The sequence below is a fragment of the Clostridium sp. HGF2 genome (assembly GCF_964240115.1).
GTDB lineage: Bacteria > Bacillota_I > Bacilli_A > Erysipelotrichales > Erysipelotrichaceae > Clostridium_AQ > Clostridium_AQ innocuum.
On record NZ_CAXSSO010000001.1, the window covers coordinates 191726 to 249396 of the forward strand.

At 40.3% G+C, this 57671-nt stretch carries 47 protein-coding genes and 1 CRISPR repeat array (1 of these 48 cut by a window edge); of the genes, 41 read left to right on the forward strand and 6 right to left on the reverse strand.

Going from position 1 to position 57671, the window contains the following annotated elements; genetic code table 11:
• Positions 1-45 precede the first annotated feature (45 nt).
• Positions 46-341: direct repeats of the CRISPR family, unit length 32 nt; unit sequence ATTTAGATCCACTAGCCTCAGGGAGGCTAGAC.
• A gap of 429 nt (positions 342-770) precedes the next feature.
• Together ACESPQ_RS00860 and ACESPQ_RS00865 are read right to left on the reverse strand one after the other, a co-directional pair.
• Positions 771-1838, reverse strand: coding sequence for a M15 family metallopeptidase (locus ACESPQ_RS00860; RefSeq protein WP_257328038.1), 1068 nt, complete (start codon positions 1836-1838; stop codon positions 771-773).
• Between the two features lie 315 nt (positions 1839-2153).
• On the reverse strand, positions 2154-2999 hold the full coding sequence (locus ACESPQ_RS00865) for a MurR/RpiR family transcriptional regulator (protein ID WP_373143779.1): 846 nt from the start codon (positions 2997-2999) through the stop codon (positions 2154-2156).
• A gap of 413 nt (positions 3000-3412) precedes the next feature.
• Here ACESPQ_RS00865 and gnd point away from each other — a divergent pair, with 413 nt between their 5' ends.
• From gnd to ACESPQ_RS00930, 13 genes are all read left to right on the forward strand, one after another.
• Positions 3413-4306 carry a phosphogluconate dehydrogenase (NAD(+)-dependent, decarboxylating) gene (gene gnd, locus ACESPQ_RS00870; RefSeq protein ID WP_109769870.1) on the forward strand — a complete coding sequence of 298 codons (894 nt, stop codon included), beginning with the start codon at positions 3413-3415 and terminating at the stop codon, positions 4304-4306.
• Positions 4307-4331: 25 nt separating this feature from the next.
• Complete coding sequence (locus tag ACESPQ_RS00875) at positions 4332-5153, forward strand: PTS mannose/fructose/sorbose/N-acetylgalactosamine transporter subunit IIC (RefSeq protein ID WP_002606210.1); 822 nt, start codon at positions 4332-4334, stop codon at positions 5151-5153.
• Positions 5154-5182: 29 nt separating this feature from the next.
• The gene (locus ACESPQ_RS00880) at positions 5183-6043 is read left to right on the forward strand and encodes a PTS system mannose/fructose/sorbose family transporter subunit IID (RefSeq protein WP_008816431.1); all 861 of its coding nucleotides are present in this window, start codon (positions 5183-5185) and stop codon (positions 6041-6043) included.
• Between the two features lie 18 nt (positions 6044-6061).
• Positions 6062-6568 carry a PTS system mannose/fructose/N-acetylgalactosamine-transporter subunit IIB gene (locus ACESPQ_RS00885; RefSeq protein WP_002606208.1) on the forward strand — a complete coding sequence of 169 codons (507 nt, stop codon included), beginning with the start codon at positions 6062-6064 and terminating at the stop codon, positions 6566-6568.
• The gene (locus ACESPQ_RS00890) at positions 6565-6996 is read left to right on the forward strand and encodes a PTS sugar transporter subunit IIA (RefSeq protein WP_257334189.1); all 432 of its coding nucleotides are present in this window, start codon (positions 6565-6567) and stop codon (positions 6994-6996) included. The genes ACESPQ_RS00885 and ACESPQ_RS00890 overlap by 4 nt, the downstream gene beginning before the upstream one ends.
• The gene (locus ACESPQ_RS00895; RefSeq protein WP_118002345.1) at positions 6996-7925 is read left to right on the forward strand and encodes a phosphoglycerate dehydrogenase; all 930 of its coding nucleotides are present in this window, start codon (positions 6996-6998) and stop codon (positions 7923-7925) included. The genes ACESPQ_RS00890 and ACESPQ_RS00895 overlap by 1 nt, the downstream gene beginning before the upstream one ends.
• Before the next feature lie 34 nt (positions 7926-7959).
• The gene (locus ACESPQ_RS00900) at positions 7960-8607 is read left to right on the forward strand and encodes a bifunctional 2-keto-4-hydroxyglutarate aldolase/2-keto-3-deoxy-6-phosphogluconate aldolase (protein WP_002606205.1); all 648 of its coding nucleotides are present in this window, start codon (positions 7960-7962) and stop codon (positions 8605-8607) included.
• Positions 8594-9262, forward strand: coding sequence for an HAD family hydrolase (locus ACESPQ_RS00905; protein ID WP_002606204.1), 669 nt, complete (start codon positions 8594-8596; stop codon positions 9260-9262). The genes ACESPQ_RS00900 and ACESPQ_RS00905 overlap by 14 nt, the downstream gene beginning before the upstream one ends.
• 10 nt (positions 9263-9272) lie before the next feature.
• Positions 9273-10214 (forward strand): hypothetical protein, encoded by a 942-nt coding sequence (locus tag ACESPQ_RS00910; RefSeq protein ID WP_373143780.1) that lies wholly within the window; start codon positions 9273-9275, stop codon positions 10212-10214.
• A 39-nt stretch (positions 10215-10253) separates the two neighbouring features.
• Positions 10254-11063 (forward strand): Gfo/Idh/MocA family oxidoreductase, encoded by an 810-nt coding sequence (locus tag ACESPQ_RS00915; RefSeq protein ID WP_373143943.1) that lies wholly within the window; start codon positions 10254-10256, stop codon positions 11061-11063.
• Between the two features lie 145 nt (positions 11064-11208).
• Positions 11209-11829, forward strand: coding sequence for an AAA family ATPase (locus tag ACESPQ_RS00920; RefSeq protein ID WP_044903471.1), 621 nt, complete (start codon positions 11209-11211; stop codon positions 11827-11829).
• Positions 11830-12005: 176 nt separating this feature from the next.
• Positions 12006-12563 carry a hypothetical protein gene (locus ACESPQ_RS00925; protein ID WP_002606200.1) on the forward strand — a complete coding sequence of 186 codons (558 nt, stop codon included), beginning with the start codon at positions 12006-12008 and terminating at the stop codon, positions 12561-12563.
• Positions 12564-13035: 472 nt separating this feature from the next.
• Complete coding sequence (locus ACESPQ_RS00930) at positions 13036-13809, forward strand: C39 family peptidase (RefSeq protein WP_373143781.1); 774 nt, start codon at positions 13036-13038, stop codon at positions 13807-13809.
• A gap of 269 nt (positions 13810-14078) precedes the next feature.
• Here the strand turns inward: ACESPQ_RS00930 and ACESPQ_RS00935 are convergent, their stop codons facing one another.
• Complete coding sequence (locus ACESPQ_RS00935) at positions 14079-17288, reverse strand: UvrD-helicase domain-containing protein (protein ID WP_257376925.1); 3210 nt, start codon at positions 17286-17288, stop codon at positions 14079-14081.
• The gene (locus ACESPQ_RS00940) at positions 17281-19980 is read right to left on the reverse strand and encodes a PD-(D/E)XK nuclease family protein (protein WP_257376924.1); all 2700 of its coding nucleotides are present in this window, start codon (positions 19978-19980) and stop codon (positions 17281-17283) included. The genes ACESPQ_RS00935 and ACESPQ_RS00940 overlap by 8 nt, the downstream gene beginning before the upstream one ends.
• A 398-nt stretch (positions 19981-20378) precedes the next feature.
• Here ACESPQ_RS00940 and ACESPQ_RS00945 point away from each other — a divergent pair, with 398 nt between their 5' ends.
• From ACESPQ_RS00945 to ACESPQ_RS00995, 11 genes are all read left to right on the forward strand, one after another.
• The gene (locus tag ACESPQ_RS00945; RefSeq protein WP_008816451.1) at positions 20379-21017 is read left to right on the forward strand and encodes a hypothetical protein; all 639 of its coding nucleotides are present in this window, start codon (positions 20379-20381) and stop codon (positions 21015-21017) included.
• Positions 21018-21632: 615 nt separating this feature from the next.
• Complete coding sequence (locus ACESPQ_RS00950; protein ID WP_373143783.1) at positions 21633-22658, forward strand: hypothetical protein; 1026 nt, start codon at positions 21633-21635, stop codon at positions 22656-22658.
• A gap of 439 nt (positions 22659-23097) precedes the next feature.
• A complete protein-coding gene (locus ACESPQ_RS00955; protein ID WP_002606194.1) occupies positions 23098-25869 on the forward strand; it encodes a sigma 54-interacting transcriptional regulator in 2772 nt (923 codons plus the stop codon).
• A gap of 105 nt (positions 25870-25974) precedes the next feature.
• Positions 25975-26382, forward strand: coding sequence for a PTS sugar transporter subunit IIA (locus ACESPQ_RS00960; RefSeq protein WP_257279092.1), 408 nt, complete (start codon positions 25975-25977; stop codon positions 26380-26382).
• A gap of 11 nt (positions 26383-26393) precedes the next feature.
• Positions 26394-26885: a PTS system mannose/fructose/N-acetylgalactosamine-transporter subunit IIB gene (locus ACESPQ_RS00965; protein ID WP_117444833.1), complete on the forward strand. Its 492-nt coding sequence runs from the start codon at positions 26394-26396 to the stop codon at positions 26883-26885.
• A gap of 20 nt (positions 26886-26905) precedes the next feature.
• Positions 26906-27676, forward strand: a complete 771-nt coding sequence (locus ACESPQ_RS00970) for a PTS mannose/fructose/sorbose/N-acetylgalactosamine transporter subunit IIC (RefSeq protein WP_118002352.1) — start codon at positions 26906-26908, stop codon at positions 27674-27676.
• Positions 27676-28497, forward strand: coding sequence for a PTS system mannose/fructose/sorbose family transporter subunit IID (locus ACESPQ_RS00975; RefSeq protein ID WP_118002353.1), 822 nt, complete (start codon positions 27676-27678; stop codon positions 28495-28497). Before ACESPQ_RS00970 ends, ACESPQ_RS00975 begins: the two co-directional genes overlap by 1 nt.
• Positions 28498-28508: 11 nt before the next feature.
• Complete coding sequence (locus ACESPQ_RS00980) at positions 28509-29711, forward strand: M20 family metallopeptidase (protein ID WP_257272204.1); 1203 nt, start codon at positions 28509-28511, stop codon at positions 29709-29711.
• Positions 29704-31092, forward strand: a complete 1389-nt coding sequence (gene gndA, locus ACESPQ_RS00985) for an NADP-dependent phosphogluconate dehydrogenase (RefSeq protein WP_109769860.1) — start codon at positions 29704-29706, stop codon at positions 31090-31092. The genes ACESPQ_RS00980 and gndA overlap by 8 nt, the downstream gene beginning before the upstream one ends.
• A 464-nt stretch (positions 31093-31556) precedes the next feature.
• Entirely contained in the window at positions 31557-31922 is a 366-nt protein-coding gene (locus ACESPQ_RS00990) for a sporulation initiation factor Spo0A C-terminal domain-containing protein (RefSeq protein ID WP_002606187.1), read from the forward strand.
• Between the two features lie 432 nt (positions 31923-32354).
• Positions 32355-35708: a DEAD/DEAH box helicase gene (locus ACESPQ_RS00995; RefSeq protein ID WP_109769859.1), complete on the forward strand. Its 3354-nt coding sequence runs from the start codon at positions 32355-32357 to the stop codon at positions 35706-35708.
• A gap of 213 nt (positions 35709-35921) precedes the next feature.
• On the opposite strand, the gene ACESPQ_RS01000 is transcribed toward ACESPQ_RS00995, so the two are convergent.
• Positions 35922-36851 (reverse strand): tyrosine-type recombinase/integrase, encoded by a 930-nt coding sequence (locus ACESPQ_RS01000; RefSeq protein ID WP_008816460.1) that lies wholly within the window; start codon positions 36849-36851, stop codon positions 35922-35924.
• A gap of 378 nt (positions 36852-37229) precedes the next feature.
• Here ACESPQ_RS01000 and ACESPQ_RS01005 point away from each other — a divergent pair, with 378 nt between their 5' ends.
• The 4 genes from ACESPQ_RS01005 (at position 37230) to ACESPQ_RS01020 (ending at position 41578) form a co-directional block, all read left to right on the forward strand.
• A complete protein-coding gene (locus tag ACESPQ_RS01005) occupies positions 37230-38681 on the forward strand; it encodes a deoxyguanosinetriphosphate triphosphohydrolase (protein ID WP_002606184.1) in 1452 nt (483 codons plus the stop codon).
• Between the two features lie 138 nt (positions 38682-38819).
• Positions 38820-39656, forward strand: a complete 837-nt coding sequence (locus tag ACESPQ_RS01010) for a hypothetical protein (RefSeq protein ID WP_373143785.1) — start codon at positions 38820-38822, stop codon at positions 39654-39656.
• Positions 39657-39722: 66 nt separating this feature from the next.
• On the forward strand, positions 39723-40448 hold the full coding sequence (locus ACESPQ_RS01015; protein ID WP_109769857.1) for a sugar phosphate nucleotidyltransferase: 726 nt from the start codon (positions 39723-39725) through the stop codon (positions 40446-40448).
• A gap of 5 nt (positions 40449-40453) precedes the next feature.
• Complete coding sequence (locus tag ACESPQ_RS01020; protein ID WP_109769856.1) at positions 40454-41578, forward strand: glycosyltransferase family 2 protein; 1125 nt, start codon at positions 40454-40456, stop codon at positions 41576-41578.
• Here the strand turns inward: ACESPQ_RS01020 and ACESPQ_RS01025 are convergent, their stop codons facing one another.
• Positions 41579-44983, reverse strand: a complete 3405-nt coding sequence (locus ACESPQ_RS01025; RefSeq protein ID WP_109769855.1) for an ATP-binding protein — start codon at positions 44981-44983, stop codon at positions 41579-41581.
• A gap of 299 nt (positions 44984-45282) precedes the next feature.
• Here ACESPQ_RS01025 and ACESPQ_RS01030 point away from each other — a divergent pair, with 299 nt between their 5' ends.
• The 13 genes from ACESPQ_RS01030 to ACESPQ_RS01090 all read left to right on the forward strand — a co-directional run.
• Entirely contained in the window at positions 45283-45894 is a 612-nt protein-coding gene (locus ACESPQ_RS01030) for an ImmA/IrrE family metallo-endopeptidase (protein ID WP_233108879.1), read from the forward strand.
• Positions 45881-46360 carry a hypothetical protein gene (locus ACESPQ_RS01035; protein WP_002606178.1) on the forward strand — a complete coding sequence of 160 codons (480 nt, stop codon included), beginning with the start codon at positions 45881-45883 and terminating at the stop codon, positions 46358-46360. Before ACESPQ_RS01030 ends, ACESPQ_RS01035 begins: the two co-directional genes overlap by 14 nt.
• Before the next feature lie 317 nt (positions 46361-46677).
• Positions 46678-48573 carry a nucleoside-diphosphate sugar epimerase/dehydratase gene (locus tag ACESPQ_RS01040; RefSeq protein WP_002606177.1) on the forward strand — a complete coding sequence of 632 codons (1896 nt, stop codon included), beginning with the start codon at positions 46678-46680 and terminating at the stop codon, positions 48571-48573.
• Positions 48574-48845: 272 nt separating this feature from the next.
• Positions 48846-49433 carry an antiterminator LoaP gene (gene loaP / locus ACESPQ_RS01045; RefSeq protein ID WP_224720994.1) on the forward strand — a complete coding sequence of 196 codons (588 nt, stop codon included), beginning with the start codon at positions 48846-48848 and terminating at the stop codon, positions 49431-49433.
• 33 nt (positions 49434-49466) lie between these two features.
• A complete protein-coding gene (locus ACESPQ_RS01050) occupies positions 49467-50693 on the forward strand; it encodes a DegT/DnrJ/EryC1/StrS family aminotransferase (RefSeq protein WP_002606175.1) in 1227 nt (408 codons plus the stop codon).
• The gene (locus ACESPQ_RS01055; RefSeq protein WP_002606174.1) at positions 50693-51292 is read left to right on the forward strand and encodes a sugar transferase; all 600 of its coding nucleotides are present in this window, start codon (positions 50693-50695) and stop codon (positions 51290-51292) included. The genes ACESPQ_RS01050 and ACESPQ_RS01055 overlap by 1 nt, the downstream gene beginning before the upstream one ends.
• 15 nt (positions 51293-51307) lie before the next feature.
• The gene (locus ACESPQ_RS01060; RefSeq protein WP_002606173.1) at positions 51308-51934 is read left to right on the forward strand and encodes an acetyltransferase; all 627 of its coding nucleotides are present in this window, start codon (positions 51308-51310) and stop codon (positions 51932-51934) included.
• A gap of 13 nt (positions 51935-51947) precedes the next feature.
• Positions 51948-53099, forward strand: coding sequence for a glycosyltransferase family 4 protein (locus tag ACESPQ_RS01065; protein WP_002606172.1), 1152 nt, complete (start codon positions 51948-51950; stop codon positions 53097-53099).
• On the forward strand, positions 53083-53910 hold the full coding sequence (locus ACESPQ_RS01070) for a glycosyltransferase family 2 protein (RefSeq protein ID WP_002606171.1): 828 nt from the start codon (positions 53083-53085) through the stop codon (positions 53908-53910). Before ACESPQ_RS01065 ends, ACESPQ_RS01070 begins: the two co-directional genes overlap by 17 nt.
• Positions 53903-55024, forward strand: coding sequence for a hypothetical protein (locus ACESPQ_RS01075; RefSeq protein ID WP_002606170.1), 1122 nt, complete (start codon positions 53903-53905; stop codon positions 55022-55024). Before ACESPQ_RS01070 ends, ACESPQ_RS01075 begins: the two co-directional genes overlap by 8 nt.
• Positions 55025-55036: 12 nt before the next feature.
• Positions 55037-56185, forward strand: coding sequence for a glycosyltransferase (locus tag ACESPQ_RS01080; protein WP_373143786.1), 1149 nt, complete (start codon positions 55037-55039; stop codon positions 56183-56185).
• Entirely contained in the window at positions 56178-57080 is a 903-nt protein-coding gene (locus ACESPQ_RS01085) for a glycosyltransferase family A protein (protein ID WP_008728138.1), read from the forward strand. The genes ACESPQ_RS01080 and ACESPQ_RS01085 overlap by 8 nt, the downstream gene beginning before the upstream one ends.
• Positions 57073-57671, forward strand: partial view of a glycosyltransferase gene (locus tag ACESPQ_RS01090; RefSeq protein ID WP_009269869.1) — the 5' portion only. Its footprint extends 355 nt past the window's final position; the window shows 599 of its 954 coding nt (coding positions 1-599); its start codon is at positions 57073-57075; the stop codon falls past the right edge of the window. Before ACESPQ_RS01085 ends, ACESPQ_RS01090 begins: the two co-directional genes overlap by 8 nt.

The window sequence follows — 57671 nt, forward strand, 5'->3', positions numbered from 1 at the left end:
GGGAGGCTAGACTTGGAATTCTATTGAGGGTGCACCCCTAAAAAAATTTAGATCCACTAGCCTCAGGGAGGCTAGACTCCAGACAAAGAGGCTTCGGAAGAGCGAAAGCCATTTAGATCCACTAGCCTCAGGGAGGCTAGACTTGGAATTCTATTGAGGGTGCACCCCTAAAAAAATTTAGATCCACTAGCCTCAGGGAGGCTAGACAGGACAAAAGCAGGAATGACATATGGACCAGGCGATTTAGATCCACTAGCCTCAGGGAGGCTAGACATCAAGGAACAACTGGATGTACTCATAAGCAGTTATATTTAGATCCACTAGCCTCAGGGAGGCTAGACCGTGAAAAATCCCATGAAATCCCCTAAATGAAACAAATTTACGCAATTATAAAACTTTGGTTAATGAAAATTGCGTTGAAATTGTTACATTTGTGCGAATTTGAACAAAATGATGCGCGAACCTCCCAGGGAATTCATGTGAGCTTATGGTTCGCGCTGGATTATTTAATGGGATAACCATCTACTAGTATTATAACAGAAAAAACTCCGAATACATAAAAAGGATACATTCCAGTATGAAATAAAAATCGTATTGACCTCATAGGAAAATAACTGGACGGTTCATAATGAATATCATCCATTTGCTATCAGCGCTTTATTGAAACGGGATATGAGAAACCATGCTGCAGTGTATATTCTTCCAGACACAGATTTTTACGGTATATTTCTGTAGCGGCTTCAGTTCCTACATAACGGAAATGCCACGGTTCATTTGCTGTCCTGATATATTTGTTTATTCTCGGGATAACGTAAAATGAATCCGTATTTGTGAGCATTTTTAATTACCCATTGGTATTCCGGTGTGTCTCCGAATACCGCATATGTGCCGTCCATGACACTTTGACTGGTTAAATCCACACTCAATCCGAGCTGATGCTCACTACAGCCGGGCTCTGCTACCAGCTTCACAGCTGTCTGTACACCATAGGTCACCATATATTCATCATACACCTGCTGCTGTTCGTTATAAGGCCGATACGCACTGTTAATAGCTAGAATAAGCCCCTGCTTTTTCGCATCCTTATACATGCTTTCCAAAGCGTCTGCCGCATCCTTTCGCATTAGATTGTTTCCGTCATTGTGAGCTACAGGGATTTGAACAGCTGTTAAATTTTCAGGAACGTAGGTTTTCGGTACATAAAAGCCTCTTTTGATCATCAGTAATAGATGTTTTGGGTCATCAAGTGAATAGGATCGCTGAATTGTGATTGATGCTGAAGAGTTTATGGACGCATATGAAATACGCATTACTGCTTCAAGAGGCTTTAAGCCTGATTTCAGATAGTCAGGGACATCCTCCAGTATACGTCCGTTTATATGGATATAAGGTTGAATCTGTTTCCAGGTCAGCTTCTTATCCTTTATTGTTTTAAAATCAGCAAGACTGGTCTTTTTCATCAGTGTACGAAGGGTTGGCTGATCAAACCACTGGCTGCGTAAGGCTTGATAATAGTCTGCATAAAACTGATCAACATAAGCGACAGCTTCTTTTTTATCAGCGCCATTCTCTGCATATAGTTCATAATCCAGATAATGCTTATTGTTTTTCATCCGGTTCCATTTCGATATATCAATGTCTGACGCAAAGGATACATACTCATCGATCTCCTGTGCACTTAATGTCATTATAATATTGCGTTCATCCTTGTCATACCCTTTAAAAGCCAGCTGAATATGAGTTCGGTTTATGATTATCAGACTGACAGCTATACATATAAGCAGCACAATGACGGCTGCAATTTTTACTTTTCGTTTGACTCTTTTTCTTCTTTTCATACTTATATCTCTTAAAATTTCATAGTTAATAATACCATAAAATTTTACTGAAAACGAATAAAATTAAAATTTATACGATTTGTATTTATTTATGTCAGTATTTACAGAAAAAGAGTTCTGGAATATACAAAATTGGTTTGCATGAACATAGGGAGAGGCTGATGGAACAAAGGTGAATCGCAATAGGCAGCCTGATATTTCCCTCCTTTTAAACACAGATGGACAGGAAGATCTGACTGCATAAACGTATAAGAGCTTCTTTCTATTATGTTTCCAGCATCAGGGCATATGAAAGATGTTCATTACAGCATATTCTTATGGAATTCTGGTCGTGTTTACGATTCGGCGAATTCTGTTGAAGTACTCCGGATCATTATCCTCTTTGATGGCGTACAGTGTGAAGAGGGTATCCATCAGCATCAGCTGCGAAACGCTGGAGGAAATCGCCTCCGGACGAAATTTTGTTTCCTCTGAAATGGAGAATAGAAAAACATCACTTTTCCGGGCAAGAGGGGATGCGGCGTTGCTGGTGACAGATATGATTGGGACACCACGCTCCTTCAGTATATCCACGATACGCAAAATGTCCTTATTTCTTCCGGTATGCGATACGATCAGCGCACAATCCTTCTCACCCAGCCTTCCCGCATACATTAGCTGCATATGGTAATCCAGTGAGAACTGGCAGTTTAAGGAGGTTCGCAGAAACCGCTGATAGGCACTGTGTACAATGACAGAGGATGCCCCCATTCCAAACAGTCCGCAGGTTTTTGCTCTTCCTAGCAGATGTACGGCCTGTTCAAGGGAATCCTGATTCAATACCGCCATTGTTGAGGAAAGCGAGGTAATACCGCTTTGAAAGGTAACCTTTGCGATATTCATTGCTGTGTCGTTCTCATCAAGGGACGCAAAAAACGATTCGCTCAGATGATCAAATGGTTCACTCAGCTGCAGCCGCATTTCCTGATAGTTGCTATAGCCGACCTTTTTGGTGAATCGGGAGATAGCAGACATGGATACATCAATATCCTCTGCCAGCTCCTGAATGGATAAGTGTCTAGCGGTCGTTGCATGCTCCAGCAGATAATCGGCAATTTTTTTCTCCGTTTTACTCAAACCGTAATAATGACCCTTCACCCGTCCTGCAAATTCCATACTCATACATACACCCCGTTTCTGATACTTATATTATAACAGATATTGCGAAATGTGGTGTTATATTGGAAATTATTTTCAGCTATTGAAAAATTATTTTATATATTAAATCCAAATATGAAAATATTACCTGTCTGATTAACAGTGGATTATCCCGGATTACGAATGAAATGTGAAAATAAACGATATGATTTTTTTTCAACATAAATGAAAATAAACCTGAATATAATGGGATATATGAAGCTTTATCCCCAAGCTGTCACCAACGCATCCAAACTTGCGTTTACACGGATATAAACATTTCACAAATTGGAAATTATTTGCAATATATGATTGACAATATGGAAATTATTTTTATAATAGATGGTGTAAGCGCTATCTGCTGATGCGGATTGAGTGCACGGAAAGGAGATGAAGGAATGGAAGCAGGTTTAATCGGTTTGGGGAAAATGGGTCTTCATATTGCTATGAACATGCAGAGCAGTGGTATTCGTGCCTATGGGTATGACATACAGACAGGACCCCGAAAGCAGGCAAAAGCAAAAGGAATTCCGGTTGTACAAACGCTGCAGGAGCTGATTGCTGCTCTGCAGAAACCGCGTATAATCTGGCTGATGCTTCCGGCAGGGGACATAACCGAAAGCATGGTACACCAACTTGCAGAGTTGCTGGAGGAAGGGGATTACGTGATCGACGGGGGAAATTCATTTTACAGAGATTCGATACGTAATTATGAATTTCTAAAAAAGAAAAAGATACATTTCTATGATGCAGGAACCTCCGGCGGTATTCGCGGTGCCCTTGAGGGAGCCAACTTTATGATTGGGGGTGAACGTGAGCACTTTGCAGTTATCGAAGAGCTGATTCAACGCATTGCTTCGGATCAGGGGTATCTGTATGCCGGTGATGCGGGAAGCGGTCATTATCTGAAAATGGTGCACAATGGAATCGAATATGGCATGATGCAGGCCATAGGAGAGGGCTTTGAGCTATTACAGCACAGCCCCTATCCCTATGATAATGCACAGGTCGCAAGATTGTGGAATCACGGCTCTGTCATTCGAAGCTGGCTCATGAAGCTGGCTGAGGAGGCATTCAGAGAGGATGAAAAGCTGGATGCCGTGAAGGGAATCATGTATGCATCCGGAGAAGGACAATGGACAGTGGAGGAGGCAATGCGCTGTAATGTCAGCGTTCCGGTAATTTCCACAGCCCTGATGATGCGCTATCGCTCGTTGTATGAGGATACCTTCACAGGGAAAGTCGTCGCATCACTGAGAAAGGGATTTGGCGGTCACAAAACCGCAGAATGATGTACACGTTCAAGGAGGCAGAAATATGCAAATCACGATTGTACAGGCAGTAGTTATTTCCATCTGGATCGGTCTGGTCATGTCACGTTCATTTTTGGGAGGTGCCACAACGACACTGCGCTTTACCCCAATGATGACCGGACTGATCGTCGGTCTCGTATTCGGCCGTGTCGCTGAAGCGATGATTATCACCGCAGCGATTCAGCTGATCTATATGGGGGTCTTTTCTCCGGGAGGTCAGATGCCCTCCGAGCCTGCCATTGCCGCAGCCATTGCTGTACCGGTGGCATTGCTTGGAGATATGAAGCCGGAGGCAGCTATCGCCGTTGCTGTACCGGTTGGACTGCTCGGTTCCTATCTGTATCAGTTCCGCTTTTTCGTCAACACCTTCGTTATGCAGAAATTCACGGATAAATACGCAAAAAGTGCCAACGATAAAATGCTTACAATATCTATCATTTTCATTCCGATCCTGGTGGCCTTTCTGATTTTTGTTCCTTTCATGTTCGTATCTCTGTATTATGGAGCACCGGTTATCGCGGATATCGTACAATCCACATCCGGAAGCATCCTCTTCCATATTCTGGAGGTAATCGGAGGCGGACTGGCATCCATCGGTATCGCTGTTACGATTTATGTAATCGGAAAAAAGAATTATATTGCTTTCTTCCTGCTTGCCTACTTTGTCGCTGTCGTATTAAAGAGTCTGAATATCACAATGATTACGTATGCAATCATTGGTACCATCATCGCCTTTATCTTCGTTCTGTCTAAAACAGAGGCTGTGAGCATGTTCTCCGCTTCCGGAATCAATACTGCAGACAACGAGGAAGAGGATGACTATTAGGATGAAGTTATGGAAAGGTGGATACAATTATGAGTGAAATGCTGCAGAAAAGCGTGAATCTGGAACCGGAAGCAATAACGAAAAGGGATGTCAGCCTTGCATGGCTGCGCTTCTATTTCGCCAATGAGATTCCGCATTCCTTTGATAAATATATTGCACCGTCTCTGATGTGGGCGCTGATGCCGATTCTGAAAAAGCTGTATAAGGACAAAAAGGATTTATCTGAGGCCTACCAGCGTCATCTGCTGTTCTTCAATACACAGATATCGTGGGGTGGAGGTACCATAACAGGAATCATGGCTTCCCTGGAGGCAGCTCGTGCGCAGGAGGTGTATATGGATACACCCGTCACAATTGACGATGATCTGATTTACAACACGAAGGCCGGTTTGATGGGAGCACTGGCTGGTATCGGGGATTCCATTGACTCCGGTACGATTCAATATATCTTTATCGCCATCGCATTACCGTGGGCACAGCAGGGAAACGCAATCGGCGCCTTGTTTCCGTTCGTCATGTTCTCCTTGTATCAGCTGGTTATCGGCTATTACTTCGCACAGCTGGGCTTCAAGCTGGGGCGCACAGCTGCCACTGAGGTCGTCGGTACGAAGATGCAGATCATTATTGAAGCACTCTCGATTCTGGGACTGTTCATGATGGGGATTCTGGCAGCCAACTATGTCAAGGTATCCTCTACGCTGGCCTTTACCCTGTCCGGTAAGAAATTCGTAATTCAGGAAATCCTTGACGGTGTGATGCCGGGGATTTTGCCGCTGTTGACTGTGGGGCTGGTATATTTCTATTTCACTAAAAAGGGTTTGAATGTCACGAAGGCACTGATCGGTCTGACGATTATCCTCGGCGTACTGGCCGGCTTTGGCATTCTGTAACATTAAGGAGGAACCGTTATGGGTAAGGTAGTGTTGGCACGTGTAGATGCAAGACTGATTCACGGACAGGTTATGACGAGTCTGTCAAAATCCGCAGGGGCAACTGCGATATTTGTCGCAGATGATCCATCGGCACACGATCCGTTTACAAAGAATATCATTCTCGGTGCAGGCTCACGCACCGGCCTGAAGGTACGGGTTTTGAAGGAGGACGGTGCTGTACGATACTGGAATGACCGTCAGTACGATGACTATCATGTCATTCTGCTGACCAAGAGCATTGAGGTGATGGCAGATATCATACGGGGAGGAGTGCCGATGAAAGAGCTGAATCTTGGCGGTATTCCACAGAAACCGGGACTGACCTCAATCATTAAGGAGGTCGCAATCAACAAAGAACAGCTAAAGATTTTGCAGGAGCTGGAAAAAGACTATGGCATTGATGTATATTTTCAGGCGATTCCATCCTCACGCCGTGTATCTTTAAAAGAGGCTGCACGCCTGTTTGAGGAGCATTCCGCATGATTGGGATGCTGCTGGTCAGCCATGGAAGAATGGCGGAAGGAATGCTGGACAGCCTGGAGCTGATTATGGGAAGCTGTGACCGGATGCACACGGTTTCTCTTTGCGCAGGTGAGGATTTTGAAAGCTTTCGTGCAAAGGTCATGGAGGCTATACGACAGCTGGACAGTGGAGATGGTGTACTGGTATTTGTCGATCTTTACGGAGCTTCTCCGTTTAATGCGTCTGTTTATGCAGCGGCCCGAATGGCGCAGGAGGGAATAAGTGTCCGTGTGCTCGCCGGTATGAATCTGGCAATGCTGCTGGAAACCGCGGCAATGCGGGCATCCTCCTCCCTGCAGGAGCTTGTTGCGATTGCGGGGGCGGCTGGTCGGGATGGCATCAGTGAGCCGTTTGTGGTGAAGGAAGAAGAAAACGGGGAGGACTACTGATGAAAAAGGTTTTGATTACTCCGCGTTCCTTTGGAAAATATAATCGCGAGGAGCTGATAGAAAAGCTTCGACAGCATGGAATTGAACCCGTCTTCAATCCTTACGGAACGATTATGAATGAGCAGCAGATGTGCAGTGCACTTCAGGATATGGACGGACTGATTGTCGGTGTTGATCCGGTGAGTGAGGAGGCTCTGAGGCAGGCACCCAGACTGCGGGCTATCGCAAAGTACGGAGTCGGTATCGATAACATTGCCTGTGCATATGCGCAAGAAAACAACATCGCCATAAGCCGCACTGTGAATGCGAATGCCAATGCGGTTGCGGATTACGCCATGACTCTGTTGATGATTGTAGCACGGCGTGTTGTGGAAATTGATGAGGGCTGTCATCACAATGACTGGTCCAAAAAGGAAGCATTAGATATCTATGGAAAAACAATCGGTGTACTCGGACTGGGGGCTATAGGGAAGGGAGTCGTGCAGCGTGCCAGCGGCTTTGACATGCGTGTCTATGGATATGACATCATGAGGGATGATGCCTTCTTGAATAAATATAATGTATGCTTTACAGATGTGGATACAATCATACGGGAATGTGACTTCATTTCTCTACACCTTCCACTGACGCAGGAAACACGTCATATCCTGAATAAGGAAAATCTGAAGCGTGCGAAAAGCAATCTGATTATCGTCAATACGGCCAGAGGAGGACTGCTGGATGAGGATGCGCTGTATGAACTATTAAAGGAAAGGAAGCTTTACGGTCTGGGGCTGGATGTTTTTGAGCAGGAGCCGCCGCAGAACTCCAAGCTCCTGACACTTCCCAATGTGATTGTGAGTTCGCATACGGCCGCTTCCACACAGGAGGCTATTAACGCCATGAGCCGTATGGCGGTGGAAAATCTGATTTGTTCGCTGGAGGCATAGAGATACGTATCGATTACAGGATAAGGAGGAGCATATGGATAAGACAACTTTGCTGGCTGAGCTGAAAAAACAGAGGCTGGTAGCAGTCATTCGCGGTAAGGATGAAGAGGAAGTCACAAACATTGTGGATGCTGTATATCGCGGTGGAATACATTTCATGGAAATCACATATACAATACCACAGGCAGAACAGGTGATTGCGCATTTATGCAAGGCATATGAGCATTGTGATGATATCATTATCGGTGCAGGTACCTGTCTGGATATCGTATCTGCACGCATGGCAATTTCTGCGGGCGCGCAGTTTGTGGTCTGTCCGCATCTGGATACAGAGGTCATGAAGCTGTGCAACAGCTATCGTGTGCCCTGTTTTCCTGGGGCTGCCAATGTAAAGGATATGCTGGAATGTCTGCGCTATGGGGCAGATGTGATCAAGCTGTTCCCGGGTGATACCTTTGGTCCGAAGGCTGTCAGAGCCTTTAAGGGACCTCTTCCACAGGCGGATTTCATGCCGACCGGAGGGGTGAGTGCTGCCAATCTGACGGAGTGGCTGGACAACGGGGCAGTTGCGGTTGGAACCGGTGGAAGCCTCACGAAGGGAGCTAAAACAGGAGATTTTGAAGCTGTACGCCTGGAGGCGGAAAAGCTGGTGAATATTGTCCGTGCATATGATCAGCGATAAAACTGAGCTTCTTATTTTTGATATGGATGGTCTGCTTGTGGATACAGAGCGCGTCTATCTGGAGGGCTGGCTGTATGCCTTGAACAAGCAGCATGTTGCTATTGCGGAAGCCGTGGTGAAAAGCTGGGTGGGAAAAAGCTTTCATGATACACATGCATATCTGATGCAGGTATGCCATGAGGAAGCATTGTGCGCAAGGATTCGTAAGGATCGGGAACAGTATATCTATCAGTGTCTGGAAAATGGTACGCTGTCTGCTATGCCCTATGCACGGGATGCTTTGCAGGCAGCTCGGGAATACGGATACCGGACAGGGCTTGCGACCTCCTCTCTGAAAAAGCGCTCGACTGCCATACTCGCACATCTGGGCCTGCTATCCTATCTTGACATTCCTGTGTTTGCAGATGATGTAATAAAGCTGAAGCCTTATCCGGATTTGTATCTGGAGGTTTTAAGACGGGCACAGGTTCCCTGTGAGCATGCTGCAGCCTTTGAGGATTCCCTGACAGGTGTACAGGCGGCAGTAGCGGCAGGAATTCAAACCGTGCGGATACCGGATCATCGTTTTATTGATGTGGAGGATACGGCATCGGATGTTGACTGCGCTGAAAATCTGTCGTGTGTGCGAGCAATGCTGGAACAACTGAATACGTGAGGTGACGAAGATGGAGAAGGAAAGCGTAAAGGATGTAATTCTGCGTTATGGCGTGCTTCTTGGAAAAAGAAATACGGAAAGACAGAAAACGAATTTTTTGAGAGCGGCTCAGAAACAGCTGGAGCAGGCCGGATTTCCTGTGGATATCACCTGTGTATCCGCTTCGCTCATGAGGCGGGAGTCTGTAAATATGTATAATCTTTACGCTGGTGATTTCAAAAAAGCGGATGTGGTCTTCATCACGTATTATGATACGCCGCTGTGGCAGTTTTACCCCAAAGAGCAGAAAGCCTTTGATGCGAACTGGTCAAGGGGAAATTTCCTTCTCCATACCTTGCTGTTTCTATGCTGTATGATTGCGATTGCTGCATTTTTATACCTTACTGTGATTCCCAGTCTTCAGAAGCACGGATTTGTGAGTCTATGGGGAGCGGTGCTTGTACTCGTATGTTTGTTCGTTTTTTATGGGATTCGGCATATGCGTGGAGGAATAGCGGCAGGAAATACAATGGTGCGCAATTCTTCAAGTCTGATTGCCCTGTTTGCTTTGGCCTCTGATCTATCTGAACAGGAAAAGCAGCACGTAGCCTTTGCTATGATTGATGAGGGAACACGTTCTGAGTATGGTCTGCGCATGCTGCAGGAGTATATAGGGAAGAAGCGTATTCAGCGGGTGTATCTGGATTCCATCGGGAATGTCGGAAAGCTGCAGGGATTTGCTGACCGGCATATACTGGAGGGACTTCATGAGAAACTAGCAGAGCATGCGGAATGGCATGATTTGGCAGAGGATAAGCATGCATATGGGGATATTTTGTTAACGTCCGGCAGCTGCTATAATGGATGCGTATCACTGAAAATAGAAAAACGGACAGATAACAGTGATCTGGAACAGCAAGTCATTAAAGTGATACAGGTTCTAAAGGCGCTGATGATTTCCTGCGTTTCTTAAAAAGAGGTATATGAACAGGTTAATTTATAGGATACTGAAATTGATGTCATTTGTATTAATTCACCAAATCACACACATGTAAGCTATGCAGAAATGGCTTTGAAGGCCGGAAAGCATATTTTGGTGGAAAAGCCCTTTGCAATGAAAAGCAGTGATGCACAACGTGTTTTTACGCTTGCACAGGAAAAAGGATGCCTTGCATATACCAATCAGAATCGACGATTTGATGCGGATTTTCTTATATTGCAGGATATCATACAAAGTGGAAAGCTTGGTACGCTCATTGAAATAGAATCTCACTATGATTATTTTAAAACACGCCCCGTTGTAACACAGGATATGATTTTCAATTTGGGTATTCATACGATTGATCAAATGATAGCTCTGTTTGGTATTCCTGATAGAACAGATTATGATGTAAAAGGCATTCTTAATAAAGAAGAGGGAGCCGATGATTATTTTGATATTAAACTTTATTACGGTAAGCTTAAGGTCTCAGTTAAAACGAGCCTGTTTGTGAAGCTGCCATATCCCAGATTCCTTGTACATGGCACAAATGGCAGTTTTATGAAATACAGTCAAGGGCATCTGTTCGCAAAATCTGCACAGGAGCCTATTGAGGCTTCCTTTCTGCAGGAACCGGAGGATAACTGGGGAGTATTATCATATATGGATGAATATGGGAATGATATTACGACCCGCATTCCCTCCAGGGTAACGGATTATGGTAAGATTTATGATGACCTGTACGCATGTATTTATCAGGGAAAGGCTCCCTATGTGAAGGCGGAGGAGGTGGTTGCTGTTTTAAACATTGCAGAGGAGGCAGAGAAAGCGGCAGGAAATTGATGATTGCATACCGTTTTTAACTACGTACTGCTTTCCTTCTCTGTTATAGCTTAAACGGGACTGTTTTCAGAAAATGGCCGTCAATTCATTGATGTTGTGAAAGTAACATAGTATAATAAAAGTAACAACAAGGAGGTCGATTTTTATGGAAAATAAGACCATTATCACCATCAGCAGACAGTTTGGAAGTGGAGGACGTGAAATCGGTAAGAAAATAGCCGACCAGCTGGGAATACCGTTCTATGACAAGGAGCTCATTGAGATTGCTGCCAAAGAAAGCGGTATGGATAAAGAGCTTTTTGAAGAAGATGATGCCCGTACAAGCAAGGGGTTCCGACTCCTGGGTGCCTTGGGATATTCTCTGGGAGGACCATTGTCCACGATAACGGAATTATCATTAAATGATCGCTTGTATCTGGTACAGGAAGAAGTAATCAAGGGTGTGGCCTGTGAGGGATCATGCGTCATCGTCGGACGCTGTGCAGATTATGTGCTGCGGGAACGCAGTGATGTACTGAATGTGTATATTCATGCAGATATGGAGGATCGCAAAGAGCGTGCGGTTCATTCCTATGAGGTGGATGAACGCGATATCGAGGGCAGCATCAAGAAAATCGACAAGCGCCGTGCAAATTATTATGAGTACTATACGGATCGCAAATGGGGTCGTGCAGAGAATTATGATATCAGCATCAATTCCTCTACGTTCGGTATTGACGGCACTGTGGAAATTATTAAGATGCTCGCACAGAAAAAAGCATTATAAGGAATCATGCAGAAAGAAGAACATATAGTATAAAGGGCTGTATGTTCTTTTTCTGTACAAAATGTGAAGGCTTACGAAAGATATGCGTAAACCCACAATTTCACAAGATTGTTTGACAACATACGCGGCGAGTGTTGTTATACTACAGGTAGAAAGACACAAGGAGGTTTCTGTTTATGCAATGGAAATTGACTCACAGGCACAATCATGAGTGCATTGAAAATAAAGGCGGTAAAACACTCAGCTATGATCCCAATCTCGGTATTCAGATTATCGAGCAGGACGGCTTTGCGTTTAAAGATCTGGATAATAACGGAAGGCTCGATCCTTATGAGGACTGGCGTCTGCCGCTTACACAGCGAATTCAGGATTTCACCAGCCGGTTTGTTTTATGGCAGGAGGGGGACTGCCTGTATTATCGCAAGGGAAGGATCGAGCTGTCCAGAGAATTCTGTGACTGGATGAAAAATTGTGACTGCCGCACAACCATACTGCAGGCTTCTGACCTTTTACAGGAGGATGAGGAATACCTCAGAGAAAACTATATTCTGGCAATGCTGCTGCTGATGTTTGATAATGACTTTGACATGGGAAAGGAAGATTATCTGCTCCAGCTGATTGTACAGAGTATGGATTTGGGAGTTCTGGAAAACATCATCTACTCTATCATGGAGGCTCTAAAAAAATATGTGACAAAACGCTCTGCAGGAGTACAGCAGGAGCTTATCTTATAAACAGCACGAAATTGTGCTGTTTTGTTTTTACATCCGATACACAGTTTCATGTTTGTTCCTGTATTTGATATTACCTATATTTAGTATTGTGGAATACCTTCCTTTTCGTTATAATTCCGCTCATAGAAGAAGTGGAGGGATGTCCTGAAAACCTTTATGCTACACCACCCTAATTGCATGGAATGCAATATGCATTCGTTTGACCCCAGAAAAAAGGCCATACGGACAGCCAGGTCAAATGCCGATTATTGTGACTGTAAAGTCTTGTTGTTGGTTTAAAGCCAGTTTTATGAGTATCGATACTTGTAAGATCAATAAGAGTAATAAAGGCAGATGTTTGTCGTATAGACTCAGGATATCCCGTATATTTTATTATTATGAACATAGAATCATACAGCACAGCGGATATAACAGGATCAGTATGCACGTTTGCATATGCAGGTATTATACTCACTAAGAAAGTGAGGACATGATGAAAAAAACGATTATTTTTTGTATGGCAGCGGTACTGCTTTTCGGCTGCAGTGTGAAAACGGAGGAAAAGGAAAATTATAGTGATGAAATGAAGATAGCACATACAGTGGATCTGTCAGAAGATGACGGGGCAGACAGTGTGGAGCGTGAGGGTGATCAAAAGGAATCACCATATTTCAAGCATCCGGATTTCTATCATATGAAGTCTACCGATACGCTTACCTTGCTGTCGAAATTTAAAACGATGCAGCAGACGAGTGAATGGAGCTGCGGTGTGGATGCGGCACTCATGGTATTGCAGTATTACGGGAAGCTCGGTAAGCACAATGAGGAAACACTTGCGCAGCTTCGCACAAATAAACTGAAAAGTGAGGCTACCTCTTTACAATCCATGATACAGATTTTCGAAGGTGTTGGAGGGTTTCAGATTCATTCAACGTATGATTACAGGGAAAGCGATTATGATAAAATCAATCTGCGCATGATTCAGGATTATTTAAAAAAAGGTATACCGGTTATGGTGGCATGGAATGACTGGGGAGGACACTGGCAGGTAATCATCGGATATGATACCATGGGGACGGAAACAACACAGGATGATGTTCTTATCGTGGCGGATTCCTATGATACAACAGACCATAATCAGGACGGCTATGGTATTTACCCTGCAGAACGTTTTTATTATAATTGGACGATGTATGATTTCTTTTCAAAGAATTACGGAATAGCGGAAAGAGATAAGCTGTTTATTGCTGTAGAGCCGAAAGCGTAAATGAAGGGAAGCTTTGTGCCTGGATATGCGGTAGGACACTCGATATCTTAATGAAGGGGCTGCTGTCCTGCTTTAGGCATACTGCAGGTTGACGATTGTAACTGTTGATAGAGCAGAAGAAACAACACCATATCTGTTGCATGTATACAGTCAGATACATCACAGACAGGTATATTCATAATATGGAAAGCAGGCTATGAACTCATTATAAGCAAAAAAGACAGAATCATGAACCTGAGAAGGTTCTCAGGCTTGGATTCTGTCTTTTGTTATGAAATGGCAATCATCCTATGCAGATGCAGAGAATAGATGCAGGTCGTGATACTATGCTTTGGATATAAGATATGCATAGCCTTTTTATACATAGCAAGCTGTCCCTTATATCGTTGTATGAATTCCGCATCCTCTTTGAGAGAATCTGTCTTGAAATCAAGGATGATCATACGGTCGTTTTGAATGCTGACAAAGTCCATATAGCCATGTAGAATTTGCAATCCGTCCTTAACCATAAACGGCATTTCATGATGGACATCCCCTCTGTATGCCGACAGATAATCCGGATCCTTTCCCAGCTGCAGCAATGTCTGAATATCCCATTCCTTCAGCTCCAACAACTGCTGATTGGCGACTTGGAGAATAACATCACGACTCCATATAGGAGCCTGAAGTGCCTCTATCATTTTATGCATCATGGTTCCATAATCACTTCCCTGCATGTCATCGTCAAATGTAAACGCAGGCAGCTCCCTTGCCTCTTGTGCGGAAGCGGTTACCAGTTCAATGCTTTTGGATGGCTTTTCATATACCCGGAAAGGATGATCTACGCCTGCCTCTGCCTGTTGCACCTCACTGTGCCAGAGGCGGTGCACCTCCTTTATAGTAAAGAGTGGACTTGGGTTGCATAGAAACGTTTGTAAAATCCATGATGTATAGCCATTGCGGTTGTATACCTGCGACATGCTCAACGGATGCTTATAGGCATCAAGCTCAAGTATACAGTCAACGATATGCATCTGTGTCTGGGCACGGGTGGTTGCCACGTAGAGAATGCGCATCTCCTCCTCCAGCTCTTCCTTATCCTTTTTATGTTCCATGGCGATTCGCGGTATCGTTGTGCGGACATAGCGCTGCGGTAAGTCCATTGCCTTCATTGCCAGCCCGAGCTCGGAATCACTGATACAGAAATCCTTAAATTCGATCGGTGTCTGCTTATCGGTAGACCATAGAAATACGACGGGGAACTGCAGACCCTTGGACTGGTGGATACTCATAACACGGACCACATCCGCCTCAGCGCCAATCGGAATCGCCTCTGCTGTCTGAGCATCCTTGATCTGTTCGATCTGTGAAAGAAAGGAGGATAATCCGGAGGCATACTGATCCTCAAACTGTACAGCCTTTTCAAACAGCAGATCCAGATTGGTTTTTTCCTGAATGCTTGTATGCAGACGATAATAATCCTGCATCTCATACAGTTTATTTATGAGCTCACTGATGCGCAGCCTGCCATGTTGGAAAATCAGCTCCTGTAATATTTCAAATCCGGGAAACGGATGCTCACAGAACCAGGAATAATAGGATTGTCCCTTTTCCTTCTGCAGCTTGGCCTGTGCGAAATCCATAGTTGATTTACGAAAAAGCGGTGACAGCATAGTGGCAGTAAAGCTGATATCATCGTGCGGATGCAAAATACACTTCATTGCGGACAGAATCACCTGTACGGCATTGGATTGATAGAATCCGTATTTGATATCAATGAAATACGGGATATTCAGCTCATCGAAAATCTTCTTCATATCATCCTTGCGGGCATTTCCACGGACGAGGACAACAAAGTCCTTCCACTTTCGCTGTTCGCGCTCCTTAATTTCCAAAATCTGATTGGCAATATAGCTTGCCTTTAATTCATTTTTGGAAACGATAATCCCCTCTGCTTCCTTAATTTCGTTATGGTATACAGCATGAAAACAGATGGGAACATTATCCTCGTTCTGCGCAGGGACACCGGTTTCTACATCATCCTCTTTTGCATAGCTGCAGGAAAATCCATCGATATTCATCAACAGCTTAAACAGGTCATTATTAAAATCGACAATCATTTTCTTGGAACGGTAATTATTTGAAAGATAAATAACCTCATCAAATACTCCGCGATGATCGATCAGTCCCTTCATCAAAGACGGCTTGGCATGACGGAATCCATAAATTGACTGCTTGATGTCTCCAACACGGAATACATTGTTCTTTCTGCAGATCAGCATTACCAGCTGGTTTTGAACATCATTGCTGTCCTGAAATTCATCCACCATGATTTCAACGAATTTTTCACGATAGATATCAGCAACACGGCCACCCTTCGCCTGTAAAATTTCCAGAGCGAAATGCTCCATATCATCAAAGTCGATGACCTTATGCTCTTCCTTTATCCTTGCATAGGCGCTGCGATAATCCCTGCACATGTCCACCAGCTTTTTTATATAAGGATACAAGTAGCGGATATCCCGCATGAATTCATCCTCACTGAATAGGATTTCCAGTTGTGCATCCTCTAAAGCAAGAAGACTTTTTCTCAGGCGCGCATATTCCTTATCCTCCTTATCCGGGCTTGGAGGTATAACGGCGTGTACAATGGCGAGAAAGGCAGCACGGTAAGCCTGATAATCCTGATTTTGCAAGGCCTGATGCAGGTCCTGAAGAGCAAGCAGCTTCTGTTCCACTATAGCGTGTTTTTTTACCTGATCATCATATTTTAACCGGTAAAGCTCATCTATACGGACCAGCGTTTCTTCATAACGTGCAGTTTGCACAACGAGATATTCAAAGAAATTCTCATAAATCTCTTTTGGTAAATCCTCCAGCAGATGCTTTTCATGATAATTCTCTGCCAGAGAATCCAGCCAGGCTTCCGGATCGGATTTGCTGGAGGCCAGTCCTGCAAGATTCATAATCATGGTACGCAGGGCCTCATCGTTTTCCGCTCTTGCTGAAAACATCTGACACAGCTGCAGAAAGCTTGCATCTTGCAGCTGATACTGTTTCGCAAAGGCTTCCTCCAGGGACTGCTGCTGAAACAGAACCATCGTTCCGTTATCCATAATGCTTTTGATACGCTGCGGATCCAGTCCGAGAATGTAATAATATTCCTGTATGATGGAAAGGCAGAAGGAATGGATGGTTGATATATGTGCTGTCTGTATACCCGTCAGCTGTCTGGTGATATAGCTTTTCTCTTCTTCTGTTCGGGCAGCGGTCAACGCCTTCTGCAGCTCTGTGGCCAGACGCTTTTTCATTTCGTTTGCGGCAGCTTCCGTGAAGGTCATGGCAAGAATGGAGTCAATGGAGACATGATCCTTCATGACCAGATCCATCAGACGTGCAATCAGCACGGTGGTCTTCCCGCTTCCTGCGGATGCGGATACCAGGATATTGCGTTCCTTTGTCTGAATCGCCTTCAGCTGCATGGGATTCCATTCAGGCATCTTCCTCACGTCCTTTCTGTTGCTGATAGATATCGTCCTCTACCTCCACCAGCTGTGTTTTTTCTGCATATATGCCCTTAAATCGGCAGATTTCATAATAGCTGCAAAACATACAGGCCTCTTCCATCGGCAAACAGCGAATGTCCCCGTTTATGATTCTGTTACCGATCATTTGATACATTTTTGTAAAATAACGTTCGATACTGCCGAGATCATACAGCTTGCGCGGCTTTATGATCCCCTCCTTATTCTGACTCACACCAACAATGTGTGCGCCGTTGTCATCCAGTGCCTGTATATCACTGTCCATGACCCAGCCGTTCATGCGATGTGCCTTGTGACGGATTTCTTCATATTCCTCTTTACTGGATGGAAGATGTGTTACCGGTTTTCTCCGGGACAGCTTGCCTGCCGTATAAGGGATATTTTCATTTTTTAACGAAACGTAGAAGGATCCCAGAACACGTTTATGAAATTCTTTACTGCAGACGATGGAATAGGTTAGCAGCTGCAGCTGCAAGGCGGCAAATACGTTAGTCTCCGACAGCATTTTGGCAGAGCTTTTATAATCCAGAATACATAAGAATTCATCCGACGCATCGATGCGGTCAATATATCCCTTTAATGCGAGGCTGATGTCATCCCCTAGGGGAATGCTGTAATGAAACTCCTTCTCACGAAGATACGGAGATAATATGGAATGCTGTTCAAAGTCATCCAGCAAGCCCAAGGTCTGTGTCATAGAGGTAAGTATTCGCTGTGCAACATTTTCCAGCTTTTTTTCCAGAGATGGAAACACATCCTGCATAATCCGAATTTCCTTCATCAGCACTTCTTCGATTTTTTCCTCTGCCACCTTTGTATAGGCCTTCCCATATTTCCCTGTAAAGGTCTCCAGAAGGTAATGTGCGAGAGTGCCGGCATAGGAATCCGGAAAGCCGACCTTCATCGGTTCCCGCAGGGAAAGACCATAGCGCAGAAAGTAAGAGAACGGACATTTAACATAGCGTTCCAGAGCGGAAATGGAGCCCCGGATCATTTTATCTTTAACAAACAGAGCCTGTGCCATTTCAGGAGACAATGTAATGTTGGTGGAAACAGGTTCATAGCTGCTGTACAGCGGATAAGCTACTGAACCCGCTTTTGGATTCGCATGCTGCTTCTGGACATAGTCCTCAATTTCCAGGGCAGCCTCCATTCCTTTTCCCTCATAGGTGCCGAGCGGATAGGATACATATACGGATGGTGCTGCGTACAGCATTGCGGATATCTGTTCCAGATAAAACTGATAACGTCGTTCCATGGAAGGATAGGCTGAAATCAATGCGTGATAGTTCTCATCGAAAATGCCTTTTTTTGTTTGAAAGGCAGGATAGTCTTTTTGTGTACATCCCAGAATAAATAAATGCTTTCGGCAGAAGGGGGACTGGCGCAGATCACAGACGATGGCTCCGCTTCTTTCTTTGGGAGCACTGCTTTGTGTCATACCGTCAAGGAAGTACAGAAAAAATGCAATATCCTCTTTTTCTAATATATAAGGATGGAGCTCCTTCAGCATCGCCTCAATATCCAGAAGAATTTTGGTATCTGCATCGTCCCTGCGCAGAGATTCTCTGACATAGGAAGCAGCGGTCTGTATCATCGCTTCCATCGATATCGGCTGTTTCAGCGGACGCAGATAGACCACCAGCTGTTGACGAACCAGCTCAGCCTCTTCTTCCAGCTTTTGCAGCTTGGCCAGCTCAAGTGCATCGAGAATATGTCCCTCATCCTCAATCTGCTGTAAATGGTCAAAGGCTTCCTCGATATTACAGGAAAATACATCCAGATAATCCTTCAGCTTCTGCAGCTGTTCCATGTGTACGACACCGCAATCCAGAACACGGAGAAGATTTTCCGTATCCGGCTTCAGATAATAAGAGAACAATGCGGAAAAGCGGTGTGGCAGTATACTCGCATGGGAATCCTTCAGCAGTGTATACGGTATTTGATAACGCTGGAAAATCTGTGCAAGAATCGGCTTATAGGTTGCATTGGCAAGGGTGATATGAATATCATCCGCATCCAGATCGTGCTCGATAATATATTGTGCACATGCTTCAATTTCCTGGCGCTTGTTTACAGCATGGAAAAACAATGGCATTGGCTCATACACCGGCGGAGTACAGCGCTGTGCCCCCTGCGCAACCAGCGCCTGTATGAGCTGTTCTTCCTCCAGCGTGTGATACACATCCAGAATATGCAGATCATCCAGCCGCTTTGTTTTTATATTCGTTAATGCTGCACGCTGCTGTTTGGAAGGCACGGCAATATCCGTGAGCTGAGAAAGGATTGCAAACAGTTCTTTTTGTGCTTCACTTTCCTGAGGCAGCTCACTCTGGGGGATGTTCCAGAAATAAATGGAATCCAGAAACGACCTGCATTCGTTCAGAAATACCGGGGAGTCCGCCACCTCACGATAGATTTTCAGCTGCGGAAGGATTGTCTGTATCCGCTGCTTATACTGATATAAGGCAACATGTCTGGACGGTACTGCAACATTTGCCTGCTGCTGCAGCCATCCCTGCAGAGTGTTCAGCTTCAGTCCCAGCAAGCCGCTGCGTGTTTTTAAAAGCTCCTCGCGCAGAGCTGCGTGCAGGTAGGCTGGGGCAATAAGGGTGCTGCCGGGACCCAATTTCTGTAAAAATGTCATATTGTACCTCCTGAAAATGTTGTTTTGATTTTTGGCGTGCTGCTTACTACAGGATAATCATATCATATTGCCCGCATAACAGCGATGAAAAAAGCTCTGTATAAATATGGAATGGAAGCGCGCTGCCTGTGTTATTTCATCTATAGTCTATACGGTAGCTGATAGCTTTCCAACATGAGTAGTATGATTATAATATCAAGCAGAAAAAAATACAAATGAAAAACGATGGAATGTCATATTTTCCACAGGTGCAGAATGCGTAATCCCACAAACATACCTTTCCAGACCAAATGGTAAAAAAGGTGATAAATAAAGGCTGAAATTGTATTTTTAGGCATTTTATTACCGGAAGGGATATGATAAAATACAAACGTTGAAGTAAGTTGGGAAGTGATGATGTGAAGAAGTATTTTCAATTTAAAAAGGAAGAAAAAGCTGTACTGGCAATCGGTATTCTGATGATTGCTGTTGTTTTGACTGCAGGACTGCTGAAGCAGAAATTTGTAAAAGCGGAAGCCTATGTGCCGTTGAAGGAGGAACAACAAAGCGTCAATGCGATTGCTGCCAAGAAAGAGACCTTTATCATTGAGCAGAACGCAAAGCTGAGTCAGAAGGCGGAAACCTATGTAAATGCAGATTCCGATGTATTAAAAAAGGTTAAGCTGGATTTGTCTGCGGTTGATGTTACAACACCGGGTACCTATCAGGCTGTAGCATCCTTACAGAAGGAGCGTGTATCCTTTGCAATTAAGGTTGTGGAAAATGCAAAGCCGGTTATACAGGCGGCACATGCGGATTTTCAATTTGTTATTGAATCCAATTCAACAATGCAGGAGGTACGTGATTATGCTGGTGTTACTGCCGCAGATGCATCTGGAAACGATTTGAGTGCATTGATTACCGGATGGGATGAGGAGCTGCCTGTGGAAGCAAAAACAGTAACCTACCAGCTGAGTGTCGAGGATGCACAGGGGCAGCGTGCAAAGAAATCAGTGCGTGTGCAGTACCTGCTGCCGAAAGAGGATAAGAAGGATTAGTGCTGAAAGGTATATTTGAGAATGTGTATGAATGGATGCGGAGCTGTTGTTAGTTTTACAGCCTACGCATCCTATTTTTGTTTATCAGATATGAATATCAGTTACAATTTCCACTTTTATTGAAGTCTGCTGTGCCAACCTGTATTCGCCTAAGCGCTATCTGGTATATAGTTATAAGACTGTATCATGATTTACCAAATGAATTTTTTCACTTCATCTATACTCTGATTTTAAGATTTTTTCTGTATTTCCGACAGGATATATGCTACACTGTAAATACAAAAAAAGGAGAGGTCGGTCTATGAGAAACTATATAAATACTACAATCCATTCACATCTAATTCATCCGCAAAAGCCCCGGCCTTTCAGTAGCTCAACCGCTTGCTAGAAGCGTTTTTTCTTATACGTTCATTCATTCCTTACAATTATTAAGTAGCTTACAGCAGCTGAACACCGCTTGTCGGCGGTAAGGACTGCCTTGTTTTTGTTGCATCTGTTCCTGCGTATGATACGAAACAGCAGGTACCTCTGTATGCTAATGAAAACAATAGCAGAACAAGAGCACCACCGGATCATATCCTTAAAGTACAGATAGCAATAGGAGAAAGAAAGGATATGATTATGACAACAAAAATGAAAACAGAAGCAGCAGCTATGATTAGCTGCTATGATAATAAAAAGAAATATGACATGTACTGTAAAAAGCTATTATCAAACAAGCAGATTCTCGCCTATGTGATGAAGGGCTGTATTCCGGAATACGCAGATATTCCACTGGAGGACATACCGTCCTATATCGAAATGTCTTCTATAAACACAGCAGACTGTGAAAATATCGATGATCAGCAGGTTGAGGTCACGGATGAAGCCATACCGGGGGCACAGATCAAATACGATATTCAGTTCGAGGCGACAATCCCCATGAAGCAGAAGAAAGCCGATAAGAGCACACCTGCGGATAAGAAAGTTCGCATGATCATCAATCTGGAAAGCCAGGCAAAGGATGATCCCGGTTATCCTCTGATCAAGCGTGCTTTGTATTATTGCAGCAGATTGATGGCAAGACAGAAGCATCCCAAGGATGGATTTCAGCATTCGGATTATGACAGGATCAGAAAGGTCTGTTCCATCTGGATCTGTATCGGTCATAACAATCAAAAGAATGATGTCATCAACACCTATAAGATACAGGAAACATGTGAAACAAAGATATGGCATGCCGCAAGGGAGGACTATGATTTGCTCACAGCAGTCATGGTGTATCCGAAGAAGGAAGGCGTACGAAAAGCGCAGGATATTCCGAATGCGGTAGAGCAGGAGGATGAGAACAAGCAGAGGCTTTTAGAGCTGTTAAAGATTTTGTTTATAAAAAATCTCGTTATAGAGGATAAAAAGGATCAATTACAGAAGACGTATGGTATACTAATGGAGAAGGAGATAGATAAGGAGGTCATGACGATGTGCAACTTTAGCGATTTCATTGAGCAAAGAGGCAAGGAAGAGGGAAAAGTGGAAGCAACACTAGTTTATGTAAAAAAACTGATGCAGAAAATCGATGTCAGTGCGGTGGATGCTATGAACATACTGGATGTTGAAGAAGACATACGACCTACGGTTCTGCAATCTCTACATCTATCCTAAAAAGCTATACCTACAGTAATTTTTAAAGAGCTGTATCATCTCAGCTCTTTTTTGTACCACTAAAATTTGTTTATTGTTTTTGCAATATCATGAGATAAGTTGAATCTGCAAGTGAAAGAGCTTATGGGAACAGCAGCTGGAAGTACTTTAAAACGTGTCAAACTGATAGCAGTCACACTTTGCAAACCTTTTAATTCTTTGTTATGTATGCTTATAAAATCGGTATAGAACGCGCTTCATTCTGAAAGCACATAAAGGATATAATATATGTTTTTTTCATTATGCATATTATTACGTAGGAAGGAGCGATATAAATAATGTGTAGAAACCGCCTGCTTATGTAAAGTAAAATTCAGGAAATTCTCACAGACATTTTGACATTCAAATACTTATAACTTATAATCGCATTGAACACGTATCAGAATAAAGAGGTGAAAACATGCGGAGAAAATCCAGGGTAGCAGACACATTGAAGCAACTCTGTGCAGACATCAGCCTTTCTTCCATACAGGAAGGCTATGAGGGGGTCAGCGCACAGCAGCTATCCGATTTCATGGGGATGGATCGGGCGAATGTAAGTAAAGAACTGAATCAGCTTTTTCAGGAGAATGCAGTTATCAAGATCACCGGAAGACCGGTTTATTATTTCGACAGGGAACGCATGGAGGTCCTGCTGGCGCATTCACTGGAACGTTTTGCTGTTTCCTCTCTGCAGGAATATTTGCAGGAACGAGGAGAAGTGTATACCGAAAATGATTTCGATAAGCTGATCGGCAGTGATAAAAGTCTGAAGACGATGATCAACAAGGCAAAGGCGGCTATGATCTATCCGCCGTTTGGCCTGCATACACTGCTGGTGGGACCAACAGGTGCGGGTAAGACGATGTTTGCGGAAATCATGTATCAGTATGCCAAGGATCATGGTGTACTGCAAAAGACTGCACCGTTTGTTATTTTCAACTGTGCCGAATATGCGGATAATCCACAGCTTCTGCTGGGACAGCTGTTCGGATATGTAAAGGGTGCCTATACCGGCGCAGACAGGGAAAGTGAAGGTCTGGTGGAAAAGGCACAAAACGGTGTCCTCTTTCTGGATGAAATTCACCGGCTGCCTCCGGAGGGGCAGGAAATGCTGTTCATGCTGCTGGACAAGGGAGAATACCGCAAGCTGGGAGCCAATGAAACTAGCAAGGATGCCAGAGTGCTGATCATCGCCGCAACAACGGAAAACCTGGAATCCAGTCTGCTTCAGACCTTTTTACGAAGGATACCGATGACGATCACCATGCCTTCTCTGGAGGAGCGCTCCATTGAAGAGCGCTATGAGCTGATTGAAAAATTCTTCCGTCAGGAATATAACCAGGTCAAAATTCCTATTCAGGTTAAGGCCAAGGTCATGCGGGCTTTGCTGTCCTACGATTGCAAGGGGAACATCGGGCAGCTGAAGGCGGATATCCGCCTGCTCTGTGCCAACGGCTTTCTGGAGCATATATCCCGTCAGGATAACGTGATTCGCATTACTTTGTCCTTACTGCAGGAGCATATCTATCACGGTCTTTTAAATTCCGGCAAGCAGAAGGAGGTTGATGATTTTCTGACCATACATGATCAGGAGATCTTCGTCTATGATCAGGAAACAAAGCTGGAACACTATGATGGCGAGTTTTTGAATATTTATGAGGAAATGAACCGCCGTTTTCAGGATTATGAGGCAAAGGGCTTTGACAATGCAAACATCAACCGTCATATGCGCATGTATATCGAAACCTATATCAAAACCTTAAGCAATCAGATTGAGGAATCCGGGAGTGAAGCAATGCTTTACAAAATTGTACCGATTCATGTATATCATGCAGTAGAGGTTGCCCTGCAGCTGGCTCAGCAGCGACTTGGCTATCCGATTTCCAAAAAGGTGTATACGGCAATGGCGCTGCATATATCCGCGCTGATGGAAAACAAGCGTAAGGAGCATGAGCTGAATGCAAACGTCTATGACGTTCTCAGTGAAAATCCGAATGAATATCATGTGGCAATGGAAATCATGAGCTTCCTGCAGAAAGAGCTGGAAATTCCGTTTCCACCGCAGGAAATCGTCTTCTTTACAATGTTTCTGTGTATTGAAAAGGATAAGCCGCAGGTAAACGGAGCGATTGCACTTCTTGCACTGGCACATGGAAACGGTGTGGCACGCAATATGGTGGATGTTGCCAACGCGCTGCTGGACACACGCCATGGTCATGCGCTTGATATGAGCCTACATCAGAGTGTGGATGATTTTCTGGAAACGGTGACACGCAAGGTGAAGGAAATTGATGAGGGAAAGGGGGTGCTCATTCTTGTCGATATGGGCTCCCTGCTATCCTTTGGAGAAATCATTACACAGAAAACCGGAATTCCAACAAAGACAATCGATATGATATCCACACCGTTTGTACTGGAAGCTTTGCGGAAAACGATGCTGAGCGAATATACACTGGACGATTTGTATCGCGAGCTGCGAAGCTATACTCCATATATCGGAAAGCTGTACTCCAAGGAAATCAAGCAAAAGGCCCTGCACCAGAATGTCATTGTAACGACTTGTCTGAGCGGCGAAGGGGCAGCGGTTAAGCTGGGAGAGCTGATTCGCTCCGCCATACCTGCCATAGACGAATATCATATCGATATTGTTGCATGCAATACGGAATCCTTTAAAGAAAAGCATCTGGAAAATAAACGTATTCTTGCCGTTGTCGGTGCCAGAGATCTGCATCTGGAGGATACGCTGTACATATCCAGTGATAAAATCATTCTGGAGGACGGTTTGGCAAAAATCGCACAAATCATATCCACAGCGCTTGGGGTTGAAGACAGGGAGCCGGTTTCCTCCAATATCGTCATGAATAATTTTCTGAAGGAATCGCTTGTGTTCCTTGACCCGATAAAAGCAGATGATGTGATACGCAAATCCTTCCAGGTCATATCCAAGATGTGGGATATTGACGACTATAACCGGATACTGATTGGTTATATGATGCATGTCGGATGTATGATTGAGCGCTGTATTCGCGGTGCGGAGATGGAATATGATGCCTGTCAGGAACGTATTCAGCGAAATGAAAAGCTGTATCGTCTTGTCCGTACAGCGATGAAAATCATTGAGCGGGAATTTCAAATCCGCATCTCTGACACAGAAGTGGCTTACATCATGGATAACTTTGACACAGAATGACACACTAGCATACAGAGATGGAAAAGTGCTGATAAACAGGCACTTTTTTATTTTGGCACGGGACTTGCTAGTAAATGAGTGAAGGTAATAAGAAAGGAGTAAGTTATGGAGGATAATGTATGGGTCTTCGTCTGTACACATGGCCGATTCGGTGAAGAGCTGATGAAATCCGCTGAGATGATTGCCGGTGAGGCAGAGAATGTATTTGCGTTTTCTCTGATGCCGGGAATGCAGCCGGAGGATTACAGAGCAATGCTGGAGAAGCAGCTGGAGAAGCTGGGTGATGGTAAGGTTCTGTGCCTGGTGGATCTGTTTGGCGGAACACCGTGTACGACATGTGCGATTCTGTCGAAAACATATGACATGCAGGTGATTTCCGGATTGAATCTGGCAATGTATATCGAGGTGACCTCACAGAAGGGAAATTATGCTGTGGACGAATTAAAAACAATAGGGCTTGCCACATTAAGGGAAAGCGGCAAGGATGTTGTAAAACTGCTGAATGAAAGATAGGAGGAATTACGATGGCAGCAATTAGCTTGATTCGAATAGATTTTCGTCTGATTCATGGACAGGTTGTTACCAAATGGGTGAAACAGGCAAATGCAGACCGTATTATTATTGTAAACGATGCATTGGCGAATGATGAATTTTTAGGGAGTGTATATAAAATGGCGGCACCATCCGATGTCCGCGTAAGTATCTTCACGATAGACAAGGCAATTACCAAATGGGAGAAAAATCAGTTCGGAGAAGGGAACGTGCTGATGCTGTTTAAGTCTGTAGAGGATGCCAGAAGCATGCAAAAGCGCGGATTTCCGATGAAGTCTTTACAGATCGGCGGATTGGGCGGAGGAAACGGACGTGTAAACACACCGAGCGGAATTTCCTTTGATGCGAAAGACGCCACACTGTTAAAGGAAATACAAAATGAGGGGTGCGAGGTATATATCCATGTTGTGCCGAGTCAACAGAAATATGAAATCAATAAGGTTATAGAGAATCTTGAATTTTAAAAAGAGAGAGGAGAGAAATTATGAATACATTCTTATTAGCGCTGTTATGCGGAGTCTGGTATTTCTTATCGAGTATTGATTTTGGTTACACTATCAGTGAAACTCTGGGATCACCGGCACTGATCGGAGCGGTTCTTGGTATTGCGACAGGACATTTGCAGGAAGGACTGATCCTTGGTGGTACCATCGAGCTGATGTATCTGGGAATCATTTATCCGGGTGGAACCGTACCGGCAGATGGCTCGGCAGCAGCCTTGATTGCTATACCGATTGCCATTAAAACAGGTATGGAGCCTACAGCAGCACTGGTTATCGCTGTGCCATTCGGTATTCTTGGCGGATGGGTATACAATCTGAAATATACGGTGAATTCCTTCTTTGTACATAAGGCTGACAAATACGCAGAGGAAGGAAATGTGAAGGGTATGATGCGCTGTGCGAGAGAATGGCCGCTGCTGTTCATGTTCTGTATCACCTTCCCGGAAATCTTTCTGGCGAATATGGTGGGACCGGAGGTTGTGTCCAATGTTTTGAATATGCTGCCGGAATGGGCAATGCACGGAATTGAAGTTGCCGGAGGTGTCATGCCGGCAATCGGATTCGCGATTGCTGTCTACACAATCGGTAAACGTGATCTGGTACCGTTCTTTGTAATCGGCTACTTCCTGGTCGTGTATTTCGAACTGGATGTAATGGCAGTCGCAGTCTTCGCAACATCCATTGCACTGCTGATTTACTGGATGACGAATAAAAAAGAATTAGCGCCTGCTGCAGAGGAGGATGATGACTAATGGAAACAAATGAAAAGAAGCTTACAAAAAGGGATATAACCCGTTCCTATATACAATGGCGTTTACTGGCTGAGGTATCCCATTCCTATGAGCGATATCAGTCGCTGTCCATGGCGGTGACGCTGTCAAAGCCGCTGCGAAAGCTTTACACAGATGATGAGGAGTATCGACAGGCACTGGTTCGCCATATGCAGTTCTTTAATACAGAGGCAACCATCGGTGCCATCATCCCCGGTATCGTGTTATCGCTGGAGGAGGACAGGGCAAACGGTGCTGAAATTCCGGATGAGGTAATTGCTTCTATCAAAACCGGACTTATGGGACCTATGGCAGGTATCGGAGATACACTGTATTGGGGAACCATTAAGGCAATCTGCTTCTCACTTGCAGCTACCATGGCCTTAAGCGGAAACTATGCAGGTATGGTATTTGCCTGTATCCTGTTCCCGATCTGTGGCTTTACGATTGGTTACTTCATGTGGCATATGGGGTATCGTATCGGTAGAACGAGTATTTCGAAAATCTTACAGAGCGGTGTTGTCAATAAAATCATTCAGGCCTGCAGTATCCTTGGTCTTATGATGATGGGGGCCCTGTCTGCCAGCTATGTTACACTGACAACAACAGCCGGTATGAAGATTGAAAACAGTGATCCGATTCTCGTACAGCAGATTTTGGATGAAATTATTCCCGGTATCCTGCCGCTTGCTGTCATTGCACTGATCTTCTTCGCCATCAAGAAAAAGGGAATGAAGTTCAATTTATATATCATTATCATAATCGTCCTGAGTCTGGTCGGCGCGTTCTTTGATATTGTATAGTGGAGGAACTTATGGATAAGGATGAAATAAAGAAGCTGAGCATTGAAACCGTAGACCGCGAATTTGACCGCTTATGGAAGCTGGCCTCCTATATCCATGCAAATCCTGAAATTGCCTTTGAAGAGAAGAAAGCTGCACATGCGCTTTCTTCTTATCTGCAGGAGCAGGGATTTGCTGTGAAAACAGGAATCGCCGGTCTGGATACGGCTTTTCAGGCTGTATTCAAAAAAGGAAACGGTCCAAGAATTGCCGTATTTGCGGAATACGATGCATTAAAGGGACTGGGGCATGCCTGCGGTCATAACCTGATCGCAACCAGTGCGCTAGGCTGTGCAGCCGCAGTAAAGCAGGTTCTGGAAAGCAGTGAGCTGGAAGGCAGCATCGAGGTATATGGAACTCCTGCCGAGGAAGATGGCGGAGGAAAGATCATCATGCTTAAGCAGGGTGTATTTGACGGTTTGGATGCTGTTTTTCTGATGCATCCGACAAGTGCCATGGCAAGAATCGGCGGAGAATGTGCTTCCTTTACCGACTTTGAAATAGAGTACTTCGGTAAGAGTGCACACGCAGAATCCCATCCGGAAAATGGCATCAATGCACTGGATGCGGCGAATCTGTTTTATCAGGCAGTGGGACTTGCCCGGCAGCAGCTGCGTGATTCTATTCATATCTGCTGTATCCTAGCGGAAAGTGAATGGGATATCGGACGCATCCCGGATTATGCAAGGCTGGAGGTGGAAATATCCACCATGCGGGCAAAGGATATCGAAACCACCAAACAGAAAATCATAAACATTGCAGAAGGCATGGCACTGGCCAGCGGCTGCAGGGTAAGCTATAAGGAAATACCGGGATATTACGGGCGTATGCCGAATGCGGTGCTCGCTGAGCTGTGCAGAGAGGAAATGCTGGCCCTTGGGGAGCCCATGATGGAGGGAATGCCGAGTGATGCGGGTGGAGAGGATCTGGGAAATGTTTCCCGTGTGATTCCCGCATGCAATCTCTATATGACACTGCTTCCGGAAAAGAAGATATCCGGCCATACCGATCAGTTTCGCGAGCTCGCAATATCCGATGCCGGCAAACACTGTCTTGATATTTCCAGCAAGGCAATGGCAAACAGTATTCTGACGCTGTATCAGAACCCGAAGCTGCTCAAGCAGGCCAAGGAGGAATTAAAGCGCCGTCAGGAAGAGGAGGCTCGCTATGAATAATATCGGAGTATACGGACTGGGCGTCATGGGACAGTCGCTGGCACGCAATATCATGCAGCACGGCTTCTCTGTATCTGTATACAATATAGAAACAGAAATCACAAAGCAGTTTACACAGAAATATCCGAAGCTTTTCGGATATGAGTCACTGGAAGCCTTTGTCAACAGCCTTGAAAAACCGCGTAAAATCATCCTAATGGTAACGGCAGGACGTGTGGTGGACAGTGTCATTGCATCCTTGAAGCCGCTGCTTGCGAAAGGGGATATACTGATTGACTGTGGGAATTCCTATTATGAGGATACACAGCGCAGAATGCAGTCCCTGCAGCAGGATGGATTTTATCTGATAGGAAGCGGTGTTTCCGGTGGAGAAAAGGGAGCCTTGCATGGTCCCAGCATCATGCCCTCCGGAGAATACAGGGCCTATTGCGAAATTGCGGACATCTTTACTGCAATCGCTGCTAAAAATGAAGACGGCACAGCCTGCTGTACCTATATCGGAAAAGAAGGCTCCGGCCATTTTGTGAAGATGGTGCATAATGGTATTGAATATGCCGATATGCAGCTGCTTGCGGAGCTTTATGCAATCCTGAAAAGGCTGTATCCAAAGGATCGTGCCGCTGTGCAAAAGGCATTTCATCAGCTGAATCAGCATAATCTTGCCTCGTATCTTCTGGATATCACAGAGGATATCCTGCAAAAAAAGGAACAGGAGGAATGGCTGCTTGACAAGGTGCTGGATGTCGCAAAGCAGAAGGGAACCGGAAAATGGACAGCATGTGTTTCTCTGGAATACGGTGTTCCTGTGCCAAGCCTTATAGAGGCGGTGGAAGCAAGATTTCTTTCCTCCATGAAAGCCCAACGGCTACAGGCGGAACAGTGCTATGCAGGTACACAGGATGAAGAAACCAGCAATGAGCAGCTGGCTGCTGATCTGTATAAGGCGGTGCTGCTGGCAAAAACGAGCATCTATGCACAGGGCTTTTCCCTCATAGCTGCCGTGAATGCGCAATGCGGCTACCATATTGATACCAAGCAGCTCGCGGTGATATGGCAGAATGGCTGTATTATCAAATCAGAGTTCTTAAAGGATATATATCAGGCCTATGACAAGGATGCAAACCTTACAAATCTGCTTGTATCCGATCAGTTTACAGAGTATGTGAAACAGGGCAGAGAGGATTTACAGCGCATCATCAGCTTCGCTCTGCAAAAGGGCTTGTATATACCGGTTTTATGCAGTGCGATGAATTATGTCAATGGCTACACCACGGCAAGTCTGGAAACGAATCTGATACAGGCACAGCGGGACTGCTTTGGTGCACACACCTATGAGCGTGTGGATCAGGCAGGGGTGTTCCACAGTGACTGGCTAAAGTAAATGCGGAAGCATTTTCTGATTACGGCATGCTTACTCAGTGTGAATAGAAAAAGGAGAATCCAATCTGTTGTGTATACCAATAGATTTGGATTCTTTATGCTGTTCGTGGATGCTTGCAATAAGGCATCCGTATATCTTCCTGCTGTAAGATGGATGTGCAGGCTTGAATAAGCGGCGGTCTTTAAATGCTTATATAGATTGTCTGCCCACTCGAAGGATTCGTTATGAACCCTTCATTTTTTTATATGCGGCAGGGAATTGTGAACACCTGTTACTGTTGGCATAAGGATCATCATAGAAATACACCAGACGATACGGGATACCCTGATAAGACTGCAATGGCCTGTAAATACAAACGCTTTTATAAATTATAAATTTCGACAGATAACGACATCGGTTTACTTCTGGACATATTTAAATTATTGTTAGTGTGTGGAATCAGAGAAATGGATGGAGGGAATTTTATGATGGATACATTGACAAAGGAATTATACGAAGAGGTTACAAATCTTTTGCATGACATGGGAACACCCGCACACATCAAAGGGCACTATTATCTGCGCAGCGCTATCCTGGAAGTTTATGATCATCCGGAGCTATTAAAGAATATGATGAATGGCCTATATGCAACGATAGCTGAGGCTTATGATACAACGCCTTCCTGTGTGGAGCGCAGTATCCGCAATGCCGTAGAGGCAACGCTGGATCGCGGGGATGTGGACTTTCTGTATTCCGTGTTCCGTAATACGATCAGTAAGAATAAAGGTAAGCCGACCAACCGGGAATTTATTATGATGGTTGTGGATGTCCTGCGGGTTCGGCATATGTAGCCTGCTTTGTGCTACTGGCAGAATGTATGGCTGCGGTGCGCGGGATGCCTTATTACAGAGAAGCTCAGAATGTACAGTAAGCTGTTTTCGTAATGCCTCACCGCTTTGAAACACAGATATAGGCTGATAGAGATACCATTGCTTGATAGCATATAGAGTTTACAGGCTGTCATAGACTGCTGTTGTTTCAGCGATCAGCGCCTAACCGCGCATGCTACTTTGGTGAATCGTATCTGTTTTTCCTGACGGATTTAGAAAATAAAGGAAAAGCGGCTTGACTTATTTGGATTTGCAGGTATCATATAAGAAGAAACGCGAGGAAAAGTGTGCAATACGTAACATGACGTATTGGATGCTTTTTTGTATTCGGAATAGAAAGGATACCCTGCATATTTGTAAAGATAGGAAAAGCAGGAGTAAAGGGATGAAGCTGTGAGATTAACGGTAGATGATATTAAGCGACAGACAAAAAGTGAAACAAAGCTGATCAAGGCCAGAAAGGTTCAACAAGAAAACCTGATCAAAAAAATATATATAGCAAAAACGCAGAGTGAGTACCACGTAGAGGCACGGATGGAAACATTGAGTGGCAAGTTTTATGCGACACTGCAGTTTACATTAAATGCGGAGAGTGATGTGGATTATTATTTCTGCAGCTGCAAGCGAACAAAAATATGTGAGCATCTGCTTGCCGTACTGTATCAGATTCATGATCTGCAGCCGGAGAAGTTTCCATATTCCTATGAACGGAAAGAGGAAGAAATCGCCGTACAGCCAGCTGCACAACTTCCGTTGCTTCAGCAGAGTCCATCACCTGTTAAGAAAGAGAAGCAGAGGACTTCTGCAGAAAAGGAAGCAGTACCTGTAAAAAAGGGCAGATTGCAGATGGAAATTTTGAAGGAGCATCAGAACATCGAGGCGATGGTGAAGGAGAATACCCGCCGCAGAGAGCTGATGAAGCAGTTTGCGACCTCCAGTCATATTCTGCAGGAGAGCAAGGTCTATTATCAGGAGCTGCAAAACCGTGAGCATGTGGAAAAGGTGCATCTGTTTGTGGAAGCTGAGGTCACTGACCAGCAGCATATGTATATCGCACTGAAAATCGGAGACCGGAAATGGTATACCATCAGCAGTCTAGCGGATTTCTTTGAGCGCCTTGCCCAGCAGACCTATGCACAATATGGTATGTCTCTGGCGTTCACCCATTCGATAAACCGCTTTGATGAAGACAGCCAGGATCTGATCCGTTTTCTGAAAAACTGCTTTTATGAGGGAAAGACGCTGGTATCCAATCCGAGTGTTATGGAGATTCCTCCGCTGTATATGGATGAGTTTTATGAGCTGTTGGGGCGCCTTCCACAGCGCTATCGCAACATTCAGATGAAGGATAAACGACAGCTGCTGGACATCCGCGTAAAGAGTGAGGAGGATTTTGTACTGCTTACCTTCCGCAACTGGTCGCTGCTGAAAAGCGGTATTCGGGGACGGCATCACTTGTACCGCATGCAGGATGATACGCTGTACCGCTATCGCTTTGATGAACAGGGGAAGTGTCTGGAGCTGATTGATTCCCTGAGTGAGCAGCAGCTGTATGTGCGCAATGAGCAGTTTGCGGATTTCTATAAATATGTTCTAAGTGAAATCCGTGATTATGCGAATATGTATGGAATCGCGAAGTATGCCTATACGCTGGAGCCGATCGGACTGGAGCTGTATGGGGATATTGATGAGCTGGGAAGGGTGTATTTTCAGCTGGATGTTCTGTATGAGGATGAACGGATACCGGGCTTTCAGGATGAGCAGGAATATCTGCCGCTGCGCCAGGAGATCGTTGAAAATTTCATAAGGCAGTATGCGGATATCATACAGCCGAAGGAGCATTGTGCGCTGTTTCATGATGTGAGTGAAACCCTGCTGGAGTTCATGCGGGACGGCCTTCCGTTTCTGTCGGGATATTGTGAGATTTTTGTCAGTGATGTATTGAAGAATATGAATAAGAAGCATGTGGTTAATCTGCATGCAGGGCTTCGCCTTGCGGGTAACCTTCTGGAAATCGATTTACACAGCCGCGATATTCATAAGGAGGAGCTGCTGGATGTGCTGCGCGCCTACCGCAGGAAAAAGCATTTTTATCGGTTGAAAAACGGGAAGCTGCTGAATCTGAAGAGTGATCAGCTGGAGGAACTGGATACGATGATGCAGGAGTTTCATATCGAGGATGAACAGCTGCAACAGAACTGCATACAGCTGCCGGGATATCGTCTGTTCATGCTGGATGCATTCACAAAGGGAAGTGACTCCATTGCCTTCCATAAAGAGGATGTCTTACAGAATATACTGAACTCCTTTCAGCAGATCAGTACACAGGATATTGAAATACCACAGCGCTATAATGAGCTTTTACGTGATTATCAGAAGGATGGCTTTCGCTGGCTGAAGCTGATGCACCAGTATGGCTTCGGAGGTATTCTGGCGGATGATATGGGTCTTGGAAAAACGTTGCAGGTCATTGCCTTTCTGGAAAGCGAAAAGCAGGCAGGCCGCACCAGCATTGTCGTTGTGCCGAGCAGTGTGCTGTATAACTGGGAGGATGAGGTGCGTAAATTTGCAAGTGATTTAAGGGTTTGCTGTATCACAGGCTCTCAGGCAAAGCGGGAGGAGCTGATCCGCAGCAGTATGGATATGGATCTGCTGATTACCTCCTATGATTATCTGAAGAGGGATATCGGCTATTATGAAAGCCGGACGTTCTTCTATAAGATTCTGGATGAGGCACAGTATATCAAAAACCAGCGGACGATGAATGCGACGAGCACGAAGCGTCTGAAGAGCCATCATGCACTGGCTCTGACAGGTACACCTATTGAAAATTCACTGGCTGAGCTGTGGAGTATTTTTGACTTTCTGATGCCGGGCTACCTGTTTGATTACCGCTATTTCTCCCATCATTTCGAGAAGGATATCGTTCTTGGAAAGCATAAGGAGAAGCAGGAGCAGCTGAAGAAAATGGTACAGCCGTTCATTCTGCGAAGAGTGAAGAAGGAGGTGCTGAGTGAGCTGCCTGAAAAGACGGAGACAACGCTCAGTATCGCCTTTGATGAGGCAGAGGAAACAATGTATATGGCGAATCTTGCACAGGTCAACAAAGAGCTGCAGCAGGAGCTTGATCTGGTGAAGACCAATCGGTTCCAGGTTTTGGGAATGCTGATGCGCTTACGGCAGATTTGCTGTGACCCGCGTCTTGTGTATGAGGAGATATCGCAGCCTTCCAGTAAGCTGAAGGCCTGCATGGAGCTGGTGAGCTCTCTTGTGGAGAATGATAAGTCCGTGCTGCTGTTTTCCAATTTTACCTCCATGCTGGATTTGATTCAGGTTGAGCTCCAGCATCTGCATATACCGTATTTCCGAATGGATGGAAGTACCGGTAAGGAGGAGCGACGGGAGCTTGTGCAGAAGTTTCAGGATAAGGAAAAGAAGGTGTTCCTTATTTCACTGAAGTCCGGGGGTACCGGTATCAATCTGACAGCTGCGGAGGCAGTGATTCATTATGATCCCTGGTGGAATGTTTCAGCGGAGAATCAGGCAAGTGATCGGGCATATCGCATCGGTCAGAATTCCCGCGTGCAGGTGTATAAGCTGATTATGCGCAATACCGTGGAGGAGCGTATTCAGCATTTACAGCAGATGAAAAAGGAGCTTGCGGATATTTTCGTGGAAGAGAATGAGACGAATATCATGAGGATGGATAAGGATCAGATTCTGGAGCTGCTGAAGGTGAATGGCTGAACGGGGAAAGCCAGTGTATAACCAAAGATGAAGGGAAGTCTTCACTCTCGTTGATCAGAAAGTTTCCTGTAAGAGATGGAGATTTTCGGAATGCTTTAATACAATGCCAATTATATAGAAAAAGGGAATTCATGTACGCAAAGTATCTCTGAATTCTCTTTTTTGCTGTTCGGATTTGAATTAGACAAGAGGCGGGATGCAGTATATGTGCAATCAGCTCTGGTTTATGAAATTTCTTGGATTTTTATGGTACAGGATTTCTTTTTGCTTGTTGGAGCTGATGTGGGTGTAGATCTGCGTGGTAGTGATGGAGCTGTGTCCAAGGATATGCTGAATGTAGCGGATGTCCACGTCTTCCTCCAACAGCTGTGTGGCGAAGGTATGGCGAAACATATGGGGCGTCAGATGCTGGGGGATTTTCAGCGCTTTCTCATAGCGGGCAATCAACAGGCGCACAGATTGCTCGGAGAGCGGGTTGCCGAGCTTGTTGATGAAGAAGAAGCCGCTGGTTTCGATTTCTTTTTGAAACATGGAGCGGTAGGAATAGAGAATTTTCAACACGTCCGGATTGCCGATTTGCAGGATGCGCTCCTTTGATCCTTTTCCATAAATGCGGACATACTGCTCACGCAGGTTGATTTCTTCATCCCTGACATGGCAGAGCTCGGAGACTCTCATGCCGGTGGAAAAGAGAAGCTCCATGACGGCGGCATTGCGGACACATACCTTGCGCTGGTAGCTGGTCTTGCAGTTCTTCATCTCATCATAAATGCGGTTGAAGATGGAGGAAAGGTGTGTGTACGGTATGGTTCTGGGCAGCAGCCGGGGTTCCCGAAAGGAGGTGCGCAGACGGCTCATGGGATTGATTTCCATCAGATCATGAAAAACAAGATAGGAGAACAGGGCATTGATGCTGGCAATCTTGCGTTTTATAGTTTTTGGTTTCTGATATGTCTTGTGCAGATGCAGAATATAGGCATGCAGAGATTCCTTTTGTACATCGTATGCATAGGGTTCCATGAAACATAAAAACTGCTTCAGATCGATCTGATAGGCCTTCAGTGTGTGGGCGTTCAGCTCTTTTGCGATACTGCATTCCTGCAGATACCGGTCTACAATTTCTTTGGTTAAGATATAGTTCATGTTTTTCACCTCAAGGTTTATGCTAGTTTATATGGAAAATATGTAAATATATATTAAATGGAAAATACTGTAAATTATGAAATTTATTGACGGAGAAATGTAAGAGGATAAGAAGTGAGGAAGGATTTAAAAAGCTGAATGGTTTGCGAAAGGAAGCTGATGGATGTTGATTCTCAGTGATATTTGCTGAATGAATTCCATGAATTATAAGATTTGTAAAACGATAGGTAGCAATAATAGAAAAAAACATAAAAAAGTACGAGAAATTTTACATGGTTAGCTGTTTCTATTGTATAATAAAGAAAAAGAGTGGGGAAAATACGGGGGCTTTTTGTCGTATTCTCTTTTCAAAGACAGTATCAGGGAAAGCGAGGCAATATGAATTGGGAAGCATTGTTATCAGATGAACGTCTGGCGGCGATTCCATTGGAAGAATTTGATAAGGAATTACGGGACGAATTTGAAAAGGATCAGCAAACGGTTATCCAGAGCGCAGCTTTTCGAAGACTTCAGGATAAGACACAAGTTTTTCCATTGGACAAAAATGATTTTGTAAGAACTCGACTCACACATTCTTTGGAAACGGCATTTACAGCCAAGCAGCTGGCAAATTTGACACGAAAGCGTTTGAAAAAATACAACAGGGTTTCTATGCATGAAACAGAATCAATGCCGGACATTCTGTTCTGTGCAGGTCTTCTGCATGATATTGGGAATCCGCCGTTTGGTCATTTTGGCGAAACGATAATAAGAGACTGGTTTCGAAATCACTTGAAAGAGCTTATGTATGGAGAAGAATCTGTATACAGCCTGTTGAGTAAACAGCAGCGAATGGATCTTGAGAATTTTGAAGGGAATGCGCAGGCACTTCGTTCCATACTAAAGCTGCCGTTCTCGGATAGTGAATTTGGCATGAATCTTACAGCTGCAGTTATTAACACATTGATTAAATATCCGTGCTGTTCCAAAGATATCGATGATAAAGCAGAAAATATCCAATATCATAAAATGGGGTTCTTTCAGGCTGATGAGGAATTGGTACAAAGAATATGCAGGAAGACCGGAACTTTGGCTGTTGGAAGCTATGTACGTCATCCGTTAACGTTTTTACTGGAAGCTGCTGATGATATATCCTACGGCGTGGCAGATGTAGAGGATTCCTTTAAGAAAGGGTTGTTCAGCTACCATCAGTTAAGGAAGAAAATCGCAGATAAAATACAGAAATATGATAAAAATGATAAATATTATTATGTAAAGGAAGCACAGCAGAAGCTGACGGAGCTTTATGTTAAAGGATTGGAATTATGCAGCTCTGTGAAGGATGCAGAAATGTATGCTGTCCAAAACTGGCTGCAATACATAAAAGGTTGGCTGATGTGGTGTGCGGCCTATTCGTTCAGTATCAATTATACGGCCATTATGAAGGGAGAATATCACAAGGAGCTGCTGGAGGATACCTATCATGAGAAGACATTGGAAATTTTAAAGGAAACAGCAAAGGATTATGCGTTTACACATACAAGCATTATGAAGCTGGAAATCTCTGCTCATAAGCTCCTGAACTCGCTGTTGGATAAATTTGTTCCTGCTATTATATATTTTGATTGTAAAAACGCAGGCTTCAAGCAGCAGAAAATAGATAAGAAGGTTACAAGTCTGCTTTCCTCAAATCACGTCGCAAATTACCGCAAGGAAGCTTCCAAGCTGGAAGGTGAGTATAAGGAGCGTGACGCATTATATTTACGGCTGTTACTGGTCACTGATTTTTTAAGTGGAATGACAGATACGTATGCAAAAACATTATATCATGAGCTGGATGCGATAGATTAAGGGGGAAGCAGAATGAAAAGTGTGTTCATTATAGGCAACGGGTTCAATTGCTTCTTTAGTGCGTATTTGAATAATCCATTGTATAAAGAAGAGATTATGGAAAAGCTCTTTGATGCGTGCCCCAATAAATGGATTAGTATGAAATGGTATAAGGAGACAAAAGGGCTGTTGAATGAGTATTGCCATCTGCTGGATGACATAAAGATAGCGGATGCAAATGTGAATGGAGAGTTCCTTTTATCAAGGCTGGCGAATCTTTGTTCCAAGGTGGAAGCAGAAGAGATACTGGAGCAGCTGGAAAAGGCTGTTTCAGATAAAATAAAAACAAATATGCAGAATTTGATTATTGATAATGAAAAGACCAGTGTACCGAAAACGATGCGGACAATATCAAAATTAAAGCATACGGATAAAAACTCTTTTCATAAAATGAGTTGCTTCTCCGGCTGTCTGTTTCGTGAAATGCAGGAGACAGGGTATGAAAGGGTTACTTGCTATACGACGAACTATGATAAGATTACAAATGAGTTTTTCGATATCAAGGACAGTGGAATCACCATTGATATGAAGATAGTAGCACTGCATGGAGATTATGAAGCATCGGAAATTATATGCAGTTCACCTGAAAACAAGGAGCATAAAGTAGATCCGGACATATTGGAACAGTTTGAAAAAGATATTCTGGAAGCGGACTCTATTGTGCTGTTCGGCTTGGGGCTGTTTTCGGATCCGCATTTACTAAAGCGGCTCAATATGGTGAAAAACAAACAGATTATTATTATAGATGCAGACTGTGCGTCCTATTTAAAGAAGCGAAGCCATGTAGCAGTTTTACAGATCGGCTTTGATTATCTGTATCAAAATGAAATCAGATTTATCGACACACTGGATTTCCAGGTGGATAAACAGAAGGTGAGTAAACCGGTTCAAACGCCGGAGGAATTATATGATGCATTGATTGCATTATTTGAATAAGGAAACTATAAAGGATAATATAGGATTATCCTTCATTTGATGAAAATTAAACGAGGAGAAAATTATATGAAATTCGTTTTGCTGGCAGCAGGTAAAGGTCACCGATTGGATATGAAGATAACAAATAAATGCTTTGCGCCCATAAATAATATACCCTTAATAAACTATAGCCTTGAATTGGTATTACCACAGTATTTTGACGAACTAATAATCATTGTTGGTCATAACGCTGAGTATATTATGAAATATATGGGTGAATCTTATCAAGGCATAAAAATAACATATGTTTATCAAGAACCTCAATTAGGAATAGCACACGCCATATTATTAGCAGCACCTTACATAAATAGTGATTTCATGATGTGTTTAAGTGATGAAATTACAGTGCATCCCAGAATCATGTCTATGATGGAAAAATTCAAACATTCAGATACAGACTGTTTATGTGGCGTAACAGAAGATACAATCGAAAATATACAAAAGGCTTATACACTGTCGCTGAATTCTAATAACCTGGTTACTTGCTTAATTGAAAAGCCGATTGAGGTTTTTAACAAATGGAAAGGCACCGGCTTATGTTTGATGAGACAGAGTATGTTAAGTATATTGACAGAACTGAAACCGAATCAACAGCGTGGGGAATATGAAATGGGCAATTGGATTCAGTTAGCTATAGATACTGGTCTTAAATGTCGAATCGAACAATCTGGCGATGCCAACTTTAATATTAACACTCTGGAAGATGCAAAAGCAGCAGAAAACTATTTAAATACAGGGAAGAGAGGAGAATAACAATCATGGAGCCAAAGCAAAGTATTATTATGCCTTATCATAGAAACAAAGAAATGCTATATTATACAACACAGCTTTTGGATAAAATCATTCCTAATGAGGTAGAAATCATTATTGTTGGAAATAATAATAACCTGAATGAATTAAAAGTAGATTTGCCAAAGCGATTTACATATATTAAATATGATAAATCAATGCTGTATTCAAAAACAGCAAATCTAGGTGTTGAGGCATCACATGGTGACATAATTACCTTATGTGATCAGGATATTTTCAGCTATAGGGACTGGTATTCTCCACTTTTAAAAAAGCTATTATCCAATGATAATATTGGATCAGTGAGCTCAAAACTATTGAACCCTATAAATAACAGGATTATCGATTTTGGAATAGAATACTCAAAATACCGTATTGTCCATCCGCTAAGAGGTCTAAAATTCAACCATCCTTTAGCGATGGAAGATAGAAAGGTCTCCTCCACAACAAGTGCAACATTAATGCTGCGAAAAGAAACATATCTTGAAGTAGGAGGCATGGATTTGGATATGCCGTATTGTTGCAGTGATTGTGATATAGGACTCAAGATTGGAAACTTAGGTTTAGAAAACTGGGTTATTGCTGATTCTATTGCATATCATAGAGGTAGCAGCTCATTCAAAAATGGAAAAAGTGCCAGTTTCTCTCATTTACGCAGTGATTCCACTAGCATGTTTTGGGCTAAAAATTACAAAACTCTATCACCCACCATCGATTCAAGCATAATGAGATCCTTTAAATATTTAAAATCAATCTTTAAACTAAAGCCCATGTATTATTTCATCAATCTATCATCTTTATGGGAGTTTGAATGGTATGCCTCACAGCTAAGAAAAATAGCAGATATTGAATATTGTGATATCCATACGTATCCGCAAAATACACCACATTATTCCACTCCTATACAAATCTATGATGAAATACCTTACTCATTCATGAATGTCAACGTCCCAATTATTTATTTCGTGGATTATTTTCCTTCCCTTCAAGATAATCTGATTTGGTATCATATGCGAGACATAAAAGATGATTTGGTATTAGATTCTCATGGAAACCTCTTACCACTGTCTTCAATTATTGACCGCTCCTGTTAATCACATGTAAAATCCATCCTTTTTATCAATGCTGACTATCACTGCCTTGCTTATATAGTCAGCATTGAATGCTTTGATTTCGTTTGGGGTCATATAGAGCAGCTTATTTACTAATGATAAAGACTTCGCTCTGTCATCGATTTCTGAAAATATTTTTTCAGGAAACAATAATTTATATTTTAATGCGAGCTCCTCCAGCATGTTCACATTACTTGAAGCGTAATCCATTGAAGTATACAGCCTTTGAAATATTGATTCAAAGTTATCTCTGTTATTATTTAAAAATGCATACTTAGCCTGAAGAAATAGCCAGTCATCTGATTTATCTGTATGTGTAATACTTAAATTTGTTTCATACTGCTCGAAGGTGCTGTCAAGTATATCTGAACAGTCTCCAATCAATAACAGAGCTATCAATTTATATTTCAGATAACGACACTTAAAGAAAATATGATAATTGATGATTTCGTTATCTTTTATATAGGACAATGCTTCATTCGCTGTTTTGATGGCATCCTCAAATTGCTGCGTAATCAATTGATAGAGAATAAGCTTCGAATAATAGTTAACTTTAAACTTCGCTGCTGTATGAGCAGGCAATAACTCAAAGCTTCTGAAGCCCCATTTCAATAATTCTATTCCTCGTTTCAAATCTTCATTATTCATAAAAAATAAATTAGCAGCATCAAAACAGTCTTCTAATAATATATCATGAAACTGCCATGCGATTGCTGTCATCATTGAATTATTGAGATTGGAAACATATTTCAATGAAGCACCCTCCAGTCTGCCACATACAAAAATTCGATTTTCAAGATAAGCTTTGGCATATTCAATTTCTCTTTCCATATCGCGATGATTTAATACACAAGCTTCCAATCTTTCATAATATAAAGTGTAAATTTTTCTAGATAAATCGGCTTTTGCCAATCTGTTTTTATTTTCACAATAATGTATGATGAATGAGAATTGCTCACGGAGGATGTTTTTTTCATTTGAAACTATATCAAAAACATGCGGAAAGGCTTTATCAAATAAATACTCTGCACTTAACTCACTGATATGATCTCTAACATATTTACAGCATTCAGACACTTCTTTAATAAACACATTCAATTCCATTTCATCTTTTTTATTTATGAAATTATCGAGCAAATACGTATGAAAATTAAATATAAATTTATTTGGTATAGTATAAAGTACTTTATGTTTGTTTATAGTTATAAGCTCACTGCCTGCATACATACGATGAGAAAGCTTATAAAGCAGAATAGGAACCTGTTTATCTCTTAGAATCGTATGAAAAAGGTCTTGATAGGACTCTAAATATTTCATCGCATTTTTCAGCAGATCTGGATAGATATCCGTACTTAAACAGGATTCAATTAGATCGTGTTCAAATGCATAGCATTTGTTCCTATGGTCACCTTCATTTTTAATGACCCCGTGCCTGACTAAGGCCTGAACAATCTTTCTGTCTACATTTAATATATCTAATAATGATTCATCCATTGTGAAAAAAAGATGAAGTAAGGAAATAAAATCATAGATATCTGACTTCCATTGTACATATTTATCCAATATCATATGATAACTCGAACTGAATAATCTTTCATAATCATCTGGAATAGATCGTAAACTCGCTTCCAGTTCCTTCGATTTGTTGATAATTCCATGCTGATTTTTAAATTCTATGCAATCTGATATGATTAAGTGATTGGCAAGCTGCTGGATATATTTTGGCTTTAACGACGTACTGGCAAGAATCTTTCTTAATACAGGAAGATTTAAAGGATAATCATCCAAGCTCAAAATAGTTTTTAAATATGCGATGGCCTGTTTTTCATTTTGAAATCCATCAATTTTCCTGCAGAGAAAATCAATTCTGCTAAATTCCCCGATAAAATCAAAGTATCGATCATCAAATACAAGACTCGTATTGATAGAGATAAGTAAGACAATATGTGAGGATTGCTGATGTTGGAGCATATACTGTATCATTTCTTTGAAGAAATCAATAATTTCTACCGCATAAGATTGCATATTATCAATGATTACAGCATATCTGCCCTGTGATAATTTTCCAAAGATTATTTTAAGATACCGATGCAATTCTTCAAATGCGAATTCTTTCTTATTTAATAATTTAAAAAATGCTACAATTTCTTCTTTGATATTATCATCAAGACTCGGTATAACGATATCGTCGGTTTCACACATGAGATGAAATGCAAGGTCTTCCGAAATCGCAAAAGCGCTATAGGTGATTTCACGCACAACATCCTTCCAAGAACTATTTTTATCAAAGCCTATAAAATTTAGGATATGATAATCATTTTTTGTTAAAACTGCATCGCATTCCTGTAATATTCTTGTTTTTCCGGTACCACCGCCACCATATACCAGAAATCCGGACATTGGGGAATTATTTATACACTCATGTGTAAATATATTTATGAGATCCTCATAATGCTTCCCTATAAGGACATTGTTTCTATTCCATTCACAAGGATATGCCACAGAATCAGCTTTTGCTTTTGCTTCCTGCACACCGTTCAGGCATACTTCCGTACATAAGCGTGGAAGCTTTAGCCTTTCCCTATATTTTATTAAACGTACTTTAAATTTACATAATACGATTTGATTAGGTTTTAATTCAATAGTACGCATTATCTTATTACGTAAAGCCTTGTCCTGTGATAGAAACTCAAAATAATAATTATCTTCTGATTCATCAATGGTTATTTTAATAGTACAGGAATTGAATTTATGCTTATTTTCTGCGATAACATTCAAATTATACACTTCACCCACAGCTAAATCCATGATTTCATAATACCCGTTAAATCGTTTCTTATCTATCAGTTTTGGATTTTTTTCATTATAAAAATCTATTTCTACGGAGTGATGAAAATCTGCTTTAATCTGTTGACCCAGAAAATCTGAAAGCATTTCTTTATAATTTGTGAATAGGAGTTCCTCTATTGTTTCATTCTCATAAATGAAAACTTCTTTTTTGTGTTCAAATGCATATCGTCCTATATGACGCTTGAGATTTTTATTAAGGTTTGAATAACTAAAGAAAAGCAAATGCTGTACATCATTTAGTTCAGCCATAACCAGTGTTGGAGCTAATTCTTTCAATGCAATATTTTGTGTATAGTTTTTACATTCCGCCCACCAAAGCTCTTGCAGCTCATCAATTGCCCAAAAATCTTTACTACCATCATGCGAGGCCTTCGTAGGATGAAATTCAATTTCATATTGATTAAATAACAGTTTAAGCAAAAATGCAACCAACGCTTCAAACTGAACACCTTTAATATTTCCCTTTATGCTACCATATTGTTTCTTATAAAAATAATTTAGAATTTCTGTCCATACTTTATCTTCTATGAATTTCATATAGCTCCTTATATAGCTTTCGTCTTACTCTTTTTAAGGATAATCCTATATTATCCTTTATTGATAAGAATTTATGAGAGTATGAATATGAACAGAATACAGTAATGATTAATAAAATTTATGGTTGAATTTTATTGAGATTTGTGTTGTTTTAGGTTGTTGTTTTTGAATTAATGGTGTAAAATTTAGATATTTAAAGGGAAGGGGTGAATTGTCTCTGTTAAAGACCATGTTTCTATACCTTATTTTGACAAAAAAAATAGGAATAATTTTGTAATATAAGTTTGAGGTGTTAAACATTGGAAAAGAAAAGAGAGCACAGAGCTATGTGTGTATTTGACAAATTAAGACAAGAAAATAATTATTTTAAAGACTTTTCTGATTCGAATGAAATTGAAAGAATTGCTGGTGAAGTACGCCATCAGTTTGAATTGATGGATTATCCGACACCAATTGCGCATATTCTTGATAAAGTGGGATTTAAGATATATAAAGAAAATCTATCAGCGAATATTTCTGGCGTTATTGGGGTCAGTGATTCCTTAATAGAGGCACGAGGGTGTAAAAGAATTATGTTAATTAATGCATATGAAAATCGTGGACACCAGCGTTTTACAATGGCTCATGAGTTAGGACATTACATATTTGATTATGATGGGAAGTCAGATTTTGCGGATGAATATAGTTTGGATAAGGAAAGGCTTACTAGTGAAACGGAAATAAGAGTAAACAGATTTGCTGCTGCTTTATTAATGCCAAAAGATATTTTTACTGATAAATATAGATTTTTTTCACTTTTAGGATACAAAAAAGAAATGATTGTTAATGAATTATCGGATATTTTTGATGTTTCTGAAACTGCTATATTAAGAAGAATCGGGGAATTGGGGTTAGAGGATGGAATCAAATGAAAAAACGATTTGGGATTTACTAAAAAAACCTTCGGATTTGCGGAATAATGAAGTTGATCCCTATGAATTTGATAGAAGAAAAGAAGATCGCAAGAATATCAAAGAAAGAAATGAAGAGTATACAAAGATACTTATCGAATATAGGGATTATTTTACAAAATCTCTTTCATTCAAAACTAGGTGTAAGAAAGTTTCTGTATTTATTTTTTTAGGTGTTTTGATAGCTGTGGTACTTGCACATTGTATTTCAATTGCAGTCATGGTAAATAGAGGATTTGATATGAATACTTTAGTTGCTTTCATCAGTGCTTCAGTATCTTTGATTACTGCACTGTTGGTTATTCCAACAAAAATCATAGAATTTATCTTTAATCGTGATGAAGAAAAATATTTTGTTGAAATAATACGCAATATCCAAGACTATGACAAAAAAGTAAGAGATGATTTCAAAGCGTTAGCATCATAGAAATTTAGGGTTATTAATGGAGAAGCTTGTGAATCGAGTTTCTCTTTTTAGTATATTTGAAGATAATGATAATATAAAGGGTCTTTAAAAGTACTTAGATACATACTTTCGTTCCTATCTGCGATAGACAATGTCATCTTCAAATGAAAATATGATAGATATGTGATAGTTGAAAAATCATAAATTTTGGTACAAATAACATTTCATTATTGATATATAAGCTAAAAATAAGGTATATATACTTTTGTTTTTTAAAATTAGATTTTATTAAATTTAGTTGTATGGTAGAATAGGATAGGTATGAAGGAGTGGCTGTAATGATTGAGAAAATATTTAACAACAGTCTATATAAGAATCATAGAGAGATGATGCTGTGTTTTTTTGATTTATGCATCGTATTTGTATCGTTTCTATTGGCTTATTGGATCAAAATAGAATTTAGAATACCAAATTTTGAAAAAATCTATATAAGGGACTTTGCGCTGGCAATGCTTTCAGTTTTATTAGTATACATGAGTTGCTTTATGTTGTTTAAAATTCACAAAAGCTTATGGAAGTATGTCGGGCCTATTGAAACTTTGAGAATTGGTTTGGCTGTTGTTTTATCTACTGTCGTATTGTTTGCTTTGGCGATCATATTTGAATTAGATAGAACTTTTCTTAGTGTTATAGTTACTGGGGGACTCTTAACAGCTTTGTTGATGTTTAATGTACGAGTTTGTTATAGATTGTATAGAAGAATGACATATAAGGTTACGAATAAAACTGAAAAAGCTATCATTATTGGAGCTGGTGATGCCGGTTATGTCCTAGTAAAGGAATTGGCGCAAAATGATAATTTCAATGTCAGTGTCATAGGCTTTGTGGATGATAAGAAAATCAATAATGAAATATCAGGATATAGAGTTTTGGGAGATACATACGATATTCCAGAGATTGTGCAGAAGTATGATGTGAAAATTGCATTTATTGCTATGCCGAGTGCTGATAAGGATACAGTGAGAAGAATTTATGACCTGTGTCAGTCTGCAAAGCTGGAAACCAAAATTATGAAAGAAGGAGACAATTTACTTGTCAATGAGTTGAATTCACCTAAAAAGTATCCGGTTCAGGATATAAGCATCGAGGATTTACTTGGTCGGGGTGAAATAAAGCTAGAACAAAACGAAATCAAAAGTTACTTAACAGATAAGGTTGTTGTAGTAACGGGAGCCGGTGGATCCATAGGATCTGAGTTATGCCGACAAATTGTGAAATTTAAACCGAAGCAGCTGATGATGATTGATATTAATGAGAATTCTTTATATATGCTTGAACAGGAATTTAATAGAAATCGCACACATGGAATATTGAATAAAACAATTGAAATTATTTCATTAATTGCATCAATAAGAGAGTTTAAAGCAATCAATGGTATATTTAAGGAATATAATCCGGATGTTGTCTTTCATGCAGCTGCACACAAACATGTTCCGTTAATGGAAACGCGTCCTATGGAAGCTATCAAGAACAATGTATTCGGAACAAATAATGTGATTAATGCATGTATTAAGAATAACGTATCTAGATTCATTATGATTAGTACGGATAAGGCAGTTAATCCAACCAATGTCATGGGGGCAACAAAACGAATGACAGAAATGATTTTGCAAGCAGATGGTGATAATGGCGTGACTAAGATGGCTGCCGTTCGGTTCGGAAATGTTTTGGGATCGAATGGTTCCGTAATCCCAATTTTTAAGCAGCAGATTGCGGAAGGCGGTCCTGTCACGATAACAGATAAAAATATCATACGTTACTTTATGACGATTCCTGAAGCAGCGCAGCTTGTATTGCAGGCTGGTTTCTATGCAGATAAAGGCGAAATCTTTGTTCTTGATATGGGAGAACCAGTGAAAATTTTGGATTTAGCTGAAAAAATGATTCGATTGTCAGGATTCAAACCTTATAAGGATATTGATATTGTTGAAATTGGGTTACGTCCTGGAGAGAAGATGTTTGAGGAATTAAAGCTTGATGGAGAAACAACAACAAGAACAAAAAATAATTTGATATTTAAAAACAATGTCATGGCAATAACCAAAGAAGATATTACAGACAGGTTGGTCAAACTTGAAGAAATATTAAATGATGTCGAGCATCGTAATGATATAAAAAACAGGTTGCTGAGCTTAATCATAACAGATCAGGATCAAAGCGTTTTTATGAAATAATAGTAAAGGTATATCACGTTTTGTTGATATATCTTTTTTTTCAAAATCTGCCAATCATCATCAGATTATCATGTGAATTCATAAAATAAGTTTGTCATTCAGAGCTGAAATGAATTAAGAATGGTTGCAATATAGTTACTTTTGTAGTATTATGTTTCTAGTTAAAATGCAAAGTGCTAAATTCATTTTAACAAAGGATAATAGACAGTTATTCAAAGTTGAAAATAATGCTTAGGGATGGATCGTTGCTATGTCACGTTCATCACGAATGTATGGTCATAGATGTTATAAAGTCAAACCTGAAAAGAAGTTTGATGGGTGAAGCCTACCCTATTGGAGGTAACAGCATGAAATGGTATGTTGGACAGGTCAGAAGCGGTCACGAAAGAAAGATCGTAGAGAAATGCCGGACTATGATTTCAAAGGATGTTTTACAGGATTGCTTTATACCAGAGTATATCCGAAAAAAGAAATATATGGGGAACTGGCATGATGTAAAGGATATCCTGTTCAAAGGTTATATCTTCATGATAACGGATCAGATTGATCAATTAAATATAGAGCTTAAAAAAATACCTGATTTCGTGAAGGTCATCGGTAAGAAAAAAGCAGATATATTTCCTTTAAATGAAGAGGAAGTTGCTTTCATGAAATCATTTGGAAAAGAAAATCATGTTGTAGAGATGTCTACAGGCTTCATACAGGGAGAGCAAATATTTATAACAGAAGGACCATTGCAGGGGAAAGAAGGACAAATCATAAGAATAGATCGGCATAAGCGGGTCGCCTATCTTCAACTCAGCATGTTCAACAAAGAAACCACAACAAAAGTCGGATTAGAGATCATAAGCAAGTGCTGAAAAGGGACTTGCTTTTATTTTGGAGGGATAGATTTGGAGAAATTCAAGGATAAAATATGGCTGTCAAGCCCCACTATGCATGGAGAAGAATTAAAATATATTACAGAAGCCTATAAAACAAATTGGATGTCTACAGTGGGTAAAAACATTAATGAAATAGAAAGAATGATTTGCGAAAAAGTAGGATGCAAATATGCTGTTGCTTTAGCATCCGGGACATCCTCTTTACATATGGCAGTTAAACTAGCTGGAGTAAAACCTGGAGATAAAGTGTTTTGTACAGATATGACATTTGGTGCTACTGTCAATCCAGTAGTCTATGAAGGTGGGATACCAGTATTTATAGATACGGAATATGATACATGGAATATGGATCCGATTGCTTTAGAGAAAGCGTTTGAATTATATCCGGAGGTAAAAATTGTTGTCTTGGTCCACCTATATGGAACCCCAGGTAAAATCGATGAAATCAAAGCAGTTTGTAAAAAGCATAATGTCATTATCATAGAAGATGCAGCCGAGTCTTTAGGAGCAAGATATAAAGGTGTACAGACAGGAACATTTGGGAATTACAATGCAATATCATTTAATGGCAATAAGATCATAACTGGATCCTCAGGTGGGATGTTTCTGACTGACGATAAAGAAGCGACTGAGAAAGTTAGAAAATGGTCTACACAATCAAGAGAAAATGCACCTTGGTATCAGCATGAAGAATTGGGATACAATTACCGGATGTCAAACGTCATTGCAGGTGTGGTAAGAGGACAAATTCCACACTTAGAGGAGCATATCGCACAGAAAAAGGCTATTTATGAAAGATATAGAAAAGGGTTAAAAGGCCTGCCAGTAAAAATGAATCCTTATGATGAAGAGAATAGTGAGCCAAACTTCTGGTTATCTTGTTTAATTATCGATAAGGAAGCAATGTGTAAACAGGTAAGAAGTGAACAAGAGGCACTATTTATTAGTGAAGCAGGCAAAACTTGTCCAACAGAGATATTAGAAGAATTGACAAAATACAATGCAGAAGGCAGACCAATTTGGAAACCGATGCACATGCAGCCAGTGTTTAGAATGAATCCTTTCATTACAAGAGAAGGAATCGGAAGAGCAAGTACGAATGCGTATCTCGAAGGCAGTACATTAGATGCAGGTATGGATATTTTTGATAGAGGATTATGTCTACCTTCTGATAATAAGATGACAATAGAAGAGCAAGGCCAAATCATAGAAATCATTAAGGGGTGCTTTAAATAATGTACAGATTATTTTTTAAGAGATTTCTTGATTTCACATTGTCCTTAATAGCAATAATCTTGTTGAGTCCAATTTACTTGATTGTAGCCATACTTGTAAGAGTGAAATTGGGAAGTCCTGTTATATTCAAACAGAAAAGACCAGGCAAGGATGAAAAGATATTCAAGATGTACAAGTTTCGAAGCATGACGAGTGAAACTGATGGGGAGGGAAATCTTCTGCCAGATGAAGTTAGGTTAACTTCATTTGGAAAGAAACTTCGTTCAACGTCACTTGATGAACTTCCAGAGCTCTTTAATATTTTAAAAGGAGATATGAGTATTATCGGTCCTAGACCTCTATTGGTCCATTACTTACCACTTTATAATGGATTTCAAAAACAAAGACATGATGTAAGACCAGGTTTAACTGGACTTGCGCAAGTGAGTGGACGCAATGCAATTTCTTGGGAAGAGAAATTTGAAAAAGATGTAGAATACACGAAAGAGTATTCTTTTTTATTGGATATGAAGATATTATTTATGACTGTGAAAACGGTTTTTAAGAAAGAAGGAATTAGTAGCGATACCTCTTCGACAATGGAGGAGTTTAAAGGATGATTAATAGGTGATGATATGAACAATATTGTAATTGTAGGTGCATCTGGATTTGGCAGAGAAGTAGCATGGCTAATTGAAAATTCAGATAAATGGAATGTTAAAGGTTTTGTAGATGATAATGAAGATTTAGAACATAAAAGTGTGAATGATTATCCTGTTTTAGGCACAATAGATTTTTTGCTTAATGTAAATGAGAAAACCAATGTAGTAGTAGCCATTGGAAATCCTCGAATCAGAAAAAAAATAGTTGAAAGACTTCAAATTAATAAGAATATTTCATTTCCTAATATATTTGATAAAGATGTCATTATAGATAAAACTGTCACGATAGGTTTTGGAAATATCATTTGTAAAGGTAGTATTCTAACTACAAATCTAGAAATAGGAAATTTTAATCATATCAATTTGAATTGTACGGTAGGGCACGATGTGCAGTTTCATGACTATATAACAGTCTATCCGGGAGTGAATATTTCAGGTAATGTAAGAATAAATGATTGTGTCGAAATTGGAACGGGAACTAAAATCATACAAGGAAAAGAAATAGTTAAAGAGACGGTGATAGGTGCTGGTTCTGTTGTTGTAAAAGACATAGTTGAAAATGGCACTTATATAGGAGTACCAGCAAAACAAATGAAATAAGATTGGAGAAAGTATGAAAAGAGTATTAATGACTGCAACTGTTCCATCAATGATTGGACAGTTTAACATGAATAATATCAAATTACTACAAGAACTGGGATATACGATAGATGTTGCCTGCAATTTTGATGATTATTCAGTTTGGAATGAAGAAAGAATAAAAAAATTCGAAAGTGAATTAAAGGAATTAAAGATTAAAAAAATTAATATTAGTTTTTCGAGAAGTCCTAAAAATATAAAAAACATAATAAATTCTTATAAACAAATAAAGCAGTTATTAAATGATAAGAATTATTCTCTAGTTCATACACATACACCTATCTCAAGCTTTATAACACGTTTAGCTTATAAAAAAAGTAATATATACGGAACTTGCAAAATGATTTACACAGCGCATGGTTTTCACTTTTTTAAAGGAAACAATCCATTTAAAAATTTTGTTTTTAGAAATATTGAAAAAATTGCTGCAAAATATACGAATGTACTGATTACAATTAACAATGAAGACTATATTGCAGCAAAGAAATTTAAATTAAAGAAAAGCGGTACTGTTGAATATGTACCAGGTGTTGGAATTGATATAGATAAAATTAATATAATTAAAGAAAATAAGATACAATTATGTGAAGAGTTGAATATTCCAAAGGATGCAATCTTAATACTTTCAGTTGGAGAGCTTAATGCTAATAAAAATCACAAGATTGTAATAGAAATATTACCAGAGTTACCCAATAATGTGCATTATCTAATGTGCGGTGATGGTCAGTTGAAAGAGCAACATGAGCGATTAGCCAAGAAATTACATGTATCAGACAGATTACATTTTCTTGGATATAGAAAAGATGTAATTAAGATAATGAAGTCATGCGATATTTTTGTATTTCCTTCAAAAAGGGAAGGACTGTCAGTAGCTTTAATGGAGGCAATGGCATGTGGATTACCTTGTGTCGTTTCCAAAATTAGAGGAAATGAAGATTTAATTGAAAATGAGAAAGGTGGATACTGTGTGGATTTAGAAAACGAAAGCTTTAATATTTATATAAATAAAATATTAGAGTTAGACCTTTCTAGATCAATGGCTGCTTTTAATTATAATAAAGTTTCAAATTATTCTATAAAGAAAGTGAATTTGAAAATGAGGGAAATTTATGAGAGAAATGAATAAAGAACCTTTGATTTCTGTAATTATGGGTGTGTATAATGATCAGAGATTTTTAAAAGAAGCAATAGAATCTATTCTTTGTCAAACCTATAAGAATTTTGAATTTATTATATGTAATGATTGTTCTGCGGATCAAAGCACTAAGATATTAGAGAAATATAAAAAAATTGATAATAGAATAACAATTATAAATAATAAAAAAAACATGGGGCTAGCAGCCTCACTTAATAGGTGCATAGATATATCTAAAGGTGATTATATTGCAAGAATGGATAGTGATGATAGGGCTTTATCAGATAGATTTTCTATTCAAGTAGAGTATTTAAATGAGCATCCAGAAACTAGTGTGATCGGTACTAATGTATACTATATAGATAACTCATCAAATAGGTATTCAAAGACTGAATTTCCTCATATGAAAAGTATTTCATTAAAAGAAGCGGTTAAGCAAACTTCCCTTATTCATCCTTCTGTGATGATGAGAAAAGAAGCGATACTTAATGTGAATAAATATACAGTAACTGAATTAACATGTCGTGCTGAAGATTATGATTTATGGTGTAAAATGAAAGAAGAAAGAATGGTATTGGAGATTATTGGTGATTATCTTTTAGAATATAGAGAAGATGAAAGTGGAATAAAAAAAAGAAAATATGTATATAGAATTCAAGAGGCGAAACTAAAATTTTATTGGATGAAGCGTACAGGAATGACAAAGTACTTATTTATTTATGCACTGAAACCATTAATTATTGGAATGATTCCAAAAAAGGTTTATAAAAAATTACATAAAAGGAGAGTTATAGATGTCTAATATTCTTTTTGGAGTTTGCATTATATTACCGGTTTTATGTATAGGTAGTGGATGCTATTTTATTAGGCAAGAACAAAAAAAATGTGATATTTTATCCATTGTATTGATTTCAGTTGGCTTAGCTTTAATTGCTTTCTATACATTGCCTAATACATCGGATGACTTACAGAGACATTTTGATGTCATGGGAAGTTATCAAAATCATTCTATTATGGTAATATTTCATTCAGGATATTCATTGGTATATTTGAATAACTTAATAATGTATATAATTGCACAAACTAATATATTAGGCTTATACCAAGCGATTTTTACATTTGTCGGATATTTCTATTTATTTAAGCTAATACTAATGATTTATGATGATTTAGAAATACGAAACAAAAATATATTGATAGGTATGTTGTTATTTATATTTTGCATGTCTTTTTATAAAACTTATATCTTAGCAATAAGAAATTATTTTTGTTTTATCACCGGTGCATATTATTGTTATGCATTAAGAACAGAGAGAATACGAGTTCATCACTTCTTGATTGTAGTTTTATTATTATCGCTTATTCATCCGGTATCATTGGTTCTTGTAATTCCTTTATTAGTAGATTGGATAAAAAATAGAAAAATTCAGTTCGCTTTATTAGTAGGTATTTTTTTTCATTATCCTATTTTAAAGTTTTTTTTAAGTTTATGTCCGAAAGACTCATTTGTGTATCTTAAGATACTACCATATTTAAATGGAACTATACAGCCATATAATGCGAATTATATGATTTTATTTATGCTTCTTGCTCTCTTTGCTTCTTTTATAATTATACTAATGTATAAACAGAAGTCTAATACAATTAAGTATTTAATTCTATATACAATATTAGCGTTATCAACGTTCTATCAATTTGATCTGATTAGAAGATTTATGTACTTGGTGCCTTTGTTTATGATAGAACCTTTATTTATTTTATTATCAGAAAAAAAGATTAATAATTATTTTGAATTTAAGAAATTTAAAATTAAACTAACACATATTTTATCTATAATTATGTTATTTTTGTCAATTGCTTCTATATTAGCGACATATGCAAATATCATAGCATATGGCTGGTATTGGATATTTTAGGGGAGGCTTTTAATGAAAAAGAAAATATTATTTAGCATAACTAATTTAATTGGTGGTGGTGCAGAGAAAATACTTCTTGATACAGTGAAAGCAATGGATAAAACGAAATATGATGTGTATGTTTTTTCTTTGTTAAATGAGGGAATATATATAGAAGAAATAAAAAAATATGCAACATATTTTTTTGCTTTTGATTTAGAAGCGTATCCAGAGCGATTGAGAAATTATATTCGCTTTCTTTTTTTAAGATATATTAAATTTTCAAAAAAAGAAAAATTATACAAGAAATATGTTCAGGGAGAATATGATTATGAAATAGCATTTTTAGAAGGACCAGTAACTAAGATAATTGCCGGTTCTAAGTCAAGGACTCCCAAATATGCATGGGTTCATGTTGATTTAATAAATCTGCCTGATAGCAATAAATACTATAGAAGTAAAGAAGAAGCGAAAGAATGTTATAATTTTTACAATAAGATATTATGCGTTTCATCTGATGTGAAAACTTCTTTTTTAAAAATATACGATGTGGATGAAGAAAAAGTGCAAGTTCAACTAAATGTGCTAGATACTAATAAGATACTAAATTCTATAAAAAATGTTACAGAATATAAGAGGCAGAATCCATTAAATCTTATTACTGTGGGAAGAATTAGTCCACAAAAAGGATATGATCGACTTTTAAAGTGTTGTGTTAGATTAAAAGAAGATAAATTGACATTTAAATTAAAAATTGTAGGAACCGGACTCTTGAAGGATACTTATCAAAAATTTATTGATGATAATAAACTAAATGATTGTGTTGAATTAACTGGATTTATTGATAATCCATATCCATTATTAAAAAAAGCAGATTTATTTGTATGTTCTTCATTAACTGAAGGATTTAGCACAGTGGTTTCTGAAGCTATTTTTTTAGGTACACCTGTACTTACGACAGATTGTGCAGGAATGAAAGATATTTTAGGAGACAGTGAATTCGGTCTAATTGTAGAGAATAATGAGAATGGACTATATGAAGGTTTAAAGCAATTACTTAAGGATAAGGATAAATTAAATGAATTGAGAGAAAAAGCAGTAGAAAGAAGTCCTTTTTTTGATTTACAAGCACGTTTATATGAGTTTGACTGTTTATTTGAAAAAGGTAATGAATATGAGTGATATTAAAATAACAATTATGACACCTACGTATAATCGTTCTAGTTTCTTGCCTAAATTATATGAGACTTTAACAAAGCAAACAGTTGATTTAACGATGATGGAATGGATTATAGTAGATGACGGATCAACAGATGATACAGAAGATATAGTTCATAAGCTGAAAGAAAAGAGTCCATTTGGGGTTAATTATATAAAATCAACAAATAGAGGAAAACATCATGCAGTTAATATGGGAATAGAAAATGCGACAGGAGAATTTTTCTTTATAGTTGATTCAGATGATACTTTACCAGAAAATTCAATAGAAAGAATTATCTTTTGGTTTACTACTCTAAAAAGTGAACAAGAAAAGTTTGCAGGTATTGGAGGCTTGAAATCTTATGAATTTAGTGGAGATGTAGGAGAATCGTTTGAAGGAGAATATTTGGACTGTTCTTCAATAGAAAGAAGAGAAAAGAATATAAAAGGAGATAAAGCTGAGGTTTTTTATACAGATGTAATAAAGAAGTATAGATTTCCGGAATTTAGTGGTGAAAAATTTCTAAGTGAATGTGTCTTATGGAATGAAATAGCAAGAGACGGATATAAAATAAGATGGTTTAATGAACCCATTTATCGATGTGAGTATTTGGATTCAGGCTTAACTAGAAATATCTATAATCATTTGGCTAAATCGCCGAAAGGTTTTTTACTATATACAATAGAACTTATGCAGTATGAAGCTAGATCAGAACTTAAAAGGATGTATTATGCAGGAGCATATCATGTTTTAGTAGAAAATATAAAGCTAAGTGTATTATCTAAAAAACTAAAAATTTCTGTCTTAAAAATTGTAGTAGGCTCCTACATATTTAGGATAGTTCAAAAAAGAAAGGGAAGGCGAATAAATGAATAAAAAAGTCTGTGTATTATTATGTACATATAATCGTAAAAAATGTTTAGAAAAAGTTTTAAATGCATTAAGTAATCAAACCCATCAAATATCAGGAATTGTAGTCGTTGATAATCATTCAACTGATGGGACTTTATGTCATTTAAATGCTTTAGGCTTAAACTTACATGAAAAGATTAATGAGGTACAAATCACTAATTTAAATAATATCAAATTTTATTATTATTTAAATGAAAAAAATGAAGGAGGGGCAGGCGGATTTAAAAAAGCCTTTGAAATAGGATTAAAGTATGACTATGACTATTATTGGGTAATGGATGATGATGTATTACCAGAAGTAAATTGCTTAGAAATTTTGCTTGAGGGTATGGATGAAAATCATAAAGTGTGCATCCCAAACAGAACTTGTGAAAATTTTAAAGATAATGCTGTTATAAAAATGAATTTTGACAATTTCTTTAAACGTGTAGAAGATAAACAAGTTATTTCAGATTTTACCGGAAAAGAAAAAATAGAAGTTGTGGATTTTGCGTTTGAAGGACCATTGTTTAATTCTGAAATTTTGTCGGAAATTGGTCTACCAGATGATAAATA

Bases quoted from the DNA above. Each gene is read 5' to 3' on its own strand.
- ACESPQ_RS00860 (WP_257328038.1), bottom strand. From the start codon at position 1,838: ATGAAAAGAAGAAAAAGAGTCAAACGAAAAGTAAAAATTGCAGCCGTC.
- ACESPQ_RS00865 (WP_373143779.1), bottom strand. From the start codon at position 2,999: ATGAGTATGGAATTTGCAGGACGGGTGAAGGGTCATTATTACGGTTTG.
- gnd (WP_109769870.1), top strand. From the start codon at position 3,413: ATGGAAGCAGGTTTAATCGGTTTGGGGAAAATGGGTCTTCATATTGCT.
- ACESPQ_RS00875 (WP_002606210.1), top strand. From the start codon at position 4,332: ATGCAAATCACGATTGTACAGGCAGTAGTTATTTCCATCTGGATCGGT.
- ACESPQ_RS00880 (WP_008816431.1), top strand. From the start codon at position 5,183: ATGAGTGAAATGCTGCAGAAAAGCGTGAATCTGGAACCGGAAGCAATA.
- ACESPQ_RS00885 (WP_002606208.1), top strand. From the start codon at position 6,062: ATGGGTAAGGTAGTGTTGGCACGTGTAGATGCAAGACTGATTCACGGA.
- ACESPQ_RS00890 (WP_257334189.1), top strand. From the start codon at position 6,565: ATGATTGGGATGCTGCTGGTCAGCCATGGAAGAATGGCGGAAGGAATG.
- ACESPQ_RS00895 (WP_118002345.1), top strand. From the start codon at position 6,996: ATGAAAAAGGTTTTGATTACTCCGCGTTCCTTTGGAAAATATAATCGC.
- ACESPQ_RS00900 (WP_002606205.1), top strand. From the start codon at position 7,960: ATGGATAAGACAACTTTGCTGGCTGAGCTGAAAAAACAGAGGCTGGTA.
- ACESPQ_RS00905 (WP_002606204.1), top strand. From the start codon at position 8,594: ATGATCAGCGATAAAACTGAGCTTCTTATTTTTGATATGGATGGTCTG.
- ACESPQ_RS00910 (WP_373143780.1), top strand. From the start codon at position 9,273: ATGGAGAAGGAAAGCGTAAAGGATGTAATTCTGCGTTATGGCGTGCTT.
- ACESPQ_RS00920 (WP_044903471.1), top strand. From the start codon at position 11,209: ATGGAAAATAAGACCATTATCACCATCAGCAGACAGTTTGGAAGTGGA.
- ACESPQ_RS00925 (WP_002606200.1), top strand. From the start codon at position 12,006: ATGCAATGGAAATTGACTCACAGGCACAATCATGAGTGCATTGAAAAT.
- ACESPQ_RS00930 (WP_373143781.1), top strand. From the start codon at position 13,036: ATGAAAAAAACGATTATTTTTTGTATGGCAGCGGTACTGCTTTTCGGC.
- ACESPQ_RS00935 (WP_257376925.1), bottom strand. From the start codon at position 17,288: ATGCCTGAATGGAATCCCATGCAGCTGAAGGCGATTCAGACAAAGGAA.
- ACESPQ_RS00940 (WP_257376924.1), bottom strand. From the start codon at position 19,980: ATGACATTTTTACAGAAATTGGGTCCCGGCAGCACCCTTATTGCCCCA.
- ACESPQ_RS00950 (WP_373143783.1), top strand. From the start codon at position 21,633: ATGATTATGACAACAAAAATGAAAACAGAAGCAGCAGCTATGATTAGC.
- ACESPQ_RS00955 (WP_002606194.1), top strand. From the start codon at position 23,098: ATGCGGAGAAAATCCAGGGTAGCAGACACATTGAAGCAACTCTGTGCA.
- ACESPQ_RS00960 (WP_257279092.1), top strand. From the start codon at position 25,975: ATGGAGGATAATGTATGGGTCTTCGTCTGTACACATGGCCGATTCGGT.
- ACESPQ_RS00965 (WP_117444833.1), top strand. From the start codon at position 26,394: ATGGCAGCAATTAGCTTGATTCGAATAGATTTTCGTCTGATTCATGGA.
- ACESPQ_RS00970 (WP_118002352.1), top strand. From the start codon at position 26,906: ATGAATACATTCTTATTAGCGCTGTTATGCGGAGTCTGGTATTTCTTA.
- ACESPQ_RS00975 (WP_118002353.1), top strand. From the start codon at position 27,676: ATGGAAACAAATGAAAAGAAGCTTACAAAAAGGGATATAACCCGTTCC.
- ACESPQ_RS00980 (WP_257272204.1), top strand. From the start codon at position 28,509: ATGGATAAGGATGAAATAAAGAAGCTGAGCATTGAAACCGTAGACCGC.
- gndA (WP_109769860.1), top strand. From the start codon at position 29,704: ATGAATAATATCGGAGTATACGGACTGGGCGTCATGGGACAGTCGCTG.
- ACESPQ_RS00990 (WP_002606187.1), top strand. From the start codon at position 31,557: ATGATGGATACATTGACAAAGGAATTATACGAAGAGGTTACAAATCTT.
- ACESPQ_RS01000 (WP_008816460.1), bottom strand. From the start codon at position 36,851: ATGAACTATATCTTAACCAAAGAAATTGTAGACCGGTATCTGCAGGAA.
- ACESPQ_RS01005 (WP_002606184.1), top strand. From the start codon at position 37,230: ATGAATTGGGAAGCATTGTTATCAGATGAACGTCTGGCGGCGATTCCA.
- ACESPQ_RS01010 (WP_373143785.1), top strand. From the start codon at position 38,820: ATGAAATGGTATAAGGAGACAAAAGGGCTGTTGAATGAGTATTGCCAT.
- ACESPQ_RS01015 (WP_109769857.1), top strand. From the start codon at position 39,723: ATGAAATTCGTTTTGCTGGCAGCAGGTAAAGGTCACCGATTGGATATG.
- ACESPQ_RS01020 (WP_109769856.1), top strand. From the start codon at position 40,454: ATGGAGCCAAAGCAAAGTATTATTATGCCTTATCATAGAAACAAAGAA.
- ACESPQ_RS01025 (WP_109769855.1), bottom strand. From the start codon at position 44,983: ATGAAATTCATAGAAGATAAAGTATGGACAGAAATTCTAAATTATTTT.
- ACESPQ_RS01035 (WP_002606178.1), top strand. From the start codon at position 45,881: ATGGAATCAAATGAAAAAACGATTTGGGATTTACTAAAAAAACCTTCG.
- ACESPQ_RS01040 (WP_002606177.1), top strand. From the start codon at position 46,678: ATGATTGAGAAAATATTTAACAACAGTCTATATAAGAATCATAGAGAG.
- loaP (WP_224720994.1), top strand. From the start codon at position 48,846: ATGGTCATAGATGTTATAAAGTCAAACCTGAAAAGAAGTTTGATGGGT.
- ACESPQ_RS01055 (WP_002606174.1), top strand. From the start codon at position 50,693: ATGTACAGATTATTTTTTAAGAGATTTCTTGATTTCACATTGTCCTTA.
- ACESPQ_RS01060 (WP_002606173.1), top strand. From the start codon at position 51,308: ATGAACAATATTGTAATTGTAGGTGCATCTGGATTTGGCAGAGAAGTA.
- ACESPQ_RS01065 (WP_002606172.1), top strand. From the start codon at position 51,948: ATGAAAAGAGTATTAATGACTGCAACTGTTCCATCAATGATTGGACAG.
- ACESPQ_RS01070 (WP_002606171.1), top strand. From the start codon at position 53,083: ATGAGAGAAATGAATAAAGAACCTTTGATTTCTGTAATTATGGGTGTG.
- ACESPQ_RS01075 (WP_002606170.1), top strand. From the start codon at position 53,903: ATGTCTAATATTCTTTTTGGAGTTTGCATTATATTACCGGTTTTATGT.
- ACESPQ_RS01080 (WP_373143786.1), top strand. From the start codon at position 55,037: ATGAAAAAGAAAATATTATTTAGCATAACTAATTTAATTGGTGGTGGT.
- ACESPQ_RS01085 (WP_008728138.1), top strand. From the start codon at position 56,178: ATGAGTGATATTAAAATAACAATTATGACACCTACGTATAATCGTTCT.